Origin of the sequence: Paenibacillus anseongensis (genome assembly GCF_009757995.1) — a bacterium.
Classification (GTDB): domain Bacteria; phylum Bacillota; class Bacilli; order Paenibacillales; family NBRC-103111; genus Paenibacillus_E; species Paenibacillus_E chondroitinus.
Map to the genome: position 1 here is coordinate 230685 of NZ_WSEM01000008.1, position 57671 is coordinate 288355.

Below are 57671 nucleotides of genomic sequence, written 5' to 3' on the forward strand. Positions count from 1 at the left end.
CCATAAAGCATCGTTAGCGGATAGGAGATGGAATGGCAAGCTGTTGTTCTCGTGTTGCTAAAAGCCAATCCAGCCAGCAAGCTTGCCAAGGACAACTGTTCTCTCCAAACCAGGTTCTCCGGTTGTTCAATCAATAATGGAAGAGCCCGCCGAATTCGTTCAATCGCTTGGAGCGAGTATACTCTTGTAATCGCGTTGGTGTGAACGGACCAATACGCTTCGGTTGCATGGCACATGGCATCCAGTGCAGTAGCTACGCTTAAACGCAGCGGCATCGTAACGGTCAACTCCGGAAGAATTAAAGCTGCGCTTGCATATAACCGCTCATCGCTCACGGAATATTTGCTGTCGTATTCTTCATCCCATACCGTTGCCCAACAGGTGACCTCAGAGCCTGTTCCCGATGTCGTCGGTATCCCGACCCATGGCGTATAAGACGGCTCTTCACGGTAACGTTCACTTGTAATCGCTGCACGAACTTCGTCTATGGTTTGATACGTCTTGCTTTGCAAGGCCGACAACACTTTGGCTGCATCCATGACACTGCCTCCGCCGATTGCCACAATCAGCTCATAGTCGAAAGGCTCGATCTCCTGCTTCAGCTTCAAAATATCCGCCACATTGGGATTATTCAGGGTAACTTCCACCAAGTTAGTATCTTTGGTGGAAAGCATGTTCATGACGGGCTGCAAACAATCGCTTTTCTCAACGCCCGCTCCCCTCGTAAGCAGCAGGACCCTCTTGATGTCTGGGTAGCGTTTTTTTAACAAATCGGCAAATGCTTCTGCAGAGGCTGCTCCGAAAGATATAGCAACCGGATTATAAAATTGGTTCATCTCATTACCCTCTCCAAGCCGCTGCGCTCAAGCTCCTCAATCACTGCCGGAAGCTGAGCGATCGATCCGATGATATAGTCTGCCCCTGCTTGCTCAAACGTTAATCTCGTTTGATTCATTCGTTCAGCGAGTTCTTCCTCAGTCATGCTCTGGGCTTCGGCCTGTGTTAAACCAAGCTCACTGCTTCCTAGAATGACAGCGACCGTCCAAACCCCGGCATTTCTGCCTTCGTGAATGTCAGACACCGTATCTCCAACCTTAATGACGGATTTCGGAGGATAGATGCCAAGCTCCGTTAAGTTCTGAAATATCATATACGGATATGGCCGCCCTGCTTTTACTTGATCAGAAGCGATCATGAAGTCCGGCGAGTATCCTTTCCGCTTGGCTTCCGGTACGATGACCTCCATCATGCCTGAGGTGTAACCGGTCGTAGATCCGATGGCAATCCCCGCTTCGCGAAGCTGACTCACTGTTTCCAACGCTCCCGGAATCGGGTCCGTATACATTTTCAACGATTCCATCAAAATAGCTTCGAACCGCACATAGAGACGATCAATATCTTCTTTGACAGGTTCCTTGCCGAACGTTGCCACCCACTTGTTCTGTACTCTTTCCATCTGCAAAATAGCTTGGATGTGATCCCATTTCAGAAGGCCCATCGGAATTCTCGCTTCCCGAATCGTGATCGGTACTCCCGCTTCTTCAAAAGTTTGAATAAAGGCATGCATAGGTGCGAAGCAGCCATAATCAATCACGGTTCCAGCCCAATCGAAAATTACTGCTTTAATGCGTTCTTTATACGTCATCGTAACTCCTCATTTCTTGGTCTCTTTTGATAGTTCTGATTATAGAGCGACATGACGCAAAAACGCAATACATTTTGCAATATTTTACGCGATATTTACATATACATGCTGTTATATGCTGTTTTTAACACTTAGAAAACATAATAAAAACGCAAGCTATGATAAGCTTGCGTTTATGATTGAGATTTGATGTTTTTTATAGGTATCCAACAGGTCTTTATCCATGAAAGAATCCGTTACAATGGAATCAATTTGATCCAATCCGCAAATGTTAAGATACGAGACGGTTTCGAACTTGCTCGAGTCCGCTACCACGATCTTCCGCTTGGCGCTCTTTAGCATCGCATTGATGACCTCGGCCTCACCTTGGCGGAAATCGGTCAACCCTTTCTCCAGGGAAATCGCATTGATACTGATGAATGCAAGGTCAATATTGAAATTCGTGATTTCTTCCTCAATCGATCGCCCATACAAGGAGAACTCCTCATGGTTCAAATAACCTCCCGGAATAATCACCGTGAAGCCCTTCTTCTGCGATAAAATATCCGCGATGCGAAGGGAATTTGTTAAGACCGTAAGTTTCTCGAAGCGAGCGGCAAGCCGCTTGGCGAGTTCAATATTCGTTGTGCCGGCGTTGAGCGAAACAGCTTGATACTCCTTCACCAGCTCCACAGCATACGTGGCTAGTTCCTGCTTTCTTTCATTTTGCGTAATTTTACGCTTGAGGAACGCTTGATTCGTAGCTAACTCATCCCTTTTGGAAACCGCTCCTCCGTGTACGCGTTGAAGCTTATCCTCTTGCTCTAACCGTTCAAGATCCCTACGAACCGTATCCAGGGACACTTGCAACAGCGATTTCAATTCCACGACGGTGACTTGCCCTTTGGATTCCAGTTCCAATAATATTAATCGATGCCTCTCCGGTGCAAGCATTTCATATCTCCTCCGTGATTTTGCGTTTTTTAGCTTGTTTTTCTTTTAATATTACCAAGAAAACAGCATCGAGTAAATGTTTTTGAAAATTTGAACTCCTAATCGTTGATCTGAGTCTAAGTATTTGTTTCAGGAATCGACAAATTAGGGGAGCTAGCATCATGAAGGAAGTCAAACAAAATCATCCACGCTATATGCCTGGATTGGATGGGATCAGAGCACTGTCGGTCCTTGCTGTAATTGCGTATCATCTCAACTGGGGGTGGGCCTCAGGGGGATTCTTGGGAGTAAGTGTATTTTTTGTACTCTCCGGTTACCTGATAACAGATATGCTGTTGGAAGAGCGCAAAAATAAAAATCGCATCGATTTGAAAAGATTTTGGATTCGCCGTATTCGCAGATTGCTTCCTGCCATGTTGTCAATGATCATCGCTGTCGCCGTCTTTCTGGCGATTTCAAATCATGCCAGACTCATTTCCATACAAGGGGACATTTGGTCGGCTGTAACCTATACTAGCAACTGGTATAATATTTTTCACCAAGTCTCCTATTTTGAGAGCTTCGGCCCTCCTTCACCGCTCGGGCATCTTTGGTCGCTCGCCATTGAGGAGCAATTTTATTTATTATGGCCTCTGATTATCATTGGCTTGAGTCGTTTCTTTAGCCCGACACGCGGCAAGTTTGTCTTACTCACCCTCGCTGGTGCTATCCTTTCTTATCTCGCAATGGTGCTTTTATATGAGCCCGGTACTGACCCTAGCCGGGTATATTACGGGACGGATACAAGAGCATTCGGGCTCTTGATCGGTGCAGCTCTTACTTTTATATGCCCAAGCCGCAAACTTCTCGACCCTAACTCAAGCAAAAATCGTTCATGGATAAATGTGACGGGTATCATTGGTCTTCTGGTTATCATTTACATGTTCCTTCGAACCGGAGAATACGATCAATCGCTGTACACCGGCGGTATGCTTGTCCTTTCAATTGCAGTTTCTTTCGTGATTGCAGCAGCAGCAAGTCCCTCTAGCTTTGTTAGCAAAATTCTCGGTTGGAAGCCTCTACGGTGGATTGGTGTTCGTTCTTATTCCATTTATCTTTGGCACTATCCTGTGATCGTATTAACAAGTTCGACTAGCTCTAATACGGATGCAAGCTATTTTCTTCAAATGATACAGTTAATACTTAGTATCGGATTTGCGGCTTTATCCTACACCTTCATCGAAAATCCGTTCCGAAGCGGCAATTGGCGCATATGGAGCAAAATTCCCGGATTCCGGTCGGAGGGACGTGCAAATCTGCTGCAATTTAGCTTTTTTGTTCGACTCGTACCGATTGCCATTCTCATACTGATCTTCGTTTCCTGCATGTTCAATCGGAGCAGCACAGAGGTGGCACTCAATTATCAAAGTCCGACGAGCACTAATGCGATTTCTACACCTTCTGATCAATTACCTGATGTAACAAGCGGTGTCTCGACAGCTACTCCTACCGTTGATACGACGCCTGACGTCATTGAAGCTGTTCCGACGCCTTCTCCCAAAGGCAAGAACATCCCTGTTTCGGCAAGCCCTGCCCCGACAGCTTCTCCTGAAGGTCCCCCTTCGCCGGAACAGACAATTCTTGTCCCGACAGCAACTCCTGTAGTGGAAAATTCAGTTGCTCTGACACCCCTTAGCCCTGGTGCAACAAATCAGGATAACATCACACAGAGTGAGAAAAAGACGGCAACCTCGACGAACTCATCCGGCGCTTATAAACGGGTTCCGTTAACCCAGAGGGTTACAGCTGTGGGGGATTCCGTCATGTTGGGGGCAGCCCCGGTTCTGGAGAAAATGCTTGAAGGGATTGTCGTAGACGGAAAAATCGGTCGGCAACTGTCACAGGCTACCGACATTATTAAGCAATTCAAGTCCGATAAGACACTAGGCCAAATTGTTGTCATTCACCTCGGAACGAACGGCCCTTTTACAACAGATCAGCTTGAAAAGCTTCTCGAGACGATTGGGGAAGAGCGGAAAATCCTTCTCATTAATACACGTGTGCCTCGAAAATGGCAAGATACGGTAAATGATACGTTAGCCGATACAGGTAAAAAATATCCGAATGTCAAACTGCTCGACTGGCATTCATTTAGTGAAGACAAAGCCGACTGGTTCGCTAGCGATGGTGTTCACTTGACGACCAAAGGTGCTGAAGCTTACTCCAAGTTTATTCTTGATTCTGTTACTTCTATAAAAAAGATATGATAGGTAAAAAGCCGGGAGCCCTTGTAAGATCAAGGATTCCTGGCTTTTATCATCACTGTTTTCTATAAAAAGGCAACCTGGCCAGCGGCACTTCAATCTCCAACTTAGCAGGACCAGACACGCTTGTACCGTCATCTCCAACCCATGTGCCCGAAGGAAAAATGACCTGGCGAGATCGCGCCCCTTGGACGATAACAGGAGCAACCAAAAGTGAATGGCCCAGCATAAATTGATCTTGAATCCTTTCCAGACCCTCTCCGGGAAATTCATAAGCCATATGACGCAGGATTGGCTCCCCAGTCCGTGAGGCATGTTTCGCCAGATTAAGAATTTCTTCGCCAAAGGCGGCATGAAGTTGAGCTGCTTCTACGCAATAGCGCAGGTGCTCATCATCCAAAACCCGCCAAGGCGCTGCTGAGAACTGCATCATGGGAAATAAAGCCGAACATTGGGCCGAACGAACAACTAGTTCCGAATCCAATTGGTCAACTGAAAAGCTCGTAAACTCGCCTCCGCCGATCATATCCGGGCACGTATACGCATAGCCGAGAAGTCCTTGTGCCAATCCATCCGGAATTAAGCAATCAAGCCCATTGTTCTCCCATCTATGCTGTTTGTCTTTCAGCCTTTGGACCAATGGCTGCCCCGCAAGCTTCCAACAAGCGCGATACTCATTGAGCGGATATTTCAGTCCGACTTTCGCCCATGCTTCGCTATGACCATTGCGTGTCGTTTTCTCATAACTCAAATCATCCGACTCATAGAACTCTAAATCGCCAGCATCCAGCTTAAAACCATCAATTCCGAATTGCGACTGCAAGGAATCAAGCTGTTCATGAATCCACGCAACAGCTTGCGGATTCGTACAGTCGAGAACGGCGCTATATCCATTCCACCATTTGCGAATCGCCGTTTTCCCCTCACCATCTTTTAAAAGAATCCCAGCCGGTTCCAGTTTACGAAATGTGCTGGAGTCCGGGCTAATAAACGGGCAAACCCAAAGCATGACTTTAAATCCCCAGGCATGCAGTTCATCAACCATCTGCTTAGGCTGAGGAAAACGTCCTGGATGAAACGTCCAGGTGCCATAGGGTTCGTGCCAGTTGTCATCAATCATGATGACGCCGGGCGGCATGCCATTTGCGAGCACATCTCTTGCATATTGCAATACTTTCTCTTGCGTTGGATTATAGAGCAGCTCGATCCACAGGTTATACTGCGGTGCAGTAAACAGCAGCTCTTCTGGCAATGTTGGAACTGCCGGGAAGAATGCACGGGCCGCATGACGGTATGCTCCGGCTAAAGTCTCATGCCCCTCTTCTACTTTCAATAAGGCAACCTCACCAATTACCCTTAAATCCTTATAATCGATCTGAAAAGCGAACGGATCCTCGCTCCAAACATATCTCCCTTTACTGGATACAAGCAGTGGGCAAGCCTGATTGGCTCCGCTGCTCGCTGCCAAATCAACACGAAATAACGATGGGCCATATGGCATACTTTTCCCGTCCGCGATCCGGCCTCCCCACCAATACTCGTCAGGCAATAATTCAATAACTAGTTCATTATTAACCATCCAATATTCACTCCCCTCTTTATAACCATTGTATCTCCGGAGGTATTGAGGGGACAATCTTAATGTAATGACTTATAATATAACAAAATTGACTTTTTCTTAAGGAGAACTTTAATGCTCAAGCCAGCTGTATACGGATTTCGAAATGACGATACCTCCATCCTCACGCTCGATTCCATTGGATGGCAAATAATCAATAGCCCTGAATACAATTTTAGCGGAGAAGAGCGCCCCGACTGCGGGCATGTCATTTTTCAATATACGATTCATGGACAAGGTTATCTTGAGTATGAACAGCAACGTTTCCCTTTGACGAAAGGAACAGGTTTTTTAGTGAAAGTGCCTAGCAGCCATAAATACTTTTACGAGGATCAAAAGGAACCATGGGAGATCATCTGGCTAAACTTGCGGGGAGAAGAGGCAAATCGGATATGGGATTACGTGATGGCGTTGGAGGGGCCAGTCATCCAGAGGGATTCGGACACGCCTCTCATTCAGGGGCTTTGGAAACTAATGCGCATGGTCGCTGAAGAAAAAGTCACCGACAAATATCAACTATCCCTCGGCGTATATGAATGGATGCTCACCCTCGTACAATCAAGCCGAGAAATGACAAAAGACGTTAGCGCAAGCTCGAACACGCTCATTCAGACAGCAAAAAAATACATGAGAGATCATTTTGCAGATCCGCTCACTTTGGATATGATCTCCGAGCATTGCGGAATTAATAAGCACTACCTCTGCAGGCTGTTTCAGCGGTCTGAGCAATCCTCGCCGCTGGCCTACCTAAGGGATCGGAGAGTCGAGGCCGCCATCGCCCTTCTCCGAACCACTGACCTGCCAGTTCAGGACATTGGCCAAACATGCGGCTTTGACAGTCCCAGCTACTTCGGCAAAATCTTCCGCCAATACATGCATATGACACCAAAGGAATATCGGATGAAGAAGCTAGAGTTTCCTTATGATGCCATTTATTTGGAGTGATTAGGGGAAGTATCACGAACCAATCCTTTTTTGCTTCTGCGTTAAAGAAGCCCAGTTATAAAGCAGTTTATTAACTGATTTTCTCACTTTTCAAAATGAATAAGGTCATTCAATCCTTATTTGATAAGTAAAAGAATTACTCTATTACATCATGAATGATCATCTAATTGTATTTCCACTTATGTGTTCGAGAAACATGTAAATGACTTGTTCAGGATTGCTTAAATCAATATCTCTTTTTTAAATGCAACTCTCACTCGGGCATACCCCACCTAAAGGTTGTTATTTGACGAAATAAATGAAAAGCGTCGCGAGCATTTAAACAATGCTGCGACGCTTTTCATTTATCTTTTCCAACCACAGAACTATTGTGTGTATCCATTACCTGCCGCAGTGTTTACATCAATAAGATTAGATCCTACATTGGAAATTCTAATCCTATATGTACCTGCAGGAACATTTGATATACCAATAGTCAAATTTGAACTCGTGTAATCACCTGTTACTAGTTGAGGTGATCCAAAAGCAGTTCCACTACTATTAAACAATTGATATGTTATTTTTGTAGAACCATTGCTCCATTGAACCAAGGTAATATTAACATTAGTACTTGATCCGGTTGTTGTAAAAGAACTGAGTGTGTCAACATATTCCCTTTCATTTAATTTTTGAAACGCATAAGTTATATGGGAAATAATTGAGAAAGTGTTTATATTTGAAGGTGTAACAATGGTTGCAGGAACACTATTATTTAAAATCGCTTCCGCTTCCTCAGCACTGTATTTTTTAGCCTCGGTGACTCCTACATTTACTCCTTTAATCTGACTTTTTAGATTACTATTCGGAGTTACTGATTCATTAGCAAATGCGGATACTGGTAATACTAATGAAGAGGCTAGAAGTAAAGACATAGAAATAGTTTTTAATAACTTCATTTAATACACTCCTTATTAATAATAGATATATTACAAATTAATATTTAACAAACCAAATAATACCAAATAAAAAATTATTGGCCATGAGTCATATGCACTAAATTTTTACAAAATATGTAGATAAAAGTAAATGTTTATCGCCATATTAAACTGACTTGATACAAAACAACCTAATAGCTAAGCACAAGGAATACGACCAAGTATCATCTTTAGAAGAGTAAAAAAAGATTATTTTACCAAATAACGCAACATTTAGTATATGTAGTACGTCTAATATAGTGATGAAAAACCAACTAAAGGAGGATTTTATCGAGTGAGGAAAAGAAATGGAATAGTAATAGTGTCTAGTTTGGTAATTTCTGCTTTACTCATTAGTGCAGCTTCAGTAGCTTTACATGATAAAACAAGTGATAGAGCAACCTTAGCTAGTGGCATTGGTGGGGTTACCACACCTAAAAAATTAACTGACAAACAATACAATGATCTCATTAGTGCAGCAACAGTAGCGATAGAAGATAAAACAAGTGATCACGAAACTCCAGCTAGCGACATTGGTGGAGTTACCGCACCTAAACATTTAACTGACAAACAATACAATGATCTTATTAGTTCAGCATCAGTAACCGTAGAAAATAAGACAAGTGATAAAGCAACCTTAGCTAGTGGCACTGGTGGAGTTACCACACCTACAAAATTAACTGCAGATCAAATCAAAGATTTAAAAAATTCAGCCAGTACCATTCACACGAAATTTGGAAAATTTGTAAAATCAGAAGAAATCATAATAGTTTCAGACGATGAAATTGTATATTCACTTGAAGATGTAAACGAGAAGACCAAGCAAATAACTGATCCTACTTATGGTGGGGTTTTTATTAAAGAATAGTAGTATGAAGTTGAGTTTTGTAATAGTACGTAGAGGTAAGTTCTATCGAAGTAAGCAAACTGAAAATAACAAGAGCGATACCCACCGCACAACCCTTGCGGTGGGTATCCTTCGTTTATAACTTTGTGCGTCATTTAGAAAGTCATCTCAATTACCATTTCTGTGTTACTCCCAAAGCTCAAAATATCCTAAAAACTTTTTTTGCTCTTGATCGGAATAAAGTGTAATTTCATCATTACAGCTCTTGCTGCAAAAACCATAAACTCCATACCAAAATAACCAATGTCTCACTCGGGCGTATATTGTTTGGATATCAATCACCTACCTGAAAGTCTTTGAACGTCTTACTAACCGAATAACAAAATCAATGATAATCCCAATCAAAAAGAATGAAAAAAAATGTATAAGATAGGCAAGATAATTCAACCTGATACTTGAACTATCAGCAGCTAGTTTTGCGCTCTCAAAAGTAAAAAACCAGTCATGGAATGGCTCCGTGTACACCATGTTATTCAAGACTGGATTTAATCCAATGAGAAGTATGTTCTTATCATCGTTTCCCCAGTAATTGTTTAAGCAGATTAGGATACTGAGTAAGCTGAGCCAAAATGTAAATTTCCTTAATAGAAACAACGATTTCACCTCCATTACCAAATAAAAGGAATTAAATGATAACGGATCTTCTTACAGTAATCTTCATACCCTGCTAACTCCTTTAATAATATTTTTTCTTCATTTAACAGCCTCAGCACAATAAAAATAATGATTGAAATTGAGGGAATCAATGCCCAAATTGAACCTAATGCAAGAGGACTGAACAGGATAATGGATATTGCCCCTGTATACATCGGGTGCCGCACCAAGGCATAAGGACCTGTTGATATCACTTGCTGATTCTCGCTCACTTCAATTATGGCAGATGTAAAAGAATTCTCTTTGAAAACAAAAAAGACAATGATAAAACCTAGCAAGACGAAGAAATCAGCGACTAATACAAGATAGAAAGGAACATCTGACCAACTAAATCTATAATTTAAACCTGGAAGAACTAACAATCCAATAAAAAAAATGGCGCCAGAAATGGATTGGAAAATTTTTTGTTCCTTTTCTACTTCTTTAGCATGAACTCTTCGTTCTATGAGCTCAGGATCTCTTTTCAAGAAATAACGATTGATGTACATCGTTGATCCAAAAAAGATGGCAAAATAAATCCACGCCTCAGAGAAATGTAAAGACCCCGCGGGTAAAAATAAAAATGCAAAAAAAACGATTGCAAACAAGATCGTTCTCATATAAACGTTTTTCTTTAACACCACAGCACCTCCAAAGTTCTCAAATCGTGTTTAAATAGATATTCGATTATTGGGTTTATTTCCCTTTATTTGCATACTATTCTCTCTATGGAACAATGAGAAATTGATCTTTTCTACGCAGTAGGGTAAAATTTCCGATAAAGCGCTTTCAATATTTTCGTGAAAAGGATGGGATCTACATGATGGGATTCGAATATTTACTTCAAGTGATGATTGCCGGAATTTGCGGACTATTCATTGGATATGAGCGTAAAAACAGAATGAAAGAAGCTGGGATTAGAACTCATTTTGTTGTTGCTATTGGTGCTTCTTTGATGATGTTAGTTTCAAAATATGGCTTTTATGATGAACTAGGACAAACTGGCATAGCACTTGATCCATCAAGAATAGCAGCCCAGGTTGTAAGTGGTGTAGGTTTTTTAGGAGCAGGCATGATCTTTATGCAGCGTCATACGGTCAAAGGTCTTACCACAGCAGCAGGAATCTGGGCAACGGCAGGCATCGGGATGGCGATTGGATCCGGCTTATATGTTTTGGGAATCGGGGTTACCGTTTTAATTCTTATTGCTCAAATCGTGTTACACAGACGTTTCACTTGGCTGGCTGCGCCTAAATCAGAACACCTGATTATACGTATCATCGACGAAGCAGGTTCTTTAGAAAATATGCAAAAAACACTAAAAGAAAAAAATATCAGGATCGTAAATTTTCAAAGTGAGAAATTAAGGGGAACCTCCGAAATTCTTTTGGATCTTACGATTAAGCTGCCTGCGGAATTAGATTTTGAACAAATGATAGCCCTCTTTCACAACATCTCCTTCGTTAATGCCGTTGAAGTCCAGTAATGCAGAGACCGGAACCCCTGCGGGTCCCGGTCTCTTTATTAGTTCGCAAGAATATCGTTTATCTTCTTCTCTAACGAAATCAAACCTTCCTCCGGGTCCAATCCGCCCAAAATAATGCTTTGCAGATCCTCCGACAACGTTGTGAAGATCGTCGCGTATTTATCCGTTTTCGGCGCAAATTTAACTTGGCGCTGAGCTTCAATAAAGATATTCCGGTAGGGCATCTGCCGATAGGCCTGACTTTGCACGACAGCCCGATTCGCGGGAACATGCCCTGCTTGCCCCCAGAGGGTGCTGCCTACTTCTGAAAAATAGGTCATGAAGGCCATCGCCGCCTTCTGTTTCTCTTTGGTCACGTAACTCGGTACGACCAGTGTATGAGAGCTGCCCCAATGGACCGGGCTGCCGAATATGGGCGGAAGCGGCGCAACGCCGACCCGCAGCGATTTTTCGCTCAAGTGATGCCCAGCTTCCCAAACACCTCCGAACCATAACGCCGCTTTCCCGTTGTGAAAGGAATCCCATGGCGTTTTGTCATTCAAATCCGCCAGACGCTTCGCGTAAAGCAGTTGATAAAATTTCAACACCTGCAAAGCTTTGTCATTATGTATCGCGGCTTTGGAAAGATCCGGCGTCAGCAGATCACCGCCAGCCTCATAATACAAGTTCAGAAAAGGTTCCTGAAAGTAAGGTGTATTCACCGCAATGGGCTGAACCCCCGGCACTTTCGCCTGAATTTGCGTCAACATCTGAATAAAGCCTTCCGGCGATGTTTTGCCGAGCTTAAGGGTCTCATCCTCATTCAGCAGATCTGCTTGTTTCAGAATCTCTTTATTGTAGTAAAGTACATGAAAATGCGTATCAAGCGGAATTGCATATGGCTTTCCGTTAAAGCTCACGCTTTGTACGTTAAAACTCTCAATTTCGTCAAAATGGAAACCGCTTTCGTTAGCCAAAGCATCCAACGCTAGTATTTGTTTGGCTTTGATAAAAGGAGAAATGCGATCAACGTGCGCCACCGCGACGTCCGGACCTTTTCCTGAAGAGAGCGCCGTGCTCAGTTTTACATAATATTCATTGGACTCCAACCTAAGCTGCTTTACAAAAACGGATTTCTGCGAAGTGTTAAAGCTCCGAATAATCTGCTCGACATAATCGCCTTCACCGCCCCCAAATGGATTCCAAAAGGAAATTTCGACTGGAGGCATGTCCCCTTGTGCCATCGATTTCTCCTTTGCCAATTGCGGCGAATTGGTTTCTAACGCATTGGAGCACCCTGTGAAAGTCAGGGCGATTCCCCCTATGCACAAAGCACGCAAAAACCGCCCCTTGTTTCTATGATTTAGCATGATAGTCCCCCTCCCCCAGACATGACATCCTCTCTCTATCTCTTAGTGCGAGTTCTATACTCCGATGGAGAAACACCGACATTTTTTTTAAACACTTTGGAAAAATATTTCGGATCGGCAATACCTACCAGATGACCGATATCAGCCGTCTTCAGTTCCCCTGTGAGTAAAGATTTCGCTTTTTCAATGCGAATGCGTGTCAAATATTCCAGGAAGCTTTCGCCCATCTCCTTTTTAAACAAGTTGGCAAAATAGTTTTTGCTCAAATGGACAAGATTCGAGATCGATTGAAGCGAAATTTCCTGCTGATAATACTGCTGGATATACTGCGTAGCTTTAATGATGCTGTTTCGGTCACTGTTATATATCTGAATCATATGCTGAAGCAGCTCTTGATAAGCTCCCATAAACCAGGTTTTGCTCTGACCTAGTGTTTCGAGTTTGGATAACTCGTCAAAATATTGCTTTTTCAACTGCATGATACTCATCTGATCGCTAGATACATCGGACCATAACGTCGTCAGCATAATCAAAAGCTCCAGCGAAATAATTTGCACAATGTCATAATCTTTGCGGGCGTCCAACTGCTCGAACAGTTCTTCCAGGTAGGTCTGCAATTCCTTGGTTTGAAAAGCGTACACCATCGAATGAATATGGTTTGTGCTTATTTTTATCGGCTCTCCTGCTGGGATCATGCCTGGCACATAATCGGTGCCATAGGCGATCACTTTGCCGCTGCCGACGAACATTTTAAACTTAACAGCCGCTCTTGCTTGCTCGTACGCGGTATGCAGCTCAGTTAATTCTTGAAATTCTCCGCTAATTCCGATGGTGAAACACAGGCCATGACTGGCATCAAGCTGAGTTAGACATGCCTCCGCAGCCTCACGGGCAGCCTTCTGGCCCTGCCGATGGGGCATGCCGGCCAGCAGCAGCACATTCATTTCCCCTTGCCGATCGGGGAACACCTCATAGGCAAGCTCCCGGGCTTGCAGCTCGCTATCTAATACCTTTCGCAGAGCGGATTGTTCCTCCGCGACACCCACATTCGTCGCATCCTTACCTATGTGAAGCAAATAAAAGGGAGCGCTTCCTGAATTTCTAAAGTTGCTCTGGAGACTGCTGATATCTCGCTGAGCCCCCTCGACAAGCTCCTGTAGAAGCTTCTCCTTCCACAACGGCTCCACGGCTGGTTCCTCATGGATCGCTCCGGTTGGTGAAGTGATTTCTATGGCTTCCTTGACCTTCAGCAAAGCTTGCTCAAAATCTCGTGGCATCATATCCGATTTAATTAAGTACTCGGAAACGCCGTTGCGAATCGCTTCCTTGGCATACCCGAAGTCCTCGATATTGCTGAGGATCAGAATTTTCATGTGAGGGTTTATTTTACGCACCTCCGAAATGAGGGCAATTCCGTCCATGAGCGGCATTTTAATATCGGTAATCAGGATATCCGGCATCTCCTTACTCATGAGTTCCAACGCTTCTTGGCCGTTAGATGCCTCTCCCATAACGATTAAGCCAAGTTTCTCCCAATCAATCATCGAACGAATGCCAAACCTAACGATATATTCATCTTCTACAATGATGACTCGAAACATGTTATTCCTCCTACTCGATCACGGGAAGCCAAATCCCGATGCTCGTTCCTTCATCCAGGGTACTCTGAATATCTAAGCCGTACGGCTTTCCGCAAATCAGCTTGATCCGCTCATCAACATTGGCTAAACCGATACCACCCATTTTATCAGCTGATGCCTCTTGAAACGGTGTCTGCAAACTCTTCACGAGCCCCGGGTCCATCCCTCGTCCGTTATCTGCCACTAGGAAACGGATGCCCCCATCCGGATGCAGCGAGCAGCGGATATGTATTTCTCCTCCGGACTCGCGATCGGTGAACGCATGGAGAATCGCATTTTCCACAATCGGCTGTAAAATGAGTTTAGGTGTCTTCAGATTGCGGACCTCTTCGTCAATTTGGAAATACGTTTGAATGTCGAAATTGAATCTGAATTTCTGAATCCCCAGATAACATTGGACATGCTCGATTTCTTCTTCGACCGTGACTGTTTCTTCTCCCTTGCCGAGTGAAATTCGCAGGAGCCGCGAAAGCAAGCTGACCATCTCGGCGGCATTGTTCGCCTTCTGCAGGAGAGCCGTCCATTTAATTATGTCTAGTGTATTGTACAAAAAGTGAGGATTGATCTGCGCCTGCAGCGCTTTCAACTCCGCTGCGCGCTTATGGCTTTGCTCCTCATAGACCGCTTTAAGCAGCTCGTCAAGCCGGGTCACCATGTAATTGAAATTTTCGCCCCATATATCAAATTCGTCATTACGCCGCTTGGCCTTGAAGCGAACGGTCAAATCCCCCGACATCACCTGACGCATCAAACGGATCATTTTCAAAATCGGTTTCGAAATCGAATTGGCCAGAAACATCGCCGTCACGATCGAAAAACCGATACAAATCAGCGCAATCACAATGATGATTTGCAGCATGCGGTTAGAGTCTTTGTACAAGGCAGACTCCGAAATGACATTTACGACCATCCAGTCGTTGGTATGCAGCTTTTTGTAATTCACGATCCATTTCTGCCCTGCATGCTTAAGTGGAAACCCATTGGTTTCGTCGGAAGACTGCAGCAATTGGTTTGAGCCCTGTTCCCCCAGTACTTCCCGAACATTTTTCCCTAAAAATTGATTGTCGGGATAGGAAATAATTTGACCGCCGCCATCAATAATGAAACTTTGAAGATCGGAGGAGCTCTTCGTCACTTTGCTGACGATTTCCTTGAGTACATCTTCGCGAATATCAAGCACGGCGATGATGCCAACAGGGCTGTCGTCAGAGGTTTTATAAATCTGCTTAGCTAATGAGAACACGTGAACGCTCTGTGAATTCAAACTGTCGACATACGTCCCGAAACGGGTCGGGAACCATCGGAAGTTGCTGCCATCCTCAAGGGTCTTGAGAAACGGAGTTACGATGCCGGCGGAACGGTCGCTCCAGCGGTAAATGCCCTTTATATAGTGCGTTTTCGTTAGAAAGGAGATTGATTGAAAATCTTGATTAATCGCTATAATGGTCGATAGCTTCGTCGTTAAGGATAAGCTGTCCAAATCATATTGTCCGTTATCGACCCGATCGAGCGTGCGCAGCATGGAAACGATTTCATTATTGTTTACGACTTGCATCATCATGTCTTTATAGATGCCAAGCCGTGTATCGATATTATCGGCAGTTTGCTTGAGCAGCTGCTCGGAATATTCGGTGACTTTATTGTTGATGGTTGATTTCGAGATGGAATAAGAAATAAATCCCATTGCAACCAGAGGCGTCAATGAGAACAGAAATAAAAGCAGCATCCATTTATAACGTATGCTGCTTGTCCATATGAGTATCCTTTTGTTTTTCTTTTCAGGTCGTTTCGCCATGATGGAAATCCCTTCTATCTATCCTTTAACCCCTGACATCGCCACGCCTTGAACAATGTGTCTTTGTAACAGAATAAACACCACGATGGTTGGGATTGCTGCAATTGAGCTTGCCGCCATAATCATATTCAGGGACATTATATTATTCGACAAAAACGTTGGAAGTCCTGCCGAAAGAATCATGTTCTCTTGCGAGGTAATGGATAAGTAAGGCCATAAGAAGTTATTCCAGGACAGGATGAAATAAAATATGCCGACGGACACCATCGCCGATTTCGTAAGCGGCAAACAGATGCGCAGCCACAAGTTGATACTCCTGCAGCCATCAATCTGCGCTGCTTCAATATAATCCTTAGGGACACCGTCCATAAACTGCTTCAGCAGCAGAATCCCGAGGGGATTCGTCAAGCCAGGGAGAATAATCGCCCAGATATTATCGATTAGTTTCAAGTGCAGCGTTGTCTCATATAGCGGGATCAGGATGGCTTCCGTCGGGATGAGCAACCCTGAAACGATGAGCAGATAGAACAGGCCTTTGGATTTAAAAGGCAATTTGGAGAAAGAGAAAGCTGCCAGCGAGCTGAATAGTAAGGAGACCACGGTGGTTATTACACCAATCACTGCCGAATTCCAGGTCCATCTCAGGATCTGGGAATCCTTCATCACTTTGGCATAATTAGCGAAGGTCAAATCAGACCATTTTATCCAATCGCTTAATGTATAGACATTGACGCCATTGGGCTTTAATGACACCAGAAGCATCCATATGAGGGGAAAAATAAACAACAGAGCAAGAACGACGGCGACGACATTCAGCGTAATTCGTTTTATTGGCATTGGGACCTCCGTTAGTCTTGACGATCTGTCAGTTTAAATTGAATCAGGGCAATGAGCAGCATCATGAGACAAAAAACAATGGACTGAGCGGAAGCAAGGCCGAACATATCCTTTTTAAACCCTGTCACATAAATGTATCTGATCATCGTATTCGTCGAATCGCCCGGACCGCCGCCTGTCATGATTTGAACTTGCCCGAAAAGTTTCAGACACGCAATAACCTGATAAAACACCTGTATTTTCATGACTCTAGACAAACCTGGGAGCGTAATATGCCAAAATTGCTTCCAAGCGCTAGCGCCATCTATTTTCGCAGCTTCATAATGATCCGTGGGAATTTCTTGTAATCCAGCTAGAAACAAGACCATGACGAACCCAACCGTCCACCAATTGGTCGTTATTGTAATCGCCCACCACGCAAAATTCTTATCCGTTAACCAATGAATTTCTCCAGGGATGCCAATAAGCTTTAAAAAAGCATGGATCGGTCCGTACTTGGAGTCGAACATACGCAGCCAAATAAAACTGATAACAGAAACCGAAAGCACATACGGCAAGAAGAAAATCGAACGAATCGTTGTTCGAAATACAATTTTTTGATTGATCAGCAGCGCCAGTACCAGTCCAAGCACAATAACCGCCGGCGTACAAATCAAAACGAAGTAAACCGAGTGCCACATATACAAATAAAAGTCTGAATCGGTGAAAATTTTCTTGTAATTCGCGAAACCAACAAACTTTTGCATGCCTTGAATGTTCCACACATGCAGGCTCATCCACGCCCCCCGACATACCGGCCAGAGGTAGAAAATCGTAAAGGGAATGAGGAACGGTATCAGGTACAAAATCGCTTTCCAGTCATTAAGAAAAGGCCATACGTAGGTTTTTCGAAGGACAACCGTCCCCTCGTTCTCTCTCACTTTAGTCTCCATAGGGTATACTCCTTCAATCTTTGCTCTGTACTCCAAACTAAAACCGGGTGAAGCCGCCTTGCTTGATGCAGCCTCACCGGTTGGCATACTCAGACTAGTTGGATAAAATGTCGTTAATTTGCTTATCCAACGTTTTCAGCCCGTCTTCAGGGGATTGCTTGCCGAAAATAATGTTTTGAAGCGATTCCGAAACTGTCGTGATGATCGTCGTGTATTTATCGGTTTTCGGTGCGAATTTCACCGTTTTTTGCGCTTCGATGAAGTAATTGCGGTAAGGCAGCTTTTTGTATTCATCGCTTGTTGTTACAGCGCTGTTCGCCGGCACGTGGCCTGCTTGCCCCCAAGTTTTGCCGCCAACTTCCGAGAAGTACTTCATGAATTTAGCTGCCGCTTCTTGTTTCTCAGGTGCTACGTAGCTTGGAATAACGAGCAAATGAGAGCTTCCCCAATGCGTTTGGCTTCCGAAAATGGCCGGGAGCGGCATAGCGCCGATGTTTGGCGATTTTTCTCCGAGCAGTAGACCCGCTTCCCACACGCCGCCGAACCAGAATGCCGCTTTGCCGTTGTGGAACGAATCCCAAGGGGTTTTATCATTGAGATCTGTATATTTGTTGTTATAAAGGTCCATGTAGAATTTCAAAACATTGAGCGCTTTCTCATTATTAATGGCCGCTTTGTTCGATTCTGCGTTCAGCAAGTCGCCACCCGCTTCATAATACAGGTTCAAGAAAGGCTCTTGGAAATACGGCGTATTTACAGCAAGTGCTTGCACATCCGGCACTTTCGCATGGATTTGTGCGAGTGTCTTCTTGAAGCCCTCCGGTGATAGGTCGCCGAGCTTCGGTGTGCCGTCATCGTTCAGCAGTTCAGCTTTTTTCAGCAAATCTTTATTGTAATAGAACATATGGAAATGCGTGTCTAGCGGAACTGCGTAGGGCTTGCCATCGTAGGAGACGCTTTTGATATTCGAGTCGGAAATTTGTTTTAAATCAAAGCCGATTTTGCTGGCCAACTGATCCACCGGGACAATTTGCTTCGCTTTCACAAACGGTGAAATGCGGTCCACGTGCGCGACGGCGACGTCCGGTCCTTTGGAGGAAGAAAGCGCTGTGCTAAGCTTCGCGTAATATTCGTTGGACTCAAGGCGGAGCTGCTTCACGGTGACTTCTTTCTGGGATTCGTTGTAACCTTTGATAATTTGGTCAACGAAATCGCCCTCTCCACCGCCGAACATATTCCAAAATGTGATTTCGACTGGGCTTGCCGGTTTGCTCGCAGCTGCTTTCTCTGTAGCTGCTGCTGTCGATGCCGCGTTGGTGGCAGCGCTTTCTTTTGTGCTCGAGCAACCGGAAATGACTAAGGTAAGTGCTACACTGGCCATCAGCAAACTGGTTAATTTCTTTTTCATCGTACGTACAACCCTCTCTCTGATTGATGGATGATTTGCGAAAGCCTTTTCACTTGGCTCCCTTGGTTATTACTTTACAGGGTTAACGCCCCGGTCTAAACCGATAAAAGGATGATCATTGGGGAACAAATTTAAGATTGTAAGCGCATGCAGATGTAAGGAAGTAGACGATCTTACGATGGGTATTCAAATGTACGATATGGATTCATCCCGAGGCATCGTTTGCCACCTATCACCATTCGCTCACCGAGTTATGACTGCAGCAGCAGCCTATGTTGTACTTTATGCAACCATTTGACTTTAATTGGGGGTCAGATCGCCTCTATATTGTACTTAGTACAACCATACATGCGCTAAACCGCTTATATCTCACTTTTTCGCAGCAAATGGTTGTATATTGTGCAACGAAAGACCGGATTCACGGTCAGAACACGCCGTTATGTTGTATAAAATGCAGCATAAGCCTTCTTTTTACTTTCAGCTCCGCCAACGAACAACAAAAAAAAGATGACCCCTATACATTTAGGGATCATCTCTAGTTACTAACCTTACGTCTGCCCTTGCAGTCTCTGAGCCAGCTTGCCCTGCACGAACCAAGCATACACCGCAAACCCCGTCAGCAGAGCTACGGCTGTTAACAAAAATGGCAAAGCGTAATGATTGGCGGCCAAAATGTACCCCGCCCAGTACGACGCAATCGTATTGCCGATACTCCGTGAAACCGTCCTCATCCCTGCAAAAACATTGCGGTCTTCTTCGGCAACGGCGGACATGCATTCGCTGTCCATCATGTTGTTCAGCATCGTAAAGCCAGTGCCTCGAATCATCAGCAGCACGGCGAAGACGGAGCTAGGCATAGTAAGCGCCATCAGTCCTACCACTACGATATTATACAGAAACAGGAATACGAAGGCATTGCGGCTGCCCATACGCTCCATTAGATACGGAACGAGAAGTGAACCGACAAAAAAGAACACACCGGAGAGAGCTAGCAACCCAGAGATGCTGCTGTCCTCCATCCCAAATCTAAACTTCAATATGACGTTGAGGAACGGACTCAACAGTCCAAAGGTAAAGCCAGAATTAAAGATAAGCAATGCAAGCAGGAACATGAGCGAATAGGCATGCGCTTTCTTGATCTTGACTGAAGACGGAGCTGCGGAAGTCTCTGACTTTTCGGTTGCAACGGATCGGTCGTTGGCAGACGGAAGCAGCACTCCCCTTAGAATACCGGATAGCCCCAAACAGCCGCCAGCTACGAAAAAGGCGTATTGGTACAGCGTGCTGTGCCCTGGCAGCCACAACGGGAGATAGCCTCCCAACCATGTGCCAATGCCGGTGCATAAGGTAAAGATCGCAAACAGCAGCGAGTAAGCGCTGGTCTCTTCTTTTTTCGTGCGGCAATATTGAAAAATCAGCTGGATTTCCGAATTCACAATGGCGCTAATACTAAGGGACCAAGTGAGCTGTGCGGTGGTAATCATGCCGACACTGGTGCCGAATCCAAAAATGATTAACGCTAAAAAAGCCAGCAGCATACCGATAACAAGCATCGTTTTACGGCCTATGTATTTGACGACGATCCCTGCCGGGAGACTGGTCAGCCCCACGGTCAGTGCTCCCAGCGAGGTGATGCGCCCCACGTCCTCTTTGGAGAAGCCGAGGTCCAGCAGATGTAAGTTTAAAATCAAGTTGAAAATACCAGCGCCGATGCCAAATAAGCTTTCAGTGGCAATAAATCGTTTGACGCCAGGGGATAAATCTCGGAATAAACCGACTGTGTACGACCACATAGCTGCTCCCTTCCTCTTGCTGTATGAACCTATCTTACATGTCAGGGGCGCAGGGTTCAACATGAATCATAAAAACCGGAACCCCAACGGAGTCCCGGCCCTCTTTTACCCAATCCATCAATAGTAAGTAAACATTTGCCTAATATCCACCCTGCCCGAAAGATTGTCACAAATAGCCACATTCTTCCGGACTTCCTCGGCATTCCGCATACCGATCAGGGCAACATCGACATGAGGATTAGAAAGCACAAACTGGATTAATGCCTCGGTATAATCAAAATGGTTTTCCGGATGCACCATCGCCATCCAACGTTGAAAAACTCCTGAAGTAAACGCCCGCATAACCGCAATACCCAAGCCTGCTTTTTCCGCTTCAAGTATACTGCCAAAGGGTCTGTTCGGATCATAGGGATGCTGCATCAAGATATTGTAACAAATCTGCATGATATCAAATTGCCCGCATTGGATGAAATCATAGACAGCTCTGTTCGAATCTTCACTCGTAAAGCCAATAAATCGAACCAAGCCCTCCGCTTTGAATTGCATCATTTGCTCCAATATCCCTTCGTGCAATACCTGTTGCACATCTTGGTCCTTGTAACTGGTACCGTGAAGCTGAAAAAAGTCTAATCGGTCGGTCTGCAGGCGCTGCAAACTCTGTTCAAGGGATCGCCTCAGATCATCAGGAGGGCATATTTTCGCTTTGCTTGCCAAAAAAACAGCGTTGCGGCTGCCCTTCAAAGCATATCCCATCAGTTCTTCGCTTTTTCCACTTCCGTATCCGGGTGCCGTATCGAAATAATTAATTCCTGCTTCAAGTGCGGCATCAATGGCTGCGATAATGTGGTTATTGTTCTCCGGCAAATCGGGATTGTACTCCTGCAAATAATTCCTCAATCCCGCTGGAGCTCCGCCAAAGCCGATCCGACTTACCATGACATTTGTTTTTCCGAACGCTACATATTCCATGTTTTTACACTCCTTATTCATTAGTTAAAAAACAAAGAGGCAAGGATCCCCTTACCTCCAGCAAATAATTTTAATTTTGAGCTAGTCGCTTTTTGTACTCGACATTAAACTCTTCCGTAATTTTTTGGTAGTTCGGATCCTTTTTCAGCGTGTCAATATATTTATCCCAATCTTCCAATGCAATTTTCCCGATGATGACTTGCGTTTTCATATCGGCGATTTTTTTCTTGTAATCGGCACCCAGCTTAATATCCGTATCCGATACAAGACCAATTGCCGGATTACCAACGGAAACCTTCGCTCTTTCTTCCGTGATTTTCATGTTTCGCTGATAAACCTCTTTGGGCATGCCAGCCGCATATTGCCACAAATCAACGACTGGTGTACTGAACATTTTCCCCCATGTTGCTGTTCCTACGCTGTCTGCCACCGCTTTATCATTCGATACTTTTAAACCGTCCGTAAGCGTATAATGAACATCTTTAATCCCATACAAGGTTAAATCCAGCCCTTCGCCGCCGGAACCATAATTCACGAAGTTTAAAATAGCTTTCATTTTTTGTTCTGGAACCGATTTCGGTATAGCCAGTACACCATTCATCCCTGTACCTTGGGGCACATAAGGCTTGCCTCCTGCTTTGGGAGCTAAAGAGACCATCGGCGTCCATTCGACCTTCGGATCTTTTTTCCATTGGTCCATTGTGTATCTGAACAACGCCTCTGGCGTCTCATTCGTAATTCCCGCTCTACCGCTTGTAGCGAGCTCCCAATATTGGTTTTCTTTCAAAACCGGGAAGTCCTGCGGAATTAATCCTTCTTGGTACAGCTTGCGCTGGTAGACCAGCGATTCTCTCATTTCCGGTTCAAGATACATGTTAACCAGCTTACCGTCTACAGCTTTCCACATGCCAACTGTCCCCAGGAATACTTCGTCAATGGTTGCTGATCCCCGCATCGTAAAACCGATTGTATCCTTTTTGCCATCTGGCGCATTATCCTTAAACGCTTTCATTACCGTATAAAGCTCATCCATATTGGTCGGCATTTTCAGCCCGAGCTTATCCAGCCAATCTTTACGAATGTCGAAAAATCCGCCGCCATCCAAAGGCCTTCCTGCTGGAATGGCATAACTTTTGCCATCAATTTTGGTATTGCTCCACGTTTTCGGATTAATGGACACCAGGTTCGGATAATCTTTGATATACGGTGTCAAATCCCAGAATGCTCCCTGCTTGACCATTTGCCGGAATAAAGCCGTTGTGATATCCGGAATTTTGATCAAATCTGCAATATCGCCTGCGGCCAGTGCCACATTGACGCGGTCCGCGTAATCGCTCCCCGGAATCCATTGCACCGTCAGCTTCGTATTCGTTCTTTTCTCAAATTCTTTCAGAACCGGATTATCAGCACCCGGCGGCTGGGTAATCGTAAAGTCGGTCATAACTTTAATTTCGGTAGGCTTCGCTGGCGCTTTGGTCTCTTCCTTCGTTGTAGTCGTCCCTCCATCTTTCGCCGGAGCCGAAGAAGGTGCAGAGGAACAGGCGACTGTAAGGGAAAAGGATACAACTAACGTAGATAAAACGAGAAGTTTTTTCATTTTTAACTCATCTCCCATAAATGTAGTTGATAGACCGGTTCACCTTGCCTGAATTATACCGTCCAGCCACTTTCACTAACTTTGCTTGTATAATAAGCATCGTCAATGTGCAGGCCAAAGCCAGGAGTCGAAGGAACGGTGATTTTACCATCCTTGATGCTATAACCGGAAGTGTCGATACCTGGAATCTGCGCCTCATCCCATTCAACAAACATAAACCCTTCAATGGCTGGATATACCTGAGCGGAAGCAAAGTTACCATAGAAACCACCGTAATTGTGTGGTGCTGCTTTTACTCCGCTTTTAGCCAATCTTTTGGCTAATTTCAACCAGTTCACAATGCCATAGTCCTTCAAATCGTATTGAATCGCGTCGATCAGGCCTTGCTCCGCCCATTCCACAATCGGATCGGCCGCTAACCCTTCACCGTCTGTGATCAGCACGTTCAATTTCTCCTCGCGCAGCCACTCCTTCAGATTACGGTAGAGCCTGTCATCTTCGTGAAAAGCTTCCTCTATCCACAACAGGTTGGATTGTGCCGTTTCTTTCAACACATGTTTGGTTAAGTTCAAATTGTACCCATTGTTCGCGTCAATGGAAATGTTACATTTTGGACCGACCACATCCCTAATCCCGTTCACAACAGCAATATCTCTTTTGGTGCCTTCCATTAAATCCATATGCATCGCGCCACGGCCTACTTTAATTTTGAAACCGCGGAAACCTTCGTTATAGCCTTGCATGGCTTCTTCCTGGAGCAATGCAACCGCGTCCCGCTCTGAACTCAGGTGCAAATCATCAAAGTACAAGGATGTATCATAGCAAGGAACCGTTAGTGGGGATGTCCACTCTTTTTGGCTCAATAGTTTATACACAGGCACTTCTCTTACCTTTGCCAGCCAATCAAATAACGGGAATTGAATGCTTTGGAACCGGTCTTTGATCCATTGTTCTTCACAAAATATTTCGCTGACTGTAGCTCCGATCATGGCTTCAGCAGCTTCCCGAGAGACGCGAGACCAGCTGTAACCCGTGATGCCCCCAATTGTAATTCGCACCAGAGGAAAACTTACTTCCTTTCCGTGTACACCAAGCCTTGCATTGCAGCCAGCCAATCTTCTGCGTTCACCCTTCATCATCACTTGCTCGATTTTCTCAATCTTCCAATTGTTATTCAAGTCAGAAAAGTTATTCATGCTACTCAAATCTCCTTTATGGTTATATTTATTTGTTTGGCAAGCCTGCCGGAATAATACATTGGGATTATCCTTTAACAGACCCCAACATAACACCTTTGGTAAAATGTTTTTGCAAAAACGGGTATACCATCAAAATAGGAAGCGTAGACACGACAACTGCGGCCATCTTGATCGTTTGAGTAGGCAGCTGCTTATCCGAAGCCATCTCTACCGCCAGTGCTCCGCCGACCGAAGTATCGGAATCAATGAGCATGTTGCGCAGGACAATTTGTAATGGGACTTTTGTAAAATCATTAATATACAACACGGCACTAAAGAACGTATTCCAGTAGGCCACGGCATAAAACAACCCGAATGCGGCCAGCGATGCGACAGAAAGCGGTAAAATAATTCGGAAAAAGATGCTTAGGTCATTACAGCCATCAATCATTGCAGCTTCTTCCAACTCGACAGGAATGCTGTCAAAGAAGCTTTTCATCAAGATCACGTACCAGCCGCTGGTCAAAACAGGGACAATCAACGCCCACACACTGTTTATGAGCCCCAAATCGCGGACTAATAAATACACGGGGATAATGCCCGGATTAAAAAGGATCGTAACCATCACCATGATCATCATGACTTTTCTTCCGCGCAGTCTTTTACGGGATAGTCCGAATGAGAAGGCTGCTGTTATCATGAGGCTTAAAAGGGTTCCCACTGTTGCCAGAAAAGCACTGACCCCAGTTGCACGAATGAAAGCAGATGTGGAAAGCAAATATTCATAAGCGCCCACACTCCATTTGCTCGGGAACAGGACAAAGCCGTATTTCTCTATGTATTCACTAGGTTCCGTAAAGGAAACAACGAATACGTAATACAAGGGAAATAACGTAATAATGCCAATGACAACAAGCAGCAGAACAATCGCCATCCCAAATATTCGGTCTCCAAAGCTTTCTCTCATTGCCTTCCCTCCTCGGAGTTTTCGTTTAATACACACCTTCTTCACCGAAGCGTTTGGCCAGCCAGTTAGCCCCGATAACAAGCACAAGTCCAATCACGGATTTAAACAAACCGGCTGCCGTTGTATAGCTGAATTGTCCTTGTTGGATCCCATTGCGATAGACATACGTTTCGAAGACGTCAGCAACGTTTGCTACGGCGCCATTGCTCATCAGAAACACCTGTTCAAAACCAACATCCATGATTTGCCCCAAACGCAAAATTAAAAGGATAATGATAACGTTACGGATACCCGGTAAAGTGATGTGCCACATTTGTCTAATCCGGCTGGCACCATCGATTTTCGCCGCTTCATAAAGCTGCGTGTCAATGCCTGTCATCGCTGCAAGGAAAATAATCGTTCCCCAGCCTGTGTCTTTCCAAATGTTTTGGCCGGTAAGCAGCCCCCAGAAATAATTTTCATTCGTCAAAAAATCCATTTTTGGAAAACCCGCATGTTCGAGCAGCATATTCACAATCCCATTTGATTGCGAAAGCAATAAAAAGGTAATCCCTGCGATAATAACCCACGAAAGAAAATGCGGTAAATAGACAATGGATTGAATTACGCGTTTAAAATATTTGTTGGTTACCTCATTCATGCAAAGCGACAATAAGATAGGAAGTGGAAAGAAAAAGACCAGACTCAACAAGCTAATCATCATGGTATTTCGAAACAATAGAAAGAAGCTGGGATTTGTAAAAAAGCGAACAAAATTTTCAAAGCCTACCCAAGTGCTTTTAAAAACGCCCATATAGGGGGAATAGTCCTGAAAGGCGATAACTAGCCCCCACATCGGGTAATATTTGAAAACAAGAAAATACAGGATGCCTGGAAGAACCAGCAGATATAAATACTTGTCACGTTTGAATTCGGACCATAGTGAAGTTCTTGCCTTTCGTTGAATAAGTTGCTCGTGATTCGCCTTCGTCACTTGGATGCCCATGTACCAATCCTCCCTTACAATGCTTGTGATCAGCTGATGGCCTAAATGTAAATCACCAGCCTACTTACCGCAATAATAATAAATTTTTACTATGTCTCGAAAAATTTCCGGCTATCGTCTTTTTTTGAAATGAACAAAAAAAGCCCCTCAAACATGAAGAAGGGCCGCTTTGAGATGGATATTTTACTACATCGATTGCGTGTGCTTTTCCCGATACTGCCGGGGAGTGATGCACTCACTCTTTTTAAACATTCGGATCAGATAGGACGGTTGATAGTGCAGCTGCTCCGCGATATCGTTGATTTTCATATCCGTTGTCACCAACAGCTCTTTGCATTTCTCAATTCTCATCCGAACCATCGTATCGATAAAATTGATTCCGTTGATTTGCCTGAACACCTTGCTTAACTTAGATGGGCTCATCTGCAGCTGATCTGCATACATCTCCAGCGAAACGTCAAGTAAGATGTCTTTCTGCATTTGCAAAAGCAAATTATCGATCATTTCCCTTAAATTGCTATCGTAGGTTATCGTTAATGCTTTAACGAAAGGTCTAATTAGCTTATATTGAAACCATTCCAGGATTTGATCCGGCTCGGACAACTGCATAAGCTGCTCATAGAGATGAACCCCTCCATATAAGGAGAAAAGGTCTATTTCATGCTTGATCATCGCATTATGGATCGTTCCGAGCAGTTTCATCATCCCTTGGTGAACCATGAATTCAGCGCTATGATTGGTTTGCAGTTCAAGCATGAATTGCTTGATGAGCCGCATGGCTTCCTCTTCCAGCCCCATACTGACGGTATGCACAATTTCTCTTTCCAGCTCAAAAGGGAACTGATTCTGGCTTGTATTCGTCAGCATGAACTGATTCATATCCAACATTTGATTGGACGTATGGTGGTCACGAAAGCGGAGAGCTTTTCTTGTCTGCTCCAGAATCTTGGGTATGTCCTTTATCGAATCGGATATTTTACTTGTCACAATTGTAACTTTCATATGCAGAACATTATTAACCGCGACGATGTAGTCATGGGCAAGTTTGTTGAAATTCGCTTTAATCGCTTCATTGGACTTGTCAGGATCCAGAACGAAAAATACACCAATGGATAAATCCTGAAAGTTAATGATATGCACCATATCCGATATCTCTGTGCACAGCTCTTTAATGATATTAGAAGCCGCAAAGGTAACCAACTGGGCATCCCGCTCTGAAAATTTTCCTCCTAATTCAGAAATACCGTGAAACTGTGCGACCATAATGGCAAATCTTTTCGATTCAACATCCCAATCCAGCTGCTTCAACTTCTGAATAAGCTCAGATTCCGTGTGTGAATACAAATTGCCTTGTGAAAATTGCAGTAAAAAACTTTCTCTAAGCGCAGGAATGGACTGCTTAATTTGGATAGAAAGCTCTTGCTCTGCTTGAAGCTGCAGCCTCCATTGATGCTCGATATACGTAATTTCGTTTTTTTCGTTCGATCGGTTTGTTCTGGAATTTTCAAAAAGACGCTTTACCCGATATATGGGATCGTATATTTTGTTGGAGGCAAACCATGCAAGCAGCAACCCGATGATTAAGCCAAACATACTAATCCAGACAATAAGAGTGGATAAGGCAGTTACAGGTGCTACGATTTGCGATACAGGCGTAGCAGTGACAACCGTCCATTTACTGCCTAACTTAGAAATACTCCCATACGATACGTTATATTTTTTGTGGTTCCAATCGAATTTGAACATATTCTCATTGGCATTTTCTACAGATATTTGACTTTTTAATGCATCTTCCAGCTTCAGCAGCTCTTGACTGTCTTCTTGTCTTGGAGGAGTCGTTAAGTAGTCCCCATTCTCATTAAAAAGAAAAGCGACTCCTTCGCCTGAGACGAGTTTCTGAACCATTGTGTTTAATTTATTTTGGTCCAGGTAAATAATAAACATTCCGAAGGAACCATACATTTGTCCACCGGGGAGCTTAATAATGATCGCTTTATTTATCGTGTCCGGCATATTTATCTTTTTTAAGGAATAATCCCAATAGATCGTTCGCTCTTGATCCAGCAAAGAATTCAACAAGTTTCGATCCTCATCGGTTCGGACAGACTCAAACCCGGCCTCATCACCGATGATTTTATCTGAATCACGTAAATACAGGTTTACACTGTTAATAAGAGAATTCGACTCCGTAATAAGTGAAAACGATTTCATAAGTTCGTTTGTTTTTTGAAATTCCTGGACGAAATCCAACTCCTTCAAGGTCTCGTCCAAACTCCGGTCAAAAGCAAGCCGCACCACCGAATGCTCCAGATTCGCCATATAATCGTTCAATTGCTGGATCGAGGAATGGAGCTGATTCTGATGAGCCTTATTCACTTCGGTTTCGATCCGATCTGTTCCGATATAGTAAATAATGACGCCTATAAAAGCAATAGGAATGCAAGTAATTAACAGTACAATACCTAAGTTTTTCCAGAATATAGTTCCCCTGCTTTTACTCATTTGCTTATTCATCCGTTCATCTTCACACCCATCGCCTATTTTGGTTGTATTGAACAATTAATTCGTCACGCTTGTACATATTCCTCCAGCGGTTCCCTTTTTATACCATTCAAACTTCTTGTGGAAAGTTTGATTTAAGCTATTTTATCCCACGATTTTCAGACTGAATTGGCATAAGATAAGGGTATATTAGCCGTATAGATGTACAAAGGAGAGATTTTAATGTCTGAGGTCGTTCTTAACCAGTAATTTCATAGTGCAACCCGTTTTTTTGGCGTACGCGAGTAAACCGTTCAATTGGACAGGTTTGTTTTGTCGTGCACTACGGGCAGGTTGCATGTGATGCTGTTAAGAACATCATTTTCTCCCTAAGCGGACTGGAAACGATTGTTGTTTCCAGTCCGCTTTTTTTTGTACCCAAAAGGAGGCATTCATGTGAACAAGTCCACTTATCAACGTTTGGAATACGACCGCATTAAACAGCGTTTGGCCGACTTTGCCATGAGTTATTTGGGCCGCGCCCACATTCAAAACATGGAACCAGTCATTGAAATGGCCCTCGTGGCAACCCTGCTTCAAGAGACCGAAGAAGCGCTAAGTGTTATTGCCCACGGAGCCAGTGTGCCGATCCCGTCCCTGGAAGGCATTGAGCCGCTTATAGGCACTTTCGGGAAAGGATTTATTTTTACACCACAGGACTTTATGCACGTCGCCAGATTCATCGAAAGTTCACAGCAGCTTAAAAACTTTATGAAAAAGAAAGAATCCGTCAGTCCGCGCATCGCTTCCTATGCGCTATCCTTATACGAATTGCATGAACCGTTGGCCGAGATTCGGCGCTGTATCCGCAACGGTCAAGTCGATAACGAGGCGAGCGCTGCTTTGTCGCGTATCCGCAAAAAAATGAACATCCTCGACGACCGCATGCGCAAGAAACTGGACACCGCTTTGTCCAAATACCGCAGCTATTTGCAGGATAGCGTTATCTCGACAAGAGGAGGCCGGTACGTATTGTCCGTGAAGAAGGAACACCGCAAACAAGTTGGCGGCGCGGCGCTGGACGAGTCGGCAAGCGGGCAGACTGTCTTTATTGAGCCGTCTGATATCGCTGATCTGCATGGCGAGCATTTACACCTGCAGGCCGAGGAGGCTGCGGAGGTAACAAGAGTGCTTAGCGATCTAACGGATCTGATCGAACATAGCAAGTATGAAATTTCAATCAACTTGGAAACGATTGGCCATTACGACTTTATGTTCGCAAAAGCCAAATACGCGAAAACAATCGACGGACGAACGGTCAAGCTGAACGATCGCGGCCGGATCTCCATACATGGCGGCCGTCATCCGCTGCTCGGCAGGCATTCCGTTCCGCTTGATATCCGCATCGGCGGCGAGTACCGCGCGCTTGTTATTACAGGACCGAATACGGGAGGCAAGACCGTTTCACTGAAAACCGTCGGACTGCTAACACTTATGGTGCAGTCGGGTCTGCTCGTTCCGGTAGGAGAAGGAAGCGAATTCGCTGTATACAGATCCGTTATGGTCGATATCGGTGACGGACAAAGTCTTGAGAATTCGCTCAGTACCTTCTCTTCGCATGTCAAAAACGTGATCGGCATTCTCAAAGAGGCTGGACCCTCGTCGCTGGTCCTTCTCGACGAACTTGCCTCAGGAACCGACCCTGGCGAAGGAATTGGCCTATCGATTGCTGTGCTGGAGGAACTGTACCGCCGCGGAGCTACGGTCATCGCGACGACGCATTTTAACGAGATCAAAAAATTTGCCGCCGCTGCGCCCGGCTTCGAGAATGCGCGTATGGAATTTGATAGCGAAACGCTTGAGCCCCTTTACAAATTGACGATTGGTCAAGCCGGCTCCTCCTACGCCTTCTATATCGCGCAAAAACTCGGTATGCCGCCAGCGCTCATCGAAAGATCAAAGATGATCACCTACGAGGCGACGCAGCACTCGCCCGAAGCGCCTGCAATAGCTGCGGCGTTTACAGGAGAAACACCTCCTGTAAACGTCCCGTTAAAAGAAAAAAAAGAGCGAGCGCCGATGCCGAATTTCGCTATTGGCGACTGCGTCTGGGTGCACTCGCTGCGCCGTACAGGCATTGTGTGCAGTGAACCGGATCATCGCGGAAACATTACGGTGCAAATCCAAAAGGAGAAGGTGCGCATCCACCGCAAGAGAATGTCGCTTTATATTGAGCGCAGCAAGCTATATCCGGAGGGAGACTACGATATGGACATCGTGTTCGAATCGAAAGACACCCGAAAGAAGCGTAAGCAGATGAGCAAACGTCATGTTGAGGGGATAACAATTGAGTATAAGGAGAATGAGTAACCGGATATCTACGGTTCGAAATACGAAAGCCCATGAGTTTATTTAACTCATGGGCTTTTCTCATCATAGTCATTCTTCAGGATTCAACACAGGCAGCAGCCGGTCTCGGATCGCTTTCATTATAGCTGGGGCGCCAGCGGTGTCACTGTGTACGCAGACCGTCCCGATGTCTGCATATTCCGGATTCTCTAACAGCTGAGCCACGCGCGATGCGATGTCCGCAGGCGAACCAATCTCATCGAGCGTCCATCCGAACATCTTCACCTTGCCATCCGAATACGGACGATCAGCGAAGTATTCATGAATGTGCCGAATGCCGAGGCGTGCCGCACTCCTCGAAGTATTGCAGCCGGGTAGGGTAAATATGCTGAGCGAAGGGTCAAAGGCGTAAACGGCTTCAGTAAATGCGTCGGAAAGCGCCTGATCGTCGGATGCCATCATATAAAGAGCTCCGTGAAGCTTCACATGAGCCATAGTCATTTCTTCCGCCCGAAGGAACGCGTCGAGCGCCCCAAGCTGATACAACGAGAGATCATACACTTCATTCGGCGACATTTGAATATACCTGCGACCAAAACCTCCACGATCTGGCAGTCCGATGTGAGCGCCTACTCGTACACCGTGCTTTTTGGCAAGGGCTACCGTCTCCCGCATGATGCGAGGGTCCCCGCCATGAAAACCGCAGGCAATGTTGGCAGAAGTGATGAGCGGCATCATCTCTTCATCAGCTCCATAGCGGTAGACGCCAAAGCTTTCCCCCATATCACAATTTAAATCTATTGCCATCCTCACAGCCCCGGTTCTCTCCTTGGGGATGCCATCTGTTCGTAATCGTAAGCGAACCGCAAGAGATCCGCTTCTGCGAACGGCTTTCCGACCAATTCAAAGCCTACGGGGAGATGACCGGCGAATCCTGAGGGAACCGACATAGCCGGAAGGCCGGATTGTGAAGCGATGACCGTATTCGTCGGGAACGTTAGACAGCTCCACTTCTGGGCGTACAATTCCTCGCGCTTCGGCGGCAGTACTTGAACGGTCGGATAGAGCAAGAAGTCGACTTCATTGTCCAGCATCAGGTGAACGATGGCGCGCCGGAATTCCTCTTGACGTACCCGCGAGCGGTAATAGTTCTCGTCACTCTCCGGCTCCTCCGGTCCGGCGTTAATGTCGTGGAACAAGTCGTTCATTGGATGAAAGGCATTAGCATCGTATACTTCCTTGAAGCTCTTGAGTGGAACGTTTGGACGCTTCTGCAAGAAGTTGTTGATGTCTTTCTTCGACTGCAAGGTGTATAGCGATGTTTCGGCAATCCACTGGTCCATATTAGGAAGCTCTATCTTATCCACGACCTCGACGCCTTGCTCCTTCAACCAGCTAATCGTGGAGAGAATCCTGTCGTTCACAGGAGCACAGTCCCTATCACTGTCTGGACCGAATGCACTGGTGAGTACGCCTACTCGGTACTTCTTCATGCTGGCGCCTTCGAGCATGGCCTCGTACTGTCCCGCATGCGCGGTTTGAGCGGTTGCGGCTGTAAAAACATCGTTCCGATCAAAACCGACGAGTACGTCCATGAGCTTTGCAGCGTCTTTAACTGTACGTGTAATCGGGCCAGCCGTGTCTTGAAAATGTACAAGCGGAGAAAAACCGTTACGGCTGATTAAACCAGTCGTGACGCGAAGGCCGAATAAATTATTAAAAGAAGACGGTAATCGAATGGATCCACCTGTATCTTCACCGACACCAATCAGACCGAAATTCGAAGAAATACCGGCGCTCGTACCCGCGCTTGAACCACCGGATTCACGATCAAGATCATAAGGATTTTTCGTGTGATCTGTCATTGAGGAAAAGGAGAACCACCCTGCTGCGAAATCACACATACTCGTCTTCGCAAGAATGATCGCCCCTGCTTGGCGGAGCCGCTTAATCAGCGAGGCGTCTTGTTCCGGTACGTAATCCGCGAATGCTATGGAACCGAATGTTGTGCGGATGCCGGCCGTCTCGGCTTGGTCTTTCACAAGCACGGGCACCCCGTGCAACGGGCCTTTGAACTCGCCCGTTTCGGCAAAAAAAGCATCCAGCGCCTTCGCTTCATCCAGCGCTGAGGGATTAACAGTTACAATCGCTTGTATACTAGGGCCTTGATTATTATAAGAATCTATTCTATCTAGGTACCATCGTACCAAATCTGCTCCAGTAACGATCTTTGCCTTCAAAGCTTCGTGGAACGACTCCACGGAAGCTTCCATATATGTAAAAGTATCCATACGATCAACTCCTTTTTCTGTCTATGCAAATATGCTACAATGTCAGCAATGAATCTCCCTGGCTTGGTCGGAGAGACGCGTTGGCAGACGCATCTCTCGCTGCTGATTCCATTGCTATTTTGCTGCTGCCGTTTTGGGAGCAACGACGGATGACTTCTTAGAAATCATCCAATAGGCAATAGCGGATATGATGATTCCACAAATCGCAGTAGATACACTAGGAAACTGGTAATTGGCGAAAAGAGCAGCAGCTGAACCGATTCCCCAAGCAAGGAAAGGCTGGTACCGAATATTGCCGTCGATGGCAGTCGACGCTTTACGCGTTACCAGCTGGTCCATAATGATAATCGTACCGATTGGCGGCACGATCACACCTAGGAGATTCAGCCAGTTGATGAAGTAACCCCATATACCAAGCGCCGCAACCAGAATGCCAATAATGCCGAGTAAGATGGTCATTGTGCGCATCTTGGTCCCCGTAATGTGCGACCAACCGACGGCTCCATTGTACAAGCAGTGTGAGCAGACCGTTCCTAGATTAACGAAGAGAAACAGCACCGCGATCCAAGTTAAAAATCCGCCTTTCGCCACAATGACACCGAATACGTCACCTGAGCCGCTTAGTGTTGCTGCAGCAATAACACCTCCCACGATCATTGCAATCAGATTTGAAATGGGGAATGCCGCAAATGTCGCAATTAATGCGTGATTACGATTTTTTGCCCAGCGGGTAAAATCCGACGTCATCGTTCCCGAATCCGCGAATAAGGCGAATACGAGTGTGACACCGACCCAGAACGCCAACGGGGAATCAGGATTACCGGCATAGGCCATAACGGCATGCCCGTTCCCGACAGCTTCCACGGCAGAGTACAATCCTAATACGAGAAACAGAGGTACGGATATAATGCCTATCACAGACAATGCCTTGATACCTAACAGCGTCAACAACAAGTACAATACACCCGCAATCACCACGATGAGCACTTGATTCACACCAAATGCACTCCCCATACTAACGCCGGTTAAGCCCGTCTGTACAGCAAACCACCCTATGACGAGCGTAGACAAGAGCGCGGAAGAAACCATATATCCTTTTCGCCCAAAGGTCTTTGAAGCTTGCAGGGAGAAATTATACCCGTCCTTCGCCCCAAGCATGCTAAGGAGTCCGACATAAGCAAATAGCAAGGCATTACCAAGAACCATTGCAAGTATGCCCCGCATGAAGCCCAACCCATGTACGAGCGTGGCGCCGGTGACAGCACCGGTAATAATCATTGGAAATCCAACCCATACGGACATAACGGATAACAAAGACTTTCGTTTATCAGCTGGAACGGGTGTATGTTCGTACTCGCTCTCAAAAAGCTCATTATCAACTGATGTTTGACTCATTTGAATACACCTCCGCTAATTCTAATTTTCAACTCCCACTCTTTTCTTGGAACCTTAAACGCCTTACAGCTCATGTCATGGCATTCACCCCCTTCATGAATTTACTTTTTATTCGATAGAGCTTTTAAAACCACATCGCAAGTATAAATCAGATGATCGGCGATCTTCTCGAGAAGCAAGGGGAGGTTACGCTGCTGAATCAAATCCAAAATCTCGCGGTGCTGAATATGCGCTTCTTGAAAATCGTCAACGGAAGACGAATAAATCGTCATGTAAGGCTCTACTTTATCCCAAACATTCTTAATCAGCTCGAGCACATGCGAAGACTTGGAACATTCATAAAATCGTAAGTGAAAGAGCTTATTCAACTTCCTCCATTCTGTCACGTCCATGTTTGGATTGGCCATTGATTCCAGGATGTCTTCCAAGACCCCCAGATCAGTATCTGTTATATGTTCAAGGGACCACTCCGCGGCGAGCATTTCAAGGTGTTTGCGGATGGTGAACATTTGCTTCACTTCTTCCACCGACAGTTCGTTGACGGTCACGCTGCGCCTTTCGAATGTAATAAAACCTTCCGCCTGCAGCATACGCAGCGCTTCTCGCACAGGCATGGTACTGACGCCAAACAATTCCGCTATCGTGCGAATCGATATTTTCTTCCCAGGCGGGATCACCCCAAGAGTAATGCGTTGTTTTAACCGGTCGTACACTTCGTTATTCACTGATGGCACTTTGATTATGTCACTCATTCGCTTACCTCCGTGATTTGTGATATGTGATCACACTTTTTAAATTAACATTATTATGACAAGACCAAGACGAAACGTCAATACTATTTAAGAAGGCAATTTATATCCTATTAAAATAAATGAGGGCCGCCCCCAAGCAGGGGCGGCCCTTCATTTATCACTTGCTTAAGCTCTTAAATCTTTTTACCTGCTCGGTAATGGCAATCTCGGTAGGTAAGCGCTCTACGCTGGAGGCTCCGAAGAACCCCGCTATCCCGTTGGTTTTACCTAGCACATACTCAACATCTGCCGGTTCAGATATCGGACCACCATGACAGATGACCAATATATCCGGATTAATAGATTTACCGGCCTCATAAATACGTTGAATGAGCTCCGCCGATTCATCAAGTGAAAGCGCCGTCTTGGCTCCGATGCTGCCCTTCGTCGTTAGTCCGACATGCGCGACAAGCACGTCCGCACCGGCCTTCGCCATTTGAATCGCATCGTCCTCATTAAAGACGTATGGGGTTGTCAATAAATCCAAGGCATGAGCTTTACGAATCATCTCGACCTCCAGCTCATAGCCCATCCCCGTTTCCTCCAGGTTTTGCCTGAAGGTGCCGTCGATCAAGCCTACGGTAGGAAAGTTTTGCACACCCGAGAAACCCATCTCTTTCAACTGCTTCAGATATACATCCATCAAACGGAAAGGATCTGTCCCGCATACCCCGGCCAATACAGGCGTATTTTTGACAATAGGCAGAACCTCGCCGCCCATCTCCATAACAATCTGATTGGCATCCCCATATGGCATTAATCCGGCTAAGGATCCCCGACCTGCCATCCGATAACGCCCGGAATTATAAATAATAATCAGATCGACGCCGCCTTCTTCCGCACATTTCGCCGATAATCCCGTTCCCGCTCCTGCTCCTACAATGAAACGGCCCTGTTCAATTTGCGACCGCAATCTGCTTACGATTTCCTTTCTTTGCATCGCCATTGTTTTCTTACCCTCTCTTATTTCGTTCTATTAATTGAAGCAAACTATCTGCAATTACTTCAGCTACGGCCGGATCATTAATATCTTGCTCCATATCAATCATCGGAATGTTCGATCTGAGATGCTCTTTTATTCCTTCATACAACGCCCGACGCTCTTCCTTACCTTCAAAAGGCTTGGCATCCATATCCAGCAGAGAAACGCCATCTTTAGGAAACACGACAATGGTCGGAGCAATGCCCGCGTTCAGTTTAGTAGCTAATAACCGGCCCAGTTCTCTGTTCTCCGCTATGGTCGTTCTCATCAATGTTGTTGTCGGGTTGTGCTGGTAAAAGATTCGCTCCTTGAATTGCGCCGGTACGGTCTCCGGTGGACCGAAATTGACCATATCGAGCGCCCCAACCGAAACAACCTGCGGAATACCCGCTATTCCGGCTGCTTCCAGACGATTTGGTCCGGCATCGAATATACCGCCAACCAAATGATCCGCCAATTCCGTGGTCGTTATATCCGCAACGCCCTGGATATATCCCGCTTTGATTAGCTCCTCCATCGCCAATCCACCTGTTCCAGTGGCATGGAAGACAAGCAGATCGTAACCACGCTCCTCCAGGATTTCTCGTACACGTGTCGCGCATGGAGTCGTCACGCCGAACATCGTGATGCCGAGCGTAACCTTATCTTCAGTAGTCCCCTGTTCCGTCTCCATATAATTGATCATTCCTGCCAACGCGTGAGCTGCATTGCTCAGTATTCGACGGGATAGCTGATTTATTCCGGCTATATCAACGACGGAGTACATCATGGTTACATCTTTGATGCCTATATAGGGTTTCGTATTGCCCGATGCCACAGTGGAAACCATTAGCTTAGGAACCCCAATGGGTAAACCCTGCAAGGCAGATGCCGCCACTGTCGTACCCGCCGTCCCTCCCATTCCAAAGGCTGCACCTACAATTCCCTGTTTTTCGAGGCCGGTAACGATTTCAGCAGCGCCTCGGGTCATAACCGCAATAGCTGTTCCCCGATCCTTACCACTTCTTAACTTCTCAATGCTCGAACCGCCAGCTCTTGCAACTTCATCGGCGGATACATCAGGTTGAAACAACGGATTGCCAAGTACACCAGTATCTACGGTGAACGTTGTCACCCCGCAAGCTTCCAGTTTTTCTTTTACAAATAGAAACTCTTGACCTTTCGTATCCAAGGCTCCGATAAGAACTGCCTTTTTACCCATCGTTACCAGCACCTCCACGAACTGATTTCAGTTCAATCCGTTTTTCATAAATGCGTAGCAATCCTTCATACCCTCGGTTACACTGCCACCGCTTTCCTCATCCGCAGAAATCCATCCTTGATAGCCGATCTCATGAATCGCTTGGAAAATGGGACCAAAGTCAATAGAACCTTGACCGAGCACCTTCCATTCCCCTTGATCAAAATCCTTCAGATGAAAATTATCGATGACGTGTCCAAAGCTGCGTATGATTTCTGCTGCATCCTCGATACCAGATTTCACCAAATGAGCCGTATCGACTGTGAGTCCAATCGAGTGCTCTTTAATTTGATTGAAAAAGATATCAAAATCATCGCGATGCATAACGGGATTATTAAAATGATGGTGAAGTGATAGCTTCAGCCCCTGCTGTTGCGCCTCAAGTCCCAAATCCGAAAGAACGTCCGCATATCTGCGAATGTCTGCCGGGGTCACATTGGCTCTAGGAATCCCATGGCAGTAAACAATAAGTTCCGTGCCGACCGCCGAAGCGAAATGAAACACATTACGCAGCTTCTCAACACTGGCATCATCCAAATTTCCGCCTGTTATTAAAGCTGAACTGCTGCCTGATAAACCGCCCCAAGCTTCTATGAAACCTTCCGGTTTTAACAAAAAAGGGGCATATTGCGCTTCCTTTAATTGAAGTCCGTCATATCCAACGGCTCCGTATTGTTCAAAAAGCAAAGTCTGTTCCTCCGTCGTGGAGGTAGGTCTGGAAAACGCCAATTTGATCGTCATATCTATTCTCCTTCTAGCTAGATCTCATCGATTCAATTGATCACGATGCCTTCAACCAGCAACTTCACTGCTCCAAAAGCACCAAGTAAAAGAACAAGCCGCTGAAAGTATACCTGAGGAATTAATGGCAACAGCTTAATACCTGCATAAGCTCCAATTGCTATTAAGGGAAGGGTCCAAATACCAATAAGGAGAGAATCAGACGTTATCATTCCCAGATGGATGAAAAAGGGTACTTTCACGAGGTTCACGAGTAAAAAGAACCATGCGCCCGTGCCTATAAATTCTTGTTTGGGTACTTGCTTGGCAAAGAGGTAAATGGCAATGATCGCGCCGGAAACATTGCCAATTGTCGTTGCAAAACCAGCAAGGATACCCATCGATGCAATAAACCACATGGAAGATGGAAACTTGGAATCAAATCTTGCTCCCATGAAATCCCTAAGGACTTGAAGAAGGATCAGTCCGCATATAAGCGCACCCAAGAGAAGCTTCAATTGATTGTTATCGACCTTTAGCAGTACGAGATAACCACCTATAACTCCGATAAGTGCCCAAGGCATCAGGCTGATCAGATGATTTTTTATCACTTTTTTACGGTAATACGCAACCGCTATGATATCACCAATAATTAGCATCGGCAGCAAGATGCCTACAGACATTTTTGCCGGAAAAATAATGGTCACTAACATCGCATTGAAGATGCCCATAGTCGAGATACCGGTTTTCGCAAATCCAACAAATATACCGGCGAAAATAAGGATTACGATTTGCAGATAGCTCAGTTCAAACATAGATATACTCCGTTAAAAGGAATTATTCTCCTACTGTTTGGCGGTCAGGAGCCGAGTAAGCGATAATCATACGGCATGGCTCCCAACTTGTGGTTGTTGCATTATGAGGGACATTCCGTGGGATGCGCAGCATCATGCCAGGCTCCAGATGGAAGGTCTCGTCGCCAAGTGTATGATCACACTCACCGGAAAGAATGAAAATGACTTCTTCACAATTAGGGTGTACGTGTCTTGGATTGGAATCCCCCGCATGAATATAGACCATGCCGAAGGTCATTTCACTGGCTGGATCAATATCCTGGCCGCAAAGCCATTGAATTTTTCCCCAACTTTGGTTCAATACACGTGATTCATCCTGTTTTCTCAAATCTGTTATAGTCGCCATTTGCTCATTCTCCTTTTGTTGGTTTACTTAGCTGCCAGACGCTCTTTGTAGGATGCGTTCATTTCCTGGATAATCTTCTGATAGTTGGCATCTGTTTTTAGACCTGCAACGAATTTATCCCATTCCTCTATACTTACCTTGCCCATGACAACCTGTGTTTTGATATCGTTAATCTTCTTGGTATAATCGGCTCCGTATTTAATATTCGTTTCCGAGTACAACCCGATATCGACTCTTGGTGTGCTGATTTTTGCTTTGGCATCAATAATTTTTTTGTTTCTTTCAAATATTTCTTTCGGCATGCCAGGTGCGTAGGCATACATATAAGGGTCATGCTTCATAAACAGCTTGCCCATTGCTCCAGGCCCCAGGCTATCTTTAACCGCTTGGTCATTGGTGACATAAAATCCATCTTCTTTTTTATAATGGGTACCTTCAATGCCATAATTGGATAAAATGTGGCCTTCTTCGGAAGCGCCGAAATCGAGCAGCGATAAAATTTTACGCATCTTCGCTTCCGGAACACTTTTGGGAATCGCATAAACGCCTATGAAGCCGCTATTTTGCTGTTGGAAAGGTCCTTTATTCGCTTCCAACGATACGATCGGTTCCCAATTTACCTTTGGATTCCGCTTCCATTGATCGAATTGCCAGCGCCACATGGCCTCGATTGTTTCCGTCGTTATGCCTGACTTTCCGCTTGTCGCTAGATCTGTAATGTCATTACTTTTCATTACGGCGAAATCCGCTGGAATCAGCTTTTCGTCATACAGCTTTTTCTTATAAAGCAGCGCTTCTCTCATCTCAGGCTCTAATGTAATATCAATCAGGTTTCCATTCACAGGTTTCCACTTACTGCTGGCTCCAGCATAAATAAATTCAATTTGATCGTGTGTGCGCATCGTGTAGCCAACCGGGTTATTCGTGCCATCAGGATCCTTCTCTTTAAAAACCTTCATGACGTTGTATAACTCATCTAAGGTTGTTGGCATCTTCAATCCAAGCTTATCCAGCCAATCCCGGCGAATGTAAAAGGTAGTTCCACCCTCCAGCGGGCGCACAATGGGCACGACATAATTTTTGCCGCCAATTTTCGTATTGTCCCAAATCGCTTTTGGAGAATCCATCAAGTTCTTGTAATCCTTGAGATAAGGGGTTAAATCCCAAAATGCACCTTGCTTAACCATCGTCTGAAACTGGGGAACGGTCGAATCTGGAAGACGGATCGCGTCCGGAAGGTCTCCTGAGGCCAACAGTACGTTTAACTTGTCATCAAATACAGGATCTGAAACCCATGTAATATTAAGCTTCGTATTCGTCTTTTTTTCGAATTCTTTTATAACCGGATTATCCGGCCCCGGAGGCTGAGTAATCGAGAAATTTGCGAAAATATTGAGAGCTACAGGTGCCGACTCCTTACCGGTTTCACCCGGTTTCGGTGCTGAAACCTCTGAACTATTGCCGGTACACGCTGTAGTCACTACCGCTAAAAGTGATAGCATAGCGATAAACACACTCTTTTTTTGAACCATCTTCATGCCGCCTAAACCCCCTTAATAAATATAAACTTGGGTTAGCCTTTGACTGAACCGAGCATGACGCCTTTGGCGAAATGCTTCTGTAGGAACGGATACACCGCCAAAATAGGAACCGTCGCAATAACCACCGCCGCCATCTTAAGCGTCTGGGTCGGCAGTTGATTCTCGGACATCATTTCAACCGCTGCTGCTCCGCCTGTCGTTGTATCCGATTCAATTAACATGTTCCTCAGTACAACTTGTAAAGGCACTTTTGCAAAATCATTGATATACAAAATAGCATTGAAGAACGTGTTCCAGTACGCCACTGCGTAGAACAAACCGAAAGCAGCTAAAGCTGGAGCCGATAGGGGAAGCACAACACGGAAAAATGTACCCAGGTCCGTGCAGCCATCAATCATGGCCGCATCCTCCAGCTCTACCGGAATGCTGTCAAAAAAGCTTTTCATCAGAATGACATTCCATCCGCTAACCAACACCGGAATAATAAGTGACCAAATGCTGTTGATTAAGCCAAAATCACGGACCACAATATAGTTCGGTATAATGCCCGGATTGAACAAGATCGTCAATAAAACCATCATCATCATGATTTTTCTGCCTCTTAGCCTTTTCCGAGACATCCCGAACGCCATTGCTGCTGAAAAGATTAAACTTAAACCGGTTCCGACAGTGGCAAGAAAGGTGCTGTTCAACATCGCGATTTTAAATGCATCGGTATTCAACAAATATTTGTAAGATACCAGCGACCAGTGCTGGGGAAACAAAACAAAACCATTTTTCATCAAGTATTCGTGAGGTTCGGTGAAAGAAATGACGAAAACATAATACAGCGGGAACAATGTGACGAGTCCAATGACAACTAGCAAGATCGTATTAAAGCCGTTAAACAGCCGTCCTGCGAGACTTACTTTCATTAATAGACACCTTCCTCACCAATCCGTTTGGCCATCTTGTTGGCCAAGACAACGAGCACAAGACCTACCACTGATTTGAACAAACCAACGGCCGTGCTGTAACTGAATTGCCCACTCTGGATGCCATTGCGGTATACATACGTCTCAAAAACATCCGCATACTTGGCGACAGCGCCATTATTCATCAGGAAGACTTGCTCGAAGCCTACGTCCATAATATGTCCGAGTCTCAAGATGAGCAGAACCAGGATGACGCTTCGGATTCCCGGGAGTGTTACATGCCAGGCTTGCAGCCATCTGTTGGCACCATCTATTTTGGCAGCTTCGTATAGCTGCGTGTCTACACCTGTAATCGCCGCCAAAATGATAATGGTTCCCCAGCCGGTTTCTTTCCAAATATTTTGTGCAACGAGCATTCCCCAGAATGTATCTGTATTTGTCAGAAAATCATATTTGTGAAAGCCCAAGGATTCGATCATCAGGTTTATGATGCCGTTCGATTGAGACAGGAGCAGGAATGAGATTCCTACAATAATGACCCATGACAGGAAATGTGGGAGGTAGACAATCGATTGAATGATTCTTTTGAAAAATTGATTGTTCACCTCGTTCAACAGCAAGGACAGCACAATAGGAAGCGGAAAGAAAAATAACAGATTTAATAAACTAATGACCATTGTATTGCGAAAAAGAAGATAGAAATCAGGATTGGAGAAAAAACGTATAAAATGCTCCAATCCTACCCACTCGCTCTTCCAAACTCCCGCATAAGGCGAGTAATCCTGAAAAGCAATAAGGATGCCCCACATGGGAAGATATTTGAAAATAAGAAAGAAAAGTACACCCGGTAAAACCAACAAATAAAGGTATCGATCTCGTTTAATATCTAAAATAAAAGGCCTGGATTTTTTGGGAGTATCCACACTAACGGAAGTTTTCAAAGATGAGGACTGTGTGGTCATATTAAATGCACAATGCGCTGCTCTTCAGCGGATACATAGGCAGCATCGAGAAGGGAAACCGTTTTCAAATTATCTTGAGAACTGTTCGGTGCTTCCACGCCTGTTTCAATGGAGGTAAACAAATGGTTTATCCCTTCGAAAGTGGCCGTTTCTCTGGAAACATTGTTTTCCCATGTTTGCTCAGGTGTTTTTTCACGCGGGCGATACAAATGAATTTTTCCGTCAACGGCAATGATCGTCCCTTTTTCACCAATAACGATCATTTCCGTTCTGCCTATGGCACTAGAGAAACTTTGAATGTAAGTCACGACCGCGTCGTTCTCGAACACAACTTGCACAGTGCCATCGGTTTCCCCGACACATTGGATTGCAGAAGAAGAACGGTTCTGAGCAACAACGGACTTGGCTTCAGAGCCAAGAATTAACCGGAATCCGTCAAACCAGTGAATTCCCATAACCGATAATGCGTGGCGGCTTTCTTCTAACCTCCAACCTGCATCCTGTCTAAACATGAGATTTGTAAACAAGATGGACGTTACTTTCCCAATCCGATCCTCGGCAACAATCCCCTTTACCAGTTCAAAAGGAAAATGGCGCCGGAAATTTTGGTTAATCGAGATGGGTACGCCATGCTGCTTCGCCTTTTCTGTAATCTCTTTTGCTTCAGCCAATGTATCTGAAAAAGGTTTTTCACAGAAGATTGGAATTCCTGCTTCAATAATCGGGAATAGGATTTCTTTGCGGATAGAAGTAGGTGTACACACGACAACAGCATCAACACCACTATTCTGGATAAAATCGTTCAACTCCGTAAATCGCTGAGCAACACCATATTTATCAGCTTTGGCATGTAACGCCTCGGGATTCGGATCACAAAGTGCCGTTACCTCGATTCGTTCCGGATGATCTTTATACCCCACGAAATGCAATTCAGTTACTCCACCAGCACCAACAATACCAACTTTGTACTTTTTCATTACGTTCCAGCCTCCTGATTTGGTTTTGAACAGCAATCCATGACTAACCCTTCTAACCACTTCATGTGAAGAAACAACGCTGCCTGTAAGTTAAATGATTTTACTTTAAGTCACCTAAATTGTATTATATTCAACTTAGTTGAATAAGCTCAGTATACCTCACCCTGCCAATTAATGCAATCGCTTTCTTTTCAAAATTTTAAAATTTAGGGCAGAAAAAAAGACCACATACTCTAAGGTAGAATACATAGTCCGTTATCTCTTGTTTTATAGGAAAACCTGGCTTCTCATCAAACTGACATTCAGAAAATGTCTAAGTATCGCTTACCTTCGATTGCGTAAACACAGCCACATATTTCACTTCGTCTGTAATTGCCATTAAGGAATGTTTCTCAATAGAATCGAAGTAAAGACTATCCCCCGGCTTCAATGTATACTCCACACTGCCCACTTTGTACTTCATTTCGCCTTCCAAAATGTATATAAACTCTTCACCATTGTGGCTGTATTCATTTTTGCTATCATTATCTTCCTTCCGGGATATGAACAGAAAAGGCTGCATCAGCTTTTCTCCGCGTTCAACAGCAAAAGTAAAAAATGAATACCCTTTATCCGTTTTGGTCATTCTTGCTTCGCATGTTTCCTTTTTCGTATAAATCGTTCCCGCTTGCTCCTGGTCGTCCAGTAGAATGGACACTTTAGTACCTAACGCATCAGCAATTTTCACTAACGTTGAGATGGGCGGGATGGTTTTCCCGTTCTCTATTTTGGATAATAAACTTTTGGAGAACCCGCAAACATTGGCAATATCCATCAAGTTTCGGTTTTGTTCGGTCCTGAGCTTTTTGATTTTATTCCCTAAATCCATCATATGGTTGTCCCCTATTTTCATGTCATTCAACTAAGTTTATTCTAACGAAACTTGTCTACTGAGTCAAGCCTAGGGTCTTTCTCCATTCTCCAGTTCAGCTATGCGAACTAAAAAACCGGTAACCTGCTCGTAGGCAAGTTACCGGTTTATATGGATTAAGCAAGGATACATCTTCCTCGCCTTTTTCAACGATGCTGAAGCTCAATGTGAACCCTATCTATTTCCTCACCAGTTTCACTGACAAATGGAGTAGAACTCATTTTCCAATGGTTCGGTACAAGAAATCTAAACAGGTGGAATTGCTCAGGGCTAAGGTTCAAATTTAGAAAGGAAGACTCTACAATATCGTAGTCTGCACCTTCTAATTTATTAAATTTGATGGCAAGTAAGTTTTTGATACCGCCGAACGTTATAAAGCTGAATTGGTATCCATCGTTAATTGCCGATAGTAAGGTTTCCAAATGCTCGTCTCGGTAAGTCACGAATCCTTTCCAATCGACGTCTGAACGGACTAATTCCTTCAGCTCCGCTTCCTTATACCTAACTACAATCTCTGTTATTTCCGTTTTCGAATAGCCCTTTGCGCGTATCATTTCCAGTCGCAGCGCATAAGGTTGCGGAAGTTTAACGACCGACATGTATCCCCCTCATTTCTCATGCTGGAATTAGATCATTTAAACGAGATGGCAAGCAACAAAATGCTTTCCCCCCACGTCTCTGAAAGCAGGCACTTGTTCCTTACAAACAGCAGTTGCAAAAGGGCATCTTGTATGGAATTTGCAACCTGAGGGCGGATTCGCCGGGTTTGGAATATCACCCTTTAATAGGATTCTCTCCCGCTTCAGTTTAGGAATCGGGATGGGAACAGCGGACAGCAACGCTTTGGTATAAGGATGCAGCGGATTACGGAACAATTCGTCGCGTGAAGCTGTCTCCACCATGGAGCCAAGATACATAACGCCGATTCGGTTGCAAAGATGCTCGACTACACTTAAATCATGAGAAATGAATAGATAAGATAACTCCCGTTCCTCCTGCAGCTTGCGAAACAAATTAATGATCTGTGCTTGAATCGATACGTCTAAGGCTGAAACGGGTTCATCGGCTATGATCAGCTCTGGTTTCAGCACAAGCGCACGAGCAATGCCGATCCGCTGACGCTGCCCTCCGGAGAACTCATGCGGAAAGCGATCCACATGGTAGCTCGATAGACCGCAGGATTCCAGCACTTCGAGCACGTGATCCCTAATCTCTTCCTTCGGAACGAGACCATGATCAAGCAGTGCTTCTCCAATTGCATCGCCAACCCTGACACGAGGATTCAATGAGCTGTACGGGTCTTGAAAGATCAGTTGCATCTTGGGGCGCAGTTGCCGCAGTTCTTCGCTTGGCAGCTTATACAGATCAATACCCTTGAACCTCACTTCCCCAGCCGTCTTCTCTGTCAGACGAAGAATGGTACGTCCAACCGTGCTTTTCCCACTGCCTGACTCACCGACTAGACCGAACGTTTCTCCCGCTTGAATATTTAAACTGATGCCATCAACTGCTTTCACATGTCCGACAGTTCGGTTCAATAATCCAGATTTGATTGGAAAGTATTTTTTCAAATCATGTACGCTTAACAATGGCTCAGCCAACGTTCATCGCCTCCTCATACAACCAGCAGGCGGCTTTTTGCCCTTTTGCCACTTCTTTTAAAGGAGGAGATTGGGTCCGGCAGATGTCCATGCAATGCTCACACCTGTCGTGAAAATAACACGACTCTCTCAGCTCCAGCGGATTAGGCACCTGACCGGGAATGGAGTACAGTTCGTCCTGCCGTTGATTAATAATTGGCTTCGACTTTAAAAGCCCTCGTGTGTACGGATGCTGCGGATTTTGAAACAGCTCGACAACCTCGCCTTCTTCCACGACTTTGCCAGCATACATAACAACGACGTAATCCGCCATCTCCGCAACAACACCCAGATCATGCGTAATGAGTAAAATAGACATATGCGTGTCTTCTTTGAAAAGCCTGAGCAAGTCCAGGATTTGCGCTTGGATGGTTACATCAAGCGCAGTTGTTGGCTCATCGGCGATAAGCAATTTGGGACCGCAGGAAATAGCAATCGCAATCATGATACGCTGCAGCATCCCGCCGCTTAGCTCGTGCGGATAGCTGCCGAATATCTGCTCAGCCCGAGAGATGCCGACCTTGTCGATCAGCTCTATCGTTCTCTGTTTAGCTTGCTTCTTGCTTAGCTTCAGATGTTCAATAAGAGGCTCCATTAGTTGTTGACCAATGGTCAACACCGGATTAAGTGAGGTCATTGGTTCTTGAAAAATCATGGCGATTTCTTTGCCTCGGATCGCGCGAAGCTGACTTTTGTTAAAACTCAGCATATCCTCGCCTTGGAAACTGATCCTACCGCCCGTTACCTTGCCCGCCGGTCCTTCTATTAACCCCATGACCGACAGCGCGGTAATGCTTTTCCCACTTCCGGATTCTCCGACAATACAAACGGTTTCTCCTTGCCTTACATGCAGGCTCACATCGTCAACCGCTTTGACGACACCACCTTCTGTCTGAAAATAAGTGCGTAGGTGTTCAATCTCAAGCAGATCTCTCATCGGATGTCAGTCACCTACCTTTTCTGTTTCGGATCCAGCACATCACGCAAACCGTCACCGAATATGTTAATTGCTATAACTGTTATAAAAATCGAGAAACCTGGCGGAATCCATAACCATGGCCGCTCTTGAAAATCGATCAAGTTGTTCGCTGCGTCAATCATATTGCCCCAGGTTGGCGTTGGCGGCATGACCCCAAGTCCGAAGAAACTAAGCACCGATTCGCTTAGTATCGCTCCACCGATGTTCAGCGTTGCGATAACGATGAGCAGTGGAATTAAATTAGGCAGCAGATGATGAAACAATTTGCGGCGATCACGCAAACCAAGAACGACCGTCGCCTGCATGAATTCCCTTTCCCGAAGACTGAGCATTTGCCCACGAATCATGCGGGCAAGGCTCGGCCAGCCGACAATGCTAAGCATTAGCATAACAATATACATGCGGCTGCCCGTAGGCACCTTCCACTCCGAAAGCAGCGCTCCAAAAATAAATAACAAGGGTAAATGGGGAATGGTTAACAGCAAATCGGAAATGCGCATAATGATTTGATCTGCTATCCCTCTGTAGTAACCCGCTATCGTTCCAAGCAGCGTACCGATTGCTACGGATAGGACCATAGACGCTAGTCCCACCGTTAACGAAATGCGTCCAGCTTGCAGCACTCGAGTCAAAACATCACGACCTAGCCCGTCGGTTCCAAGCCAATGCTTCATGCTCGGGGCTTTATTCATCATCGCCATATTAATCTTGCCATTCGTATAAGGAGAGAATAGAGGCCCTGCAAAACAAGCCAAGAACATAATCACAACTACAATTAATCCGAAGACAGCTAATTTATTTCTTAATAAACGCTTGAAAGACTGTTTCCATAATGATGTGGGCATAACGATGCTCCTCCTCTACAACCGGACTCGCGGATCGGCGATGTGGTATAGAATATCCGATATCAGTGTCCCGATGACGGTGAGAACAGCGATGAACATCGTGAAGCCCATAAGAAGCGGATAGTCTCGCAACGAAAAGGATTGAATATAAAGCTGTCCAATACCCGGCCAGTTGAATATTTTTTCCGTAATTAGCGAGCCACCGAACAAAGCCGGCAATTCAAAGCCGACGAGTGTGATAGCCGGAAGCAGCGCGTTGCGAAGTGCATGAGTAAACAGGACTTTCCCTTCTTTCAATCCTTTTGCCCGTGCCGTTCGGATATAGTCTTGCTTAATGACTTCTATCATATTGCTGCGGAAATAACGGGTCAGTGAACCTAGACCTAGCAGCGTCAAGACAATTACCGGCAATAGCATATGATGAAGGACTTCTGTGAGGTAAGCAAAACCGGTCGCATTGCTCCCCGTCGTTAACATGCCTCCAGGCGGCAGCCATTTTAGATCTACTGCCAATATTTTAATTAAATACAGCCCGATAAAAAACGATGGAATCGACATAGCTGCAAAGATCGCAATCATCACCAGCGTATCAAACCAGGAGTACTGTTTATAAGCGGCAACAACACCGATAATGACTGCAATAAACCATGTCAGGAATGTAGAGACGATAGCTAACAAGAATGAATTCCATATATAATCATTGAAAAGTTTGAGAACCGGCTTCTGCTGTGCCAGTGAGAATCCAAAGTCGCCATGGAATGCATTCTTCATCCATAAGCCGTAACGCTCCAGCAGAGGCTTGTTCAATCCATAAATTTCCCGCAGCTCGGCTTTCCGTTCTGGCGATAATTTGATATTACCGCTTATGAAATCCCCCGGGGTCAGGGCATACAAGCTAAAAATCAGAAAGGATGCAGCGATCAGAATGACGAGCATGTAAACAAATCTCTTCGTTAAATAAGTGCTCATGGTTGTTTACTCAATGACCAGTTCGGTAAGCTCGTGGAAAGTCCATTAAATGGACTTACAGACAGATTCTCGATTCTTCCGTTATAGCCATAGACAGTTTTCTTGTAGTTCGTGAAGATGACCGGCAACTCGTCATTCATCAGTTGATAAATTTCTTTGTACACTTTCTTACGCTCTTCGATATCAATAGTGGCCAAGCCTTTATCGTATAATTCTTTGAATTTTGGATTATTATAACCTTTAATTTCTCCATCTACGAATGGTTGTAAACCGTCGGATGGATCGGTAATCAACGAAGTAGAGAAACTAACCATATCGTAATCCCCGCCTTCTACTTTGGAAACAAGTGCGTTGAAATCGGCAAATACCTCCGGCTGGAACTTGACGCCAAGCGCTTTAAAGGATTCCGTCGTTACAGCAATAAAGTTGTCAGTCTGCGCACTTTTGGAACCGAGGAAATGAATGGACAATTGTTTGCCGTCCTTCTCGCGAATTCCGTCTGCACCAGGCTTCCAGCCCGCTTCGTCGAGCAATTGCTTCGCTTTTTCAATATCGAATTTATATGGGTTAATCCCCTCTTCTGTGTAGGACCATGAAATCGGCGATGATGGGATATTGGCAATTTGGCCTGCGCCCTGATTGGCATCGACATAAATACTTTGGCGATCGATCCCGTAGGCAAACGCTTGTCTGACCTTTTTGTCCTTGAGCTGATCATGCTCCAAATTCACTTGGATGTAGCCATATGTGCTTGGAGTATAAGGAATAATGTTGACAAAGCCCATTTTTTTCAGCTTATCCACGTTTTCCTTTGTTGCGCTGAAAGAAGCGTAGTCCACTTCACCGGTTTCAAGGAACTGCCAAGCGTCGCCTTGCGATGTTTTATAAATAAAATGTTCCGTTTTCGGCTTGCCGCCATAATAATTCTCGTTCGCCACGAAGCGCACTTCCTGCCCTGGCATGAATTTCTCTAGCTTGTACGGACCATTGCCTACTGGCTTTTCGTGAAGCTTCTTAATATAATCCAGCTGACCGAAGTGATAATCCTTGCCATAGTAAGCCTTAGATAGGACATCGGAGCCGAGCGTCAAAAGCGCTGTGGCATTCGGTTGTTCTAAAGTCACAGAGATCGTTTGGGGATCAATAACTTTAATTCCCTCTATGTTATTGGCTTTCCCTTCTTTATATTCTTTGCCGCCTTTCACGTGCAAGACATCAACTTGCATATCACCATCATAGGCTTTATCGTGCAGAATGGTCCAAGTAAATGCAACATCATCTGCGGTTAGCGAAGTACCGTCGCTGAATTTCAAGTCTTTGCGAAGATGAAACGTGTAAGTCAAGTTATCGGGGGAAACATCCCATTTTTCCGCTAGTCCAGGCGTAGGAACACCTTTGTTGTCAACTGTAACTAGTGGCGTGTATAGCAAAGATGAAACATTCCCGTCATATCCGCTTTGATGGAAATATGGCGTAAATGCACCGCTTGGATCTGTCAGGCCGACGATAATCGTATCCGTACGCTGTTTGGCGCTGCTAGGCAATTTGGACAAATCCGATGCTTTGACCTCAGCCAGCGAACTTGCCGGTGTGGCGGTTTGGCTCGCGCCTGTCGCTGCAGGTGTGCTGCCGCCCTGAGTTGGCGTCGTAGTCTCTTGATTGTTCGAGCAAGCAGATAAAAGAAGTGAACCTACGGTTATTAAGGTAGATAAAACAATAAAGCTTTTTTTCATAATAAAACCCTCCTTAGATTAATTCCGACTAAAACGATATGAATAAGTTAATACTCATATTATAGAAACGAAATGCAGTTCTGTAAAGAGAGAACCAACAAATATTTCTCATAAAAAAGAAACGCAATTAGCTAAAAAAAATCATTTCCTCTTCGAAAGCCGAAGTGAAAATGATTTCTTTATGTTTTCTATACCTACTACTGGTTTTTGATATAAGAAGTTAGTTTGTTCTGTAAGTGCAGCAGAGCACCCTCTCTTAAACTGTACTCCGTTAATGTCTCGCCTTCGAAATGTGCGTAAATGAGCCCTGCACTTCGCAGCTTCGAGATGTGATCGTGCGTAATGCCTTTGGATAATTGAAGATGACGGACAATTTCAATAAAACTTCGCGGCCCCTGATGCAAATATCTTAAAATTTTCAAACGGCTCATCTCCGCCAAGCTTCGAATAATTCGATATTCATGAGGGGGTAAATCCTCCTCGTCATTGAAATAGATTCTTGCCGCATAATTGCAGATCGTTAATTGGCGAAACGAAGAAACGACATTAATAGGCTGAAAATGGTATTGGGGAATTAACAGTAATTTTTCCAACCCTTTCATTGGCTTAAAGCATAACCCATTCGTTGTTTCATCGACAAAAGCATTAGAATCCATTGTTGGCTGTAAGGCTTTACGATTTTCAGCTTCATTTTGAAGCCTCTGTATGATTACGGGGTCAATATGCTGAAAATATAGCTCATTCCACTCTGAAAAAAGGGATAGCGTCCTAGATTTAAAAGCAGCCATATTGTCCGGAAATTGACTGCTATACTCTGACATCAACTCATATAAGTCACCAGCGCTCAATCCCTCCAGCCAAGAAAGAAATTGATTGACGTGCTGTTTTTCCGGGCATAAGTAAACAAGAAGATACGTCAATTTCCAATTCGAATCGACCTCCGTTTGATCCAACAGCGAGGCGAATTCGGGCGTTAAGCGCTTGCGAGTTTCCTTTGCCCAAGCTGATGTTAAATCAATCTTCTTATATGATTTACGACAAATATAGGTATGTAGACTGTTGATGAGCTCGTGTAATGGTTCAAATGTTGTATCTATTTTGTAATCCACCGTCGTACACCCCTATTTTCTATTTTAAATTCTATTATAGCTACAAGTTCGAATAGTTGAAAACAAAACTTAACATCTTTCTAGCGTTTAGATGCAAAAAAGGTACTTACTCTCCAAGCGAACAGGAGAAAATGCACCTTTTTCTTTGTAGCCTTGATAGTATCTGTTACTTTTTCAAAAAATAGGGATTTCGGTAGATATTCATTCCTTCAAATTGGATTCTTTTGAATCAATCACATACCAAAATTCAGAATTGATAATAGATTGAATCGACGGTCCATGATCCTCATCAAATAACGCCTCAACATGGTATACAAGCACTGGTTTTGTCTTCAAGTCGGATTTTTGCTTTTTGAGAAACTTAACGGAATCCAGTAATATTCCCATTGTTATTCCACCCTTCGTTTGAATGAAAAAAAGCATGGATTCAGCATCCATGCTTCCGGTTTTCCGGTCAGAATCAGGTATATAGATAGACTAAGAATTACTAACTCAACTTAACTGTAAAGCTTTCTCGATCGCTCCAGTTGCACCAAAACCATCATGGTAATCAATCTTTTTGCCCATTTTTTCTGCGAGCTCTCTCACCGCCCACATCGAAGTATGTTTGATTGCGCCTTTTAAAATAATAATAACATCCGCCTGATGAATGATTCGTTTGAAATGATTCTCAACGGAGCCTCCACCCGTTTTACCCGTATGGTGCTCAACAATCAGACCTCGCTTCTCACCCATTTTTTTGAACGTATTCGTTTGACTTCCGCCAATAATCGCAACCGTCTTCATGTTCGACTCCTCCATTCAATTCGAATCTTCGTTTCACGATTCAACCAACTGTTATAAATATCCTAACCGATTATACAATAATGTCAATAGGTTTACTCGGAATTATTTTTAAAAAGAGAAAGCCTGACTCCTTAAGAAGTCAGGACTTTAAACTAATTGATAGAAGCCTCTTCGCTGCGATCGGTTGCGATCGGAGGATCAATCGACAATGCCGTAACTTCTTTACGCCATTCATTCGTGAAATCCAGATCCACCGCAGCTAGTGAGGGCTCTAACTGTTCCACACTGCGCGCACCAATAATCGGCGACGTAATCGCCGGGTTGCTAAGCACCCAAGCAACCGCTAATGTAGCTGGATGAATCCCCTTCTCACGCGAATGAGCTGCGAATCTATCTGCAATATCGTAGTAGGCCTCGTCACCATAACGCTTCGTATAGTTGCCCTGATCCACCAGCCTGCCGGTTGCGGGCTTCTTGCCATGTCCATACTTGCCTGTCAACAGTCCCCCGCCAAGCGGGCTATAACTGATGACGCCAAGTTTCTCGGATTCTGCCAGCGGCAGGATCTCGACTTCTGCTTGTCGTTTCACGAGATTATACATCGGCTGAATCAGCTCAAAACTTGCCAAGCCTTCTTTGGCGGAAATGCCAAGCGCCTTGGCAATTTGCCAAGCAGCCCAGTTGCTGACGGCGGGATACAAGATTTTCCCTTGCTTCCGCAAGTCATCCAGAGCACGTACAGTTTCCTCAATGGAGGTCAGGGAATCAAAGCGATGAATGAAATAAAATTCAATGCGATCTGTTCGAAGCCGTTTCAAGCTTTGCTCTATGGATAAAAACAAATGCCTGCGCGAGGCTCCGCGTGCGTTAGGATCAGAGCCAAACGGGAAACCAGCCTTAGACGTAAGGACCAGTTCGTCTCGTTTATCCACAATCAGTTCCCCTAATATTTCTTCAGCCGCTCCGCTGCTGTAAACGTCGGCGGTATCAAAGAAATTAATGCCTTTGTCCAAACAGCGATAAAATAATTGTTTGGATGTTTCTTTGTCGGCGTTGCCGCCAAAAGACATCGTTCCGAAGCAGAGCTCCGAAACTTGTATACCCGTTTTTCCAACTGTCTTGTACTTCATGTGATCTTCTTGCCCTCCTTGGCTTTATCTCGTATATTCAAAGTTTCTCCTGTACTGCGCCGCAGGATGGCTAGCCGGGAGCAGGCGTTTCCCCGATCCAAACAGCTTCTCCCTCAACGTTCCCGCTTCGTAGTCTAGCTGATATACGCCACGACGCTGCAGTTCTGGTACGACCTGATCAACAAACTCACGCAGACTCCCCGGAGTAATCAGATGCGCAAGATTAAACCCGTCCAGACCGGTCTCCTCTACTTGTTCCTGCATGTAGTCGGCGATTTGCTCTGATGTACCCACGAGCAAGCGGCCCTGTCCCTTGTCAAGTGTCCCGATACGTTCCATGACTTCCTTCACGGTGAGGCGATTCTGGACTTGTTTAGTATACTGAGCCGCCCGGCTCTGGCCATGGTCGGTTGCCCGGTACTCCAGATAAGAATCAGGATCATAGGCTGATAAATCATATCCGCTCGAGCCGCCGAATTGTGCAAGCGCCGCCTCCCGACTCCACATGCCGGCGTATTCCCGCAGCTTAGCTTCGGCTTCCTCCTGCGTCTCTCCAACGATGACGTTCAAACCCGTAAACATTTTGATACTTTGCGGATCCCTGCCTAATTGCTCCGCTTTGTTTCTGATATCTTGAATGTTGGCTTTAAGCGATTCCTTCGAGTTGCCGCCGACAAAGACGCATTCCGCATGCTTAGCGGCAAACGCCCGACCTCTTTCCGAGCTCCCCGCCTGGTACAGAACAGGCGTACGCTGCAAGGAAGGTTCGCTTAAATGCGGTCCAGGCACACGAAAAAACCGGCCTTCATGATCAATGCGGTGAACCTTCGCCGGCTCTGCGTATACCCCACGGGCAATGTCACGCACCACGGCTTCGTCTTCCCAACTGCCTTCCCAAAGCTTATAGGCAACTTCCAAAAATTCATCCGCAACCTCGTACCGGTCGTCGTGCTTGATCATTTTATCCAGACCATGATTCAAAGCCGCGTTGGGCAAATAGGAGGTCACAACATTCCACGCGATTCGCCCGTTAGTCAGATGATCGAGTGTAGTGAACCGCCTGGCATGCGCATACGGATGTTCATAAGTAGTCGTCACCGTAACGGCGAAACTCAGATTCTCCGTGACACTCGCCATCGCAGGAACGATGAGTGCTGGATCGTTTAGCGGCACTTGAACGGCATCTCTAATAGCCGGATCCGCGCTCGCCTTATAGACGTCATAGATACCGACGACATCCGCAAGAAACAGCGCATCAAATTTGCCGCGTTCAAGCAGCCTGGCCATCTCTGCCCAGTATTCCAAATCCGTATAGTGATGCCTTTCATTATCTGGATGTTTCCATAAACCGTGTGAATTGTGCATCGCACTGTTCATATCAAATGCGTTCATGATGATTCGCTTGGCCATAGTCCCGTGTTTCCCTCCTTCCATTATTACCATTACATCTTGTATTCATGATAAACCCCGTTGAGAAACCACTTGCCGACATGATGCAGCTTCAACCGAGCCGGATCGTGCAGAGTATGAATGCGAACATTCCGCCAGTGGCGGTCGTAATTATGCTTGCGATCCATCGAGGAAGTACCTGCAACCTCAAAAAGCGCATTCGTGATCTCGATCGCTGTTTCCGTAACGAGCCATTTGGCCGAATCAACCGTCAATGCGGCCTTGCCGGCGGTTTCCGCATTCAGCTCCTTGCGCGCGTGGTCAATCGCATCGGCTGCCCGATCCAGCAAAGCTTCCGCCGCTTGCAAACGAATGCCTAGCTCGCCGAAGCGGCGAATCAGATCGGGTTCCTCGTTCGCTCGCGTTACGCCGCTGCCGAAAGCCGGGCGCGTGTAATCGCGTACGAACGCAGCTGCGTCCTCCAAGGCTGCTCGCGCAATACCGATATCAATGGCGGCGTGCATGATTTGCCCGAACGCAGAAAAGTATTGAGGACCTTCAAATATTTGAAAATGAGGCAGCAAGCAGCTCTCCGGTACTTTCACGTTTCTGAGCACAACGCTGCCGCTCGCTGTCGTCCGCTGGCCGATACCGGACCAGTCGTCGAGCACCGTTACCCCAGGCGCGTGTCTCGGGACAAAAGCGGTCATTCTTTGTTCATCTTCGTTCAGTGCCGTAACCGGAATCCAGTGCGAATAGAGTGCACCCGTCGTATAATATTTACTTCCGTTTAGTACGAAGCCTTCCTCGCCATCCAGTTTACGAACTATTGTCGTGATCTTTCTTGCCCCTTTGCTGCTGCTGCGTTCCGCTAAACCGTTACCAAACTGGGCGCCATTTAATACTTCCTGGAAAAAGAAGCTTTTCTGTTCCTTATTACCAATTAACTCTATCGTTTTTACGAAAAAATGGTGATTTTGTGGAATTTGCCCAATGGACCCGTCAGCGTGCGAAATGATCTTAAAGATGTCCACAAGCGTTTGAGTGGATACATCCGGACCTCCGTATTCCTTCGGCACAACAAGCCCAAGCAAGCCTAATTCTGCCAAACGCCTTATCTCGTGCAAAGGAAGCTTTCGCCCGCGGTCCCGGTCCGAAGCGCCGGGGCGAATTTCCTCTGCAAACAATCGCGCTGCCGCCAGCGCTTCCTCGTCGCCCTGGAGCCGATGAGCCCTTGGGCGCTCATTGAAAAAAGAAAGCGGCAGATCGCGCTCAGCATATTGCGAGAGCGACTCCCTTTGGGGATGCTCGAGTTCCCCGCTATCAACCAGCAATTGCACGTTTTGAAGGATAGCCCGATCAAGCGATTCTTCCAGAGGAAAATCGCCTTGCAGACATCCGTGATCTTGCATCTCATTCTTGAGATTAACAAGTCTGCTCCATTTATCGTCCGAAACGTTAACTCCTAATTGCTTATGCAGGTGATCAGAAAAAATGAAAGGTATGGCATTCTCGGATATTCCCA

At 45.3% G+C, this 57671-nt stretch carries 50 protein-coding genes (2 of these 50 cut by a window edge); 5 read left to right on the top strand and 45 right to left on the bottom strand.

Annotated features, from left to right (window positions below):
- The 3 genes from GON05_RS08805 to GON05_RS08815 all read right to left on the bottom strand — a co-directional run.
- Nucleotides 1-836 carry the 5' portion of a phosphonoacetaldehyde reductase gene (locus tag GON05_RS08805; protein ID WP_157318815.1) on the bottom strand. 304 nt of this gene lie to the left of the window's left edge, so only the first 836 of its 1140 coding nucleotides appear in the window; its start codon is at nt 834-836; its stop codon lies off the left edge, out of view.
- Nucleotides 833-1645 (bottom strand): phosphonoacetaldehyde hydrolase, encoded by an 813-nt coding sequence (gene phnX / locus GON05_RS08810; protein WP_157318816.1) that lies wholly within the window; start codon nt 1643-1645, stop codon nt 833-835. Before phnX ends, GON05_RS08805 begins: the two co-directional genes overlap by 4 nt.
- A gap of 156 nt (nt 1646-1801) precedes the next feature.
- Nucleotides 1802-2578, bottom strand: a complete 777-nt coding sequence (locus tag GON05_RS08815) for a DeoR/GlpR family DNA-binding transcription regulator (protein WP_157318817.1) — start codon at nt 2576-2578, stop codon at nt 1802-1804.
- A 161-nt stretch (nt 2579-2739) separates the two neighbouring features.
- On the opposite strand from GON05_RS08815, the gene GON05_RS08820 reads away from it, so the two are divergent.
- Nucleotides 2740-4824, top strand: coding sequence for an acyltransferase family protein (locus GON05_RS08820; RefSeq protein WP_157318818.1), 2085 nt, complete (start codon nt 2740-2742; stop codon nt 4822-4824).
- Nucleotides 4825-4876: 52 nt separating this feature from the next.
- On the opposite strand, the gene GON05_RS08825 is transcribed toward GON05_RS08820, so the two are convergent.
- Nucleotides 4877-6400: a glycoside hydrolase family 31 protein gene (locus tag GON05_RS08825; RefSeq protein WP_157318819.1), complete on the bottom strand. Its 1524-nt coding sequence runs from the start codon at nt 6398-6400 to the stop codon at nt 4877-4879.
- A 114-nt stretch (nt 6401-6514) separates the two neighbouring features.
- On the opposite strand from GON05_RS08825, the gene GON05_RS08830 reads away from it, so the two are divergent.
- Nucleotides 6515-7384 (top strand): AraC family transcriptional regulator, encoded by an 870-nt coding sequence (locus tag GON05_RS08830; protein ID WP_157318820.1) that lies wholly within the window; start codon nt 6515-6517, stop codon nt 7382-7384.
- Between the two features lie 365 nt (nt 7385-7749).
- On the opposite strand, the gene GON05_RS08835 is transcribed toward GON05_RS08830, so the two are convergent.
- Nucleotides 7750-8319: a hypothetical protein gene (locus GON05_RS08835; protein WP_157318821.1), complete on the bottom strand. Its 570-nt coding sequence runs from the start codon at nt 8317-8319 to the stop codon at nt 7750-7752.
- A 313-nt stretch (nt 8320-8632) separates the two neighbouring features.
- Between GON05_RS08835 and GON05_RS08840 the strand changes: the two genes are divergently transcribed.
- Nucleotides 8633-9205, top strand: coding sequence for a hypothetical protein (locus GON05_RS08840; RefSeq protein ID WP_157318822.1), 573 nt, complete (start codon nt 8633-8635; stop codon nt 9203-9205).
- Nucleotides 9206-9852: 647 nt separating this feature from the next.
- On the opposite strand, the gene GON05_RS08845 is transcribed toward GON05_RS08840, so the two are convergent.
- Nucleotides 9853-10518, bottom strand: coding sequence for a methyltransferase family protein (locus GON05_RS08845; protein ID WP_220138835.1), 666 nt, complete (start codon nt 10516-10518; stop codon nt 9853-9855).
- 179 nt (nt 10519-10697) lie between these two features.
- Here GON05_RS08845 and GON05_RS08850 point away from each other — a divergent pair, with 179 nt between their 5' ends.
- Entirely contained in the window at nt 10698-11363 is a 666-nt protein-coding gene (locus tag GON05_RS08850) for an MgtC/SapB family protein (RefSeq protein ID WP_157318823.1), read from the top strand.
- A 38-nt stretch (nt 11364-11401) separates the two neighbouring features.
- Here the strand turns inward: GON05_RS08850 and GON05_RS08855 are convergent, their stop codons facing one another.
- The 13 genes from GON05_RS08855 to GON05_RS08915 form a co-directional block, all read right to left on the bottom strand.
- A complete protein-coding gene (locus tag GON05_RS08855; protein ID WP_246238935.1) occupies nt 11402-12712 on the bottom strand; it encodes an ABC transporter substrate-binding protein in 1311 nt (436 codons plus the stop codon).
- 35 nt (nt 12713-12747) lie between these two features.
- Complete coding sequence (locus tag GON05_RS08860) at nt 12748-14313, bottom strand: response regulator (RefSeq protein WP_157318824.1); 1566 nt, start codon at nt 14311-14313, stop codon at nt 12748-12750.
- 10 nt (nt 14314-14323) lie between these two features.
- Nucleotides 14324-16147 carry a sensor histidine kinase gene (locus GON05_RS08865; protein ID WP_157318825.1) on the bottom strand — a complete coding sequence of 608 codons (1824 nt, stop codon included), beginning with the start codon at nt 16145-16147 and terminating at the stop codon, nt 14324-14326.
- 18 nt (nt 16148-16165) lie between these two features.
- Nucleotides 16166-16984 carry a carbohydrate ABC transporter permease gene (locus tag GON05_RS08870; protein ID WP_157318826.1) on the bottom strand — a complete coding sequence of 273 codons (819 nt, stop codon included), beginning with the start codon at nt 16982-16984 and terminating at the stop codon, nt 16166-16168.
- 11 nt (nt 16985-16995) lie between these two features.
- Nucleotides 16996-17916: a carbohydrate ABC transporter permease gene (locus GON05_RS08875; protein WP_127454821.1), complete on the bottom strand. Its 921-nt coding sequence runs from the start codon at nt 17914-17916 to the stop codon at nt 16996-16998.
- Between the two features lie 94 nt (nt 17917-18010).
- On the bottom strand, nt 18011-19324 hold the full coding sequence (locus GON05_RS08880) for an ABC transporter substrate-binding protein (protein ID WP_157318827.1): 1314 nt from the start codon (nt 19322-19324) through the stop codon (nt 18011-18013).
- A 548-nt stretch (nt 19325-19872) separates the two neighbouring features.
- The gene (locus GON05_RS08885) at nt 19873-21117 is read right to left on the bottom strand and encodes an MFS transporter (protein ID WP_157318828.1); all 1245 of its coding nucleotides are present in this window, start codon (nt 21115-21117) and stop codon (nt 19873-19875) included.
- A gap of 117 nt (nt 21118-21234) precedes the next feature.
- Nucleotides 21235-22086, bottom strand: a complete 852-nt coding sequence (locus GON05_RS08890; protein ID WP_157318829.1) for an aldo/keto reductase — start codon at nt 22084-22086, stop codon at nt 21235-21237.
- 70 nt (nt 22087-22156) lie between these two features.
- Nucleotides 22157-23683 (bottom strand): extracellular solute-binding protein, encoded by a 1527-nt coding sequence (locus tag GON05_RS08895; RefSeq protein WP_157318830.1) that lies wholly within the window; start codon nt 23681-23683, stop codon nt 22157-22159.
- A 53-nt stretch (nt 23684-23736) separates the two neighbouring features.
- Entirely contained in the window at nt 23737-24879 is a 1143-nt protein-coding gene (locus GON05_RS08900; RefSeq protein ID WP_157318831.1) for an enolase C-terminal domain-like protein, read from the bottom strand.
- A 67-nt stretch (nt 24880-24946) separates the two neighbouring features.
- The gene (locus GON05_RS08905; protein ID WP_127454831.1) at nt 24947-25828 is read right to left on the bottom strand and encodes a carbohydrate ABC transporter permease; all 882 of its coding nucleotides are present in this window, start codon (nt 25826-25828) and stop codon (nt 24947-24949) included.
- 25 nt (nt 25829-25853) lie between these two features.
- Entirely contained in the window at nt 25854-26813 is a 960-nt protein-coding gene (locus tag GON05_RS08910; RefSeq protein ID WP_157318832.1) for an ABC transporter permease, read from the bottom strand.
- Between the two features lie 186 nt (nt 26814-26999).
- The gene (locus GON05_RS08915) at nt 27000-29315 is read right to left on the bottom strand and encodes an AraC family transcriptional regulator (protein WP_157318833.1); all 2316 of its coding nucleotides are present in this window, start codon (nt 29313-29315) and stop codon (nt 27000-27002) included.
- A 435-nt stretch (nt 29316-29750) separates the two neighbouring features.
- On the opposite strand from GON05_RS08915, the gene GON05_RS08920 reads away from it, so the two are divergent.
- The gene (locus tag GON05_RS08920) at nt 29751-31664 is read left to right on the top strand and encodes an endonuclease MutS2 (protein ID WP_309491783.1); all 1914 of its coding nucleotides are present in this window, start codon (nt 29751-29753) and stop codon (nt 31662-31664) included.
- A gap of 69 nt (nt 31665-31733) precedes the next feature.
- Here the strand turns inward: GON05_RS08920 and GON05_RS08925 are convergent, their stop codons facing one another.
- The 26 genes from GON05_RS08925 to GON05_RS39025 form a co-directional block, all read right to left on the bottom strand.
- Nucleotides 31734-32450, bottom strand: a complete 717-nt coding sequence (locus GON05_RS08925) for a 5-oxoprolinase subunit PxpA (RefSeq protein WP_157318834.1) — start codon at nt 32448-32450, stop codon at nt 31734-31736.
- 2 nt (nt 32451-32452) lie between these two features.
- A complete protein-coding gene (locus GON05_RS08930; protein WP_157318835.1) occupies nt 32453-33934 on the bottom strand; it encodes an amidase in 1482 nt (493 codons plus the stop codon).
- Between the two features lie 114 nt (nt 33935-34048).
- Nucleotides 34049-35329, bottom strand: coding sequence for a cytosine permease (locus tag GON05_RS08935; protein ID WP_157318836.1), 1281 nt, complete (start codon nt 35327-35329; stop codon nt 34049-34051).
- A 101-nt stretch (nt 35330-35430) separates the two neighbouring features.
- A complete protein-coding gene (locus GON05_RS08940; RefSeq protein ID WP_157318837.1) occupies nt 35431-36081 on the bottom strand; it encodes a GntR family transcriptional regulator in 651 nt (216 codons plus the stop codon).
- A 157-nt stretch (nt 36082-36238) separates the two neighbouring features.
- Nucleotides 36239-37066 carry a phosphoenolpyruvate hydrolase family protein gene (locus GON05_RS08945; RefSeq protein WP_157318838.1) on the bottom strand — a complete coding sequence of 276 codons (828 nt, stop codon included), beginning with the start codon at nt 37064-37066 and terminating at the stop codon, nt 36239-36241.
- Between the two features lie 7 nt (nt 37067-37073).
- Entirely contained in the window at nt 37074-38303 is a 1230-nt protein-coding gene (locus GON05_RS08950) for a Tm-1-like ATP-binding domain-containing protein (protein ID WP_157318839.1), read from the bottom strand.
- Nucleotides 38304-38330: 27 nt separating this feature from the next.
- The gene (locus GON05_RS08955) at nt 38331-39083 is read right to left on the bottom strand and encodes a sugar phosphate isomerase/epimerase family protein (RefSeq protein WP_157318840.1); all 753 of its coding nucleotides are present in this window, start codon (nt 39081-39083) and stop codon (nt 38331-38333) included.
- Nucleotides 39084-39115: 32 nt separating this feature from the next.
- Nucleotides 39116-39877, bottom strand: coding sequence for a sulfite exporter TauE/SafE family protein (locus GON05_RS08960; protein ID WP_157318841.1), 762 nt, complete (start codon nt 39875-39877; stop codon nt 39116-39118).
- Between the two features lie 22 nt (nt 39878-39899).
- On the bottom strand, nt 39900-40262 hold the full coding sequence (locus GON05_RS08965) for a cupin domain-containing protein (protein WP_127454844.1): 363 nt from the start codon (nt 40260-40262) through the stop codon (nt 39900-39902).
- Between the two features lie 23 nt (nt 40263-40285).
- A complete protein-coding gene (locus GON05_RS08970) occupies nt 40286-41800 on the bottom strand; it encodes an extracellular solute-binding protein (protein ID WP_246238937.1) in 1515 nt (504 codons plus the stop codon).
- Between the two features lie 35 nt (nt 41801-41835).
- The gene (locus GON05_RS08975; protein WP_157318842.1) at nt 41836-42717 is read right to left on the bottom strand and encodes a carbohydrate ABC transporter permease; all 882 of its coding nucleotides are present in this window, start codon (nt 42715-42717) and stop codon (nt 41836-41838) included.
- Nucleotides 42717-43679 (bottom strand): ABC transporter permease, encoded by a 963-nt coding sequence (locus GON05_RS08980; RefSeq protein ID WP_157318843.1) that lies wholly within the window; start codon nt 43677-43679, stop codon nt 42717-42719. Before GON05_RS08980 ends, GON05_RS08975 begins: the two co-directional genes overlap by 1 nt.
- Complete coding sequence (locus tag GON05_RS08985; protein WP_157318844.1) at nt 43676-44656, bottom strand: Gfo/Idh/MocA family protein; 981 nt, start codon at nt 44654-44656, stop codon at nt 43676-43678. Before GON05_RS08985 ends, GON05_RS08980 begins: the two co-directional genes overlap by 4 nt.
- A 313-nt stretch (nt 44657-44969) precedes the next feature.
- Nucleotides 44970-45527 carry a helix-turn-helix domain-containing protein gene (locus GON05_RS08990; RefSeq protein ID WP_246069118.1) on the bottom strand — a complete coding sequence of 186 codons (558 nt, stop codon included), beginning with the start codon at nt 45525-45527 and terminating at the stop codon, nt 44970-44972.
- 185 nt (nt 45528-45712) lie between these two features.
- The gene (locus GON05_RS08995) at nt 45713-46165 is read right to left on the bottom strand and encodes a hypothetical protein (RefSeq protein ID WP_157318845.1); all 453 of its coding nucleotides are present in this window, start codon (nt 46163-46165) and stop codon (nt 45713-45715) included.
- Nucleotides 46166-46201: 36 nt separating this feature from the next.
- The gene (locus GON05_RS09000; protein WP_157318846.1) at nt 46202-47167 is read right to left on the bottom strand and encodes an ABC transporter ATP-binding protein; all 966 of its coding nucleotides are present in this window, start codon (nt 47165-47167) and stop codon (nt 46202-46204) included.
- Complete coding sequence (locus GON05_RS09005; protein ID WP_157318847.1) at nt 47160-48143, bottom strand: ABC transporter ATP-binding protein; 984 nt, start codon at nt 48141-48143, stop codon at nt 47160-47162. The genes GON05_RS09000 and GON05_RS09005 overlap by 8 nt, the downstream gene beginning before the upstream one ends.
- Nucleotides 48144-48157: 14 nt before the next feature.
- A complete protein-coding gene (gene opp4C / locus GON05_RS09010) occupies nt 48158-49030 on the bottom strand; it encodes an oligopeptide ABC transporter permease (protein ID WP_127454858.1) in 873 nt (290 codons plus the stop codon).
- A gap of 15 nt (nt 49031-49045) precedes the next feature.
- Nucleotides 49046-49999 carry an ABC transporter permease gene (locus GON05_RS09015; RefSeq protein ID WP_127454860.1) on the bottom strand — a complete coding sequence of 318 codons (954 nt, stop codon included), beginning with the start codon at nt 49997-49999 and terminating at the stop codon, nt 49046-49048.
- Entirely contained in the window at nt 49996-51732 is a 1737-nt protein-coding gene (locus tag GON05_RS09020; protein WP_157318848.1) for an ABC transporter substrate-binding protein, read from the bottom strand. The genes GON05_RS09015 and GON05_RS09020 overlap by 4 nt, the downstream gene beginning before the upstream one ends.
- A gap of 197 nt (nt 51733-51929) precedes the next feature.
- Nucleotides 51930-52841, bottom strand: coding sequence for an ArsR/SmtB family transcription factor (locus GON05_RS09025; RefSeq protein WP_181646232.1), 912 nt, complete (start codon nt 52839-52841; stop codon nt 51930-51932).
- Nucleotides 52842-53042: 201 nt separating this feature from the next.
- Nucleotides 53043-53228: a hypothetical protein gene (locus tag GON05_RS09030; RefSeq protein ID WP_157318849.1), complete on the bottom strand. Its 186-nt coding sequence runs from the start codon at nt 53226-53228 to the stop codon at nt 53043-53045.
- Between the two features lie 105 nt (nt 53229-53333).
- Entirely contained in the window at nt 53334-53627 is a 294-nt protein-coding gene (locus GON05_RS09035) for a DUF2325 domain-containing protein (RefSeq protein ID WP_127454868.1), read from the bottom strand.
- A 152-nt stretch (nt 53628-53779) separates the two neighbouring features.
- The gene (locus GON05_RS09040) at nt 53780-54757 is read right to left on the bottom strand and encodes an aldo/keto reductase (RefSeq protein WP_157318850.1); all 978 of its coding nucleotides are present in this window, start codon (nt 54755-54757) and stop codon (nt 53780-53782) included.
- A gap of 24 nt (nt 54758-54781) precedes the next feature.
- A complete protein-coding gene (locus GON05_RS09045; RefSeq protein WP_157318851.1) occupies nt 54782-56167 on the bottom strand; it encodes an LLM class flavin-dependent oxidoreductase in 1386 nt (461 codons plus the stop codon).
- A 32-nt stretch (nt 56168-56199) separates the two neighbouring features.
- Nucleotides 56200-57671, bottom strand: the 3' portion of a protein-coding gene (locus GON05_RS39025) for an SfnB family sulfur acquisition oxidoreductase (protein ID WP_220138836.1). The gene runs 763 nt beyond the window's last position; the window shows 1472 of its 2235 coding nt (coding positions 764-2235); its start codon lies off the right edge, out of view — the gene reads right to left on this strand; its stop codon occupies nt 56200-56202.

Excerpts from the sequence above, each read along its gene's own strand:
- phnX (WP_157318816.1), bottom strand. The coding sequence starts at position 1,645 with ATGACGTATAAAGAACGCATTAAAGCAGTAATTTTCGATTGGGCTGGA.
- GON05_RS08815 (WP_157318817.1), bottom strand. The coding sequence starts at position 2,578 with ATGCTTGCACCGGAGAGGCATCGATTAATATTATTGGAACTGGAATCC.
- GON05_RS08820 (WP_157318818.1), top strand. The coding sequence starts at position 2,740 with ATGAAGGAAGTCAAACAAAATCATCCACGCTATATGCCTGGATTGGAT.
- GON05_RS08825 (WP_157318819.1), bottom strand. The coding sequence starts at position 6,400 with ATGGTTAATAATGAACTAGTTATTGAATTATTGCCTGACGAGTATTGG.
- GON05_RS08830 (WP_157318820.1), top strand. The coding sequence starts at position 6,515 with ATGCTCAAGCCAGCTGTATACGGATTTCGAAATGACGATACCTCCATC.
- GON05_RS08835 (WP_157318821.1), bottom strand. The coding sequence starts at position 8,319 with ATGAAGTTATTAAAAACTATTTCTATGTCTTTACTTCTAGCCTCTTCA.
- GON05_RS08850 (WP_157318823.1), top strand. The coding sequence starts at position 10,698 with ATGATGGGATTCGAATATTTACTTCAAGTGATGATTGCCGGAATTTGC.
- GON05_RS08855 (WP_246238935.1), bottom strand. The coding sequence starts at position 12,712 with ATGCTAAATCATAGAAACAAGGGGCGGTTTTTGCGTGCTTTGTGCATA.
- GON05_RS08860 (WP_157318824.1), bottom strand. The coding sequence starts at position 14,313 with ATGTTTCGAGTCATCATTGTAGAAGATGAATATATCGTTAGGTTTGGC.
- GON05_RS08865 (WP_157318825.1), bottom strand. The coding sequence starts at position 16,147 with ATGGCGAAACGACCTGAAAAGAAAAACAAAAGGATACTCATATGGACA.
- GON05_RS08870 (WP_157318826.1), bottom strand. The coding sequence starts at position 16,984 with ATGCCAATAAAACGAATTACGCTGAATGTCGTCGCCGTCGTTCTTGCT.
- GON05_RS08875 (WP_127454821.1), bottom strand. The coding sequence starts at position 17,916 with ATGGAGACTAAAGTGAGAGAGAACGAGGGGACGGTTGTCCTTCGAAAA.
- GON05_RS08880 (WP_157318827.1), bottom strand. The coding sequence starts at position 19,324 with ATGAAAAAGAAATTAACCAGTTTGCTGATGGCCAGTGTAGCACTTACC.
- GON05_RS08885 (WP_157318828.1), bottom strand. The coding sequence starts at position 21,117 with ATGTGGTCGTACACAGTCGGTTTATTCCGAGATTTATCCCCTGGCGTC.
- GON05_RS08890 (WP_157318829.1), bottom strand. The coding sequence starts at position 22,086 with ATGGAATATGTAGCGTTCGGAAAAACAAATGTCATGGTAAGTCGGATC.
- GON05_RS08895 (WP_157318830.1), bottom strand. The coding sequence starts at position 23,683 with ATGAAAAAACTTCTCGTTTTATCTACGTTAGTTGTATCCTTTTCCCTT.
- GON05_RS08900 (WP_157318831.1), bottom strand. The coding sequence starts at position 24,879 with ATGAATAACTTTTCTGACTTGAATAACAATTGGAAGATTGAGAAAATC.
- GON05_RS08905 (WP_127454831.1), bottom strand. The coding sequence starts at position 25,828 with ATGAGAGAAAGCTTTGGAGACCGAATATTTGGGATGGCGATTGTTCTG.
- GON05_RS08910 (WP_157318832.1), bottom strand. The coding sequence starts at position 26,813 with ATGGGCATCCAAGTGACGAAGGCGAATCACGAGCAACTTATTCAACGA.
- GON05_RS08915 (WP_157318833.1), bottom strand. The coding sequence starts at position 29,315 with ATGAGTAAAAGCAGGGGAACTATATTCTGGAAAAACTTAGGTATTGTA.
- GON05_RS08925 (WP_157318834.1), bottom strand. The coding sequence starts at position 32,450 with ATGGCAATAGATTTAAATTGTGATATGGGGGAAAGCTTTGGCGTCTAC.
- GON05_RS08930 (WP_157318835.1), bottom strand. The coding sequence starts at position 33,934 with ATGGATACTTTTACATATATGGAAGCTTCCGTGGAGTCGTTCCACGAA.
- GON05_RS08935 (WP_157318836.1), bottom strand. The coding sequence starts at position 35,329 with ATGAGTCAAACATCAGTTGATAATGAGCTTTTTGAGAGCGAGTACGAA.
- GON05_RS08940 (WP_157318837.1), bottom strand. The coding sequence starts at position 36,081 with ATGAGTGACATAATCAAAGTGCCATCAGTGAATAACGAAGTGTACGAC.
- GON05_RS08945 (WP_157318838.1), bottom strand. The coding sequence starts at position 37,066 with ATGGCGATGCAAAGAAAGGAAATCGTAAGCAGATTGCGGTCGCAAATT.
- GON05_RS08950 (WP_157318839.1), bottom strand. The coding sequence starts at position 38,303 with ATGGGTAAAAAGGCAGTTCTTATCGGAGCCTTGGATACGAAAGGTCAA.
- GON05_RS08955 (WP_157318840.1), bottom strand. The coding sequence starts at position 39,083 with ATGACGATCAAATTGGCGTTTTCCAGACCTACCTCCACGACGGAGGAA.
- GON05_RS08960 (WP_157318841.1), bottom strand. The coding sequence starts at position 39,877 with ATGTTTGAACTGAGCTATCTGCAAATCGTAATCCTTATTTTCGCCGGT.
- GON05_RS08965 (WP_127454844.1), bottom strand. The coding sequence starts at position 40,262 with ATGGCGACTATAACAGATTTGAGAAAACAGGATGAATCACGTGTATTG.
- GON05_RS08970 (WP_246238937.1), bottom strand. The coding sequence starts at position 41,800 with ATGAAGATGGTTCAAAAAAAGAGTGTGTTTATCGCTATGCTATCACTT.
- GON05_RS08975 (WP_157318842.1), bottom strand. The coding sequence starts at position 42,717 with ATGAAAGTAAGTCTCGCAGGACGGCTGTTTAACGGCTTTAATACGATC.
- GON05_RS08980 (WP_157318843.1), bottom strand. The coding sequence starts at position 43,679 with ATGACCACACAGTCCTCATCTTTGAAAACTTCCGTTAGTGTGGATACT.
- GON05_RS08985 (WP_157318844.1), bottom strand. The coding sequence starts at position 44,656 with ATGAAAAAGTACAAAGTTGGTATTGTTGGTGCTGGTGGAGTAACTGAA.
- GON05_RS08990 (WP_246069118.1), bottom strand. The coding sequence starts at position 45,527 with ATGATGGATTTAGGGAATAAAATCAAAAAGCTCAGGACCGAACAAAAC.
- GON05_RS08995 (WP_157318845.1), bottom strand. The coding sequence starts at position 46,165 with ATGTCGGTCGTTAAACTTCCGCAACCTTATGCGCTGCGACTGGAAATG.
- GON05_RS09005 (WP_157318847.1), bottom strand. The coding sequence starts at position 48,143 with ATGAGAGATCTGCTTGAGATTGAACACCTACGCACTTATTTTCAGACA.
- opp4C (WP_127454858.1), bottom strand. The coding sequence starts at position 49,030 with ATGCCCACATCATTATGGAAACAGTCTTTCAAGCGTTTATTAAGAAAT.
- GON05_RS09015 (WP_127454860.1), bottom strand. The coding sequence starts at position 49,999 with ATGAGCACTTATTTAACGAAGAGATTTGTTTACATGCTCGTCATTCTG.
- GON05_RS09020 (WP_157318848.1), bottom strand. The coding sequence starts at position 51,732 with ATGAAAAAAAGCTTTATTGTTTTATCTACCTTAATAACCGTAGGTTCA.
- GON05_RS09030 (WP_157318849.1), bottom strand. The coding sequence starts at position 53,228 with ATGGGAATATTACTGGATTCCGTTAAGTTTCTCAAAAAGCAAAAATCC.
- GON05_RS09035 (WP_127454868.1), bottom strand. The coding sequence starts at position 53,627 with ATGAAGACGGTTGCGATTATTGGCGGAAGTCAAACGAATACGTTCAAA.
- GON05_RS09040 (WP_157318850.1), bottom strand. The coding sequence starts at position 54,757 with ATGAAGTACAAGACAGTTGGAAAAACGGGTATACAAGTTTCGGAGCTC.
- GON05_RS09045 (WP_157318851.1), bottom strand. The coding sequence starts at position 56,167 with ATGGCCAAGCGAATCATCATGAACGCATTTGATATGAACAGTGCGATG.